Source organism: Pseudomonas sp. PDM14 (genome assembly GCF_014851905.1).
Taxonomy (GTDB): domain Bacteria; phylum Pseudomonadota; class Gammaproteobacteria; order Pseudomonadales; family Pseudomonadaceae; genus Aquipseudomonas.
In genome coordinates this window covers 565,205-619,057 of record NZ_JACVAQ010000001.1, presented here as the reverse complement: position 1 = coordinate 619,057, position 53,853 = coordinate 565,205, and the positions used below count along the sequence as shown (strand labels likewise).

Genomic DNA, 53,853 nt, shown 5'->3' with positions numbered 1-53,853 from the left:
GTACAGCGCCAGCAGACGGGGCAGGGCCAGCACGTCGACATCAGCATGACCGACTGTGCGTTCAGCCTGCATGCCATGTCTGGTGCAGGGTTCCTCGCGGGCGGCGTGGAGCCGCAGATGGAGAGCCAGGTGCTCAACGGCGGCAGCTTCTATGACCATTACCGCACCCGCGACGGGCGCTGGTTGTCAGTTGGCAGCCTGGAACCGCAGTTCATGCAGCAGTTCTGCGCTCAGCTGGGGCGCCCGGAACTGGCTGCCCGCGGGCTGTCGCCCAAGCCGGAAGATCAGCGCGCGCTCAAGCGCGAGATCGAAATCGAGATCGAGAAACGCGACTTCGCCGACTGGCAACAGCGCTTCGCCGCGGTGGACGCCTGTGTCGAGCCGGTGCTCGGGCTGGCTGAGGCGGTCGAGCACCCGCAGCTGCAAGCGCGCGGCGTGGTGACCGAAGTGCCACGTGCCGGTCGTGCGGCGCAGCGGCAGATCGCCTGCCCGATCCGGTTTTCCGACGGTTTGGAAGCGCCGCGACACATCGGCGTTGCGGTGGGTGCACACAGCGCCGAGGTGCTGCGTGAAATCGGCTACAGCGATGAACAGATCGCCGAACTCAAGGCCGGCAAGGTCCTGGGGTAGCGCTACTCGACGCGCTGCTCGCCGCTGAAGACCAGCGTCGCCCGGCAGCGCCGGCAGTAATAGCGGCGGCCTTTGGCGACCAGGGAATGGCGCTGGGCGGAGAAGGGGAATTCGCTGCTGCTCGGACATTGGCAGAGGTAGACGAAGCGGGTGACCTTGCGGCGCCCGACGTCATAGGTGTGGCAACGATCCGGCGGCAGTTCGTAGACCCCGCGCATGATCAGCTGCCACTCCTCGCCATGTGGCTGGATACGCCCGCCGAACATCTGGTGGGCGATCAAATGGGCAACCTCGTGGGCCACGGTCTGCTTGAGGAAGTGCTCGCGGTTTTCCGTATACAACTTGGGATTGAAGCGCAGCAGGTTTTCCGTGAGGTGCGCCACGCCGGCTTTCTGCCCGCGCAGTTTGAAACTCACTTCAGGGCGCGGGAAGCGGCGGTTGAAGAACGCTTCGGCCTGTTGATAGCAGGCCTCGACGCGGTGGTTGAGCGACTCGGGCATACGGCTTCTCCGGAAGCCGGCGATTATGCCGCAATCCCCCCAGTCGCCAAACCGACCGCTGGTCGAGTGCCGCGATGGCGCAGTCTGCGCTCAAGCGCTTATTGGCTAGCCGGCGGCTGTGCGCGTTCGTCCTGGGTCGGGTAGCTCTGGTCAGTGGTCGGGGCACGCTCGTAGACCGGCGCAAAACTGCTCTGCCAGTGCAGGATCGCCGACACCAGCAGGGTCACCAGGACCAGCACGGCCACGGCCCAGACCGAGCCGGCGTAAACCAGGCCCTGATTCTGTCGCGTGCGCATGAAGGTCGGCAGGCCGACGAACAACAGGAAGGTCGAGTACGCACAGGCCGCACCCAGTACGCCAACCGCGAGCCAGCGCGTCGGGTACAGCGCGGCCAGTCCGGCGATGAACAGCGGTGTCGCGGTGTAGGCGGCAAAGCCGATGCACTGGTTGAGCGTTGGGCGGGTCTCGAAGGTACGCGACATCCAGCGGATGAAACCGCCCATGATCACGGTGCCAACCAGCGCGGTCAGGTACACCAGCACGCTGAGGATCAGCGCACTGCGGGTGTCCAGGCGCACGGTTTCACCTTCGACCAGACTCCAGCCGACTTCGGTGGTGCCGACGAACAGGGCGGCTGCGGGAATCAGCGCGAGTAGCAGCAGATGGCCGAGATAGTGGACGCTGTTGCGCTCCTCTTCCTCGCGGATCTCGTGCCACGCGGCATCCGGGCGGGTAAACAGGGTGACGAAATGCGGAGCCATGGGCATTTCTCCTCTAGTGAAGGGCACCGGTGCATCCACACCGGCCTCGTTCGTTAGAGGCACATCGGGCGTGCAGGGTTTCAACTATTCCTGACCCCTCCGTCGCGCCCATGAAAAAGCCGCCCGAAGGCGGCTCTTGTGCAGCAGGTTGGTTGTCAGTTGGTGTAGACGGGGCCGACGCCCATACCCCAGAAGATCACCGAGCAGGCGATCATCGCCACCAGTACCACCAGGCCCACCGCAAGGATCGAGCTGGAGAACATGAAGCCCTCGTCGGACGGGATGTTCATGAAGGTCGGCAGGCCGGCATAGAGCAGGTACACCGTGTAGCTCACCGCCGCTGTGCCGATGAACATCGCCAGCCACAGGCTCGGGTAGAGCGCTGCGACACCGCCGATGAACAGGGGCGTTGCCGTATAGGCGGCGAATACCACGCACTGGGTGAGGGTGGGGCTGGAGTCGTAGGTGCGTGCCATCCAGTGGATGAAGGCACCCATCACGGCGATCCCGGCGAGCATCGCCAGGTAGGACATCACCGTCATCTGTAGCGCACTGCTTTCCGTGAGTTTGACCGGCATGCCGCTGCCCACCGTCCAGCCCACCTGAGTGGTGCCGAAGTAGGCGCAGAGTGCCGGAATGGCGGCAAGAATGAGAACGTGGGTCAGGTACATGTGGCTGATGCTTTCTTCTTCGCCACGAATTTCCTGCCACTCCTGATCGGGATGGGTGAAGAGCCCCCAAACGTGGTGGATCATGCAGACACCTCCTCTTTTTTTATTGTCGATCGCCCCGTGCTAGCGCCCGGCGCGCGTGCAGCGGCACCGGGTGCAGGCCGAATCACTGCGACCGTATGCCGCAGTATAGGCAAAGGCTGGAGCCCGCGTGAGCCGTGGCTTTAGAGCGAATCGCTCTGTAGATGTCAGCGGTAATAGCGCTGCAGTATTTCCATGGCCAGGTTGATCGATTGCAGACGGCCGGTGTTGCCGCCGCGATCAGGATGATGCTGGCTCACCAGTTGCCGGTAGCGCAGCTTGATAGTGGCGAGGTTGAGCGGCTGGTCGCTGTCCAGTTCGAACAGTTCGAGCGCCGCGCGCTTCTCGTCGCCGCCCTGCATGCGTGTCCAGAAGCTCGCCAGCAGCTTCTCCACGTCGCGTTCGCCGGTGTCCGACAAATGCTGCAGATTGAGATAGTAGTCACGCAATGGGTCATGCATCGCCAGGGCGTCGGCCCCCAGGCGCCAGGGCAGCAATTGCAGGCACAGCGGAGCGATGTCCAGGTGTGCGCTTTGCGCCTGCCAGAGGCGGTCGCGCAGTTGGTACAGGGCGTTGAACAGCAGGAAGTGGGTGCGGAACAGCACCAGCTTGTCAGCCAGTTCGCGGTGCGGGATGTGCGTGCTGTGGCGGGCCTTGAGCTGCTGGATCAGCTGGAATTCGCTGATGCCGGCCGGCGCCTCGCGCAGGAGCAGGTGCACCTGTTCGGCGAGGTCCAGGCTGGGGTCGAGTTCGCTATTCATCGCCAGAGCCTAACATGGGCTGCCGCGGGTCCGCTTTGTGCGTAAAATAGCCAGCTTTTCGCCCCAGCCGGAACTTCAACGCGCCATGTCCACCAGCCTTTCGGTCACTCAGAACAAACTGCAGAAACGCCTGCGTCGCCTGGCCGGCGAAGCCGTCACCGATTTCAACATGATCGAGGACGGTGACAAGGTCATGGTCTGCCTGTCCGGCGGCAAGGACAGCTACACCATGCTCGACGTGCTGCTGTACCTGCAGAAGGTGGCGCCGATCTCCTTCGAAATCGTCGCGGTGAACATGGACCAGAAGCAGCCCGGCTTCCCCGAGCACGTGCTGCCGGCGTACCTGGAATCGATCGGCGTGGCGTACCACATCGTCGAGAAGGACACCTACTCGGTGGTCAAGGAGAAGATCCCGGAAGGCAAGACCACCTGCTCGCTGTGCTCGCGTCTGCGCCGCGGCACGCTGTACACCTTTGCCGACGAGATCGGCGCAACCAAGATGGCCCTCGGTCATCACCGCGACGACATCCTCGAAACCTTCTTCCTCAACATGTTCTACGGCGGCACGCTGAAGGCCATGCCGCCCAAGCTGCGCGCCGATGACGGGCGCAACGTGGTGATCCGCCCGCTGGCCTACTGCAGCGAGAAGGATATCCAGGCCTACTCGGACATGAAGGAGTTCCCGATCATCCCGTGCAACCTGTGCGGTTCGCAGGAAAACCTGCAGCGCCAGGTGGTCAAGGACATGCTGGTGGAATGGGAGCGCAAGTCGCCAGGCCGCACCGAAATCATGTTCCGCGCCCTGCAGAATGTGGTGCCGTCGCAATTGGCCGACCGCAACCTGTTCGACTTCACCAGCCTGAAGATCGACGACAGCGCCACGCCGCGTTTCCTCGATGTGATGAACGTCTGACTCGCCAGGGATGGGTCGAGCCATCCCACGCTCCCGCAAGGATTCCCATGCGCGACTACAAGTGGCTTCACGAATACTGCCTGAACCGCTTCGGCTCGGCGGCCGCCCTTGAGGCGCGTCTGCCGCAGCCGCGTTCTGCCGACGAGCTGCGCAGCATCAGCGATGACCGTTACCTGTCGCTGATCGCCCTGCGCGTGTTTCGTGCCGGCCTCAAGCACAGCCTGGTCGATGCCAAGTGGCCAGCCTTCGAGCAGGTGTTCTTCGGCTTCGTCCCGGAGAAGGTCGCGCTGATGAGCGCCGAGCACCTTGAGCGGCTGATGCAGGATGCGCGCATCATCCGCCACCTGGGCAAGCTCAAGAGCGTGCCGCGCAACGCTCAGTTCATCCTCGACGTGGAAAAGGACAAGGGCAGCTTCGGCGCGCTGATCGCCGACTGGCCGGTCACCGATATCGTCGGCTTGTGGAAGTACCTGGCCAGGCACGGCAGCCAGCTGGGCGGCCTGTCGGCGCCACGCTTCCTGCGCATGGCCGGCAAGGACACCTTCATTCCTTCCGACGACATGGTCGCCGCGCTGGTGGCGCAGAAGGTCATCGACAAGGCGCCGACCAGCCAGCGCGACCTGGCCCTGGTGCAGGCCGCCTTCAACCAGTGGCATGCCGAGAGCGGCCGGCCGCTGTGCCAGCTCTCGGTGATGCTGGCGCACACCGTCAACCACTGATCCCGGTGGATTCCCCTCTATATAGAAGGAGCGTGCCATGCAGCAGGACATCCTTCGCGTCGCCCAGGCCATCGAGCGTGCCGAGCGCATCCTGATCATCACCGGCGCCGGCCTGTCCGCCGACTCCGGCCTGCCGACCTACCGCGGCCTCGGCGGCCTGTACAACGGCCTCACTGCCGAAGGGCTGCCGATCGAGCGGGCGCTGTCCGGGCCGATGCTGCAGCGCGATCCGGCGTTGTGCTGGAAATACCTGGCGGAGCTTGGCCGGGCCTGTCTCGGCGCGCGGCCCAATGGCGGGCACGTGGCCATCGCCGAGCTGCAGCGGCGCAAACCGCAGTGCTGGGTGCTGACGCAGAACATCGACGGCTATCACCTGGCCGCCGGCAGCCCGCCGCAGCGGTTGATCGAAATCCACGGCCAGTTGGCGCCGCTGTTTTGCCAATCCTGCGGTCAGGGGAGTTGCGACATGGCGTCGCACCTTGCTGGTTCGTTGCCGCCAACCTGCGCCCAATGCGGGGGCGTGCTGCGTCCGCCGGTGGTTCTGTTCGAGGAAATGCTGCCAGAACAGGCGCTTGAGCAACTTTACGACGAACTGCACAGGGGCTTCGATGTAGTGCTCGCGGTCGGCACTACAGCGAGCTTTCCGTACATTGTCGAACCCCTGCTGCAGGCCCGCAGGAGTGGGGGTTTCACCGTGGAAGTGAACCCCGCGCTGACCGATTTGAGCACCGTTGTCGATGTGCGTCTGGCTGGGCGGGCGTTAGATGTTTTGCCGGCTTTGCTGGGTCACATTTACGGGCATTGAATTTGCAATCTCGGTTTTCTGACGGCATAGTCGCCTGCCATAAAAACTCACCAGACACGGTCGTGCCCATGCTAAAGCGCTTCGCACCCCTCGTGCCCCTCGCACTCGTAGGACTCCTGACGGCGTGTGCCGGTCAGGTAACCCGCCCGCAAACCACCGCGGCGGTACACGTTCCACAACCGGTCGAGTACGTGACCGAAGAAGAAGAGCAACTGCCGGATTTCATCGAGGCCAAGCCTTATGAACTCCCGCCGCTGGCAGACAATATCCTGGCTCACGGCCTGTCGCTGGTCGGCACCCGCTATCGCATGGGTGGCACCTCGGTGAACACCGGCTTCGATTGCAGCGGTTTCGTCGGCTTCCTGTACAAGGAAGAGGCGGGCATGAAACTGCCGCGCTCGACCCGCGAACTGATCAACCTGGATGCCCCGCTGGTCTCGCGCAGCGAGCTGGAGCCGGGTGACGTGATATTCTTCAACAACCGTGGCCGCGGCCGCGTCAGCCACGCCGGCATCTACCTGGGCGATGACCAGTTCATCCACTCCAGCAGCAGCCGCAGCGGTGGCGTGCGGGTCGACAGCCTCGACGATAGCTACTGGAATCGCAGCTACATGGAAGCCAAGCGTGTACTGGCCCTGGCGCCAGAGCAGAGCGTGCAAGCGTCCAACGACCAGAATCGCTGAGTGATCGCGCGGCGCCGGGCTTGCGCCCGCGCCGCAGTCTCGGCAGAGTGTGCGCATTCCGGCCAGGATCGCCCGCTCATGCACTTTACGGCTCGCCTTTCCCTGCTTGCCCTCGCCGCGTTGCTCACTGCATGCGCCGGCACTCCTCCCGCTCCAGAACCCGTCTACACACCGTTCCCCATCGTCGGCAATGAAACTGCCGATGACGTGGTGATGAGCGCCATCGGCCTGGTTGACACGCCGTATCGCTATGGTGGCAATACCCCCGACAGTGGTTTCGACTGCAGCGGCCTGATCGGCTACGTATACCGCAACTCGGCGGGAATCCAGCTGCCGCGCTCGACGCGCGAGATGATCGGCCTGCGCGCGCCGAACGTCGGCCGCGAAGCGTTGCAGAGTGGCGATCTGGTGTTCTTCGCCACCAATGGCGGCAGCCAGGTCAGCCATGCCGGCATCTACGTCGGCGAAGGGCGTTTCGTGCATGCGCCGTCCAGCGGCGGCACCGTGCGCCTGGACAGCCTGAGCACGGCCTATTGGCAGAAGAGCTACCTGAGCGCCAAGCGCGTGCTGCGCCCGGCGCAACTGGCCCATCAGCCATGACCAATCGTTCGCTCAACCTCGATGAACCCCTCTACGACTATCTGCTCAGCGTCTCCCTGCGCGAGACGCCGCTGCTCAAGCGCCTGCGCGAGGAAACCAGTCAGCTGACCATGGCGCGCTGGCAGATCGCCCCGGAGCAGGGCCAGTTCATGAGCCTGCTGGTCAAGCTGACTGGTGCGCGGCGCCTGCTGGAGATCGGCACCTTTACCGGCTACAGCGCCATCTGCCTGGCTTCGGCGCTGCCGGCCGACGGCGAGCTGATCTGTTGCGACCTGCCCGGCGATTACAACGGCATCGCCCGACGCTACTGGAACGAAGCCGGCCTGCTCGAACGCATCGACCTGCGCCTGGCGCCGGCGCTGGAAACCCTGGCGGCGCTGGAACGCTCGGGGCAGGGCGAAAGCTTCGACCTGATCTTCATCGACGCCGACAAGGCCAACTACCCGGTCTACTTGGAACACGCCCTGGCGCTGGTGCGGCCGGGCGGGCTGGTCCTGTTCGACAACGTGCTGTGGAGCGGCCGGGTGCTCGAGGAGAATTCCGACAGTGCCGATACCCGGGCGATCCAAGCGCTCAACCGGCGGTTGAAGAACGATGCACGCATCGATCTGTCGCTGCTGCCGCTAGGCGATGGCCTGAGTCTCTGCCGCAAACGCTGACATCAGGCACCCTTGGCCAGCGACTCGCATTCTTCCACGCAACGCAGGCAGGCCTGGGCACATTGCTGGCAATGCTCGTGCTTGTGCTTGCCGCATTCCTCGGCGCAGGCCTGACAGGCGAGGGCGCACAGCCGGCAGACTTCATCGACCAGCGGGCTGTCACGGGCCATCAGTTTCACGGCCAGGCGACACAGCGCCGCGCAGTCCAGATCGCAGCTGATGCACAGGGCCATGCTCTGCACGTCGGCTTCCTTCAGGCATGCCGCGGCGCAGGTTTCGGTGGCGACGGCGCAGGCGTTGCAGGCCTGGATGGCACTGGCATAGCGTTCGAGAACCATGGGGCTTCTCCTCGTGGAGGTGGCTGACCCTTGTGTGGACGGTGCGAGCGCGGCAAGGGTTCGACCGATCTTCCCAGCGGTACGCCGATTGACCCACACGGCGGCCAGCCACTAAGCTGCGCGCCTTGCTCCAGGTGCCTTCCGCCCGATTGCGCGGCGATCTCGAAGGTGAAACAGGGAAGCCGGTGCGAACCCGGCGCTGCCCCCGCAACGGTAAGTGAGAGAACGGTCGCAACCGCCACTGTGCCCTGCATGGGAAGGCGCGACCCGGGAACCGCAGGTTCCGCTCACCAGCCCGGAGACCGGCCTGAAGCAATCCACGGCAGCGCGGCGGGCGTAGCGGGTGGGCGGCCTTGCGTGGCCTGCTCCCTGCACGAACCGGCGTTCCGTCTTTCTATTGTTGTCCGTGTGCCAGCCCACAAGGCGAGGCATACGGCGCTTGCGCGTTTCCGGGTGGAACGCCAGCAACGAGGGCTTGGGCATGACCGAATCGACCGAACGCGACGCGCGCCACAAGGCGCGCATGCAGCGCAAGAAGGCGCTGATCGACGAGAAGATCGCCCAGGCCCAGGCCGAATACGGCCTGCTGCTGGTCCACAGCGGCAACGGCAAGGGCAAGAGCAGCTCGGCCTTCGGCATGGTCGCGCGGGCCCTCGGCCACGGCCTCAAGGTCGGCGTCGTGCAGTTCATCAAGGGCGCGGCCAGCACCGGCGAGGAAACCTTCTTCCGCCGCTTTCCCGACGAAGTCAGCTACCACGTGATGGGCGAGGGCTTCACCTGGGAAACCCAGGACCGCCAGCGCGACATCGACAAGGCCCGCCAGGCCTGGGCCATCGCCGCGCAGCTGCTCAACGACCCGGCCATCGGCCTGGTGGTGCTCGACGAGCTGAACATTGCCCTCAAGCACGGTTACCTGGAACTGGACGCGGTGCTCGCCGACATCGAGGCGCGTCCGCTGTTGCAGCACGTGGTGGTGACCGGACGCGGGGCGCTGCCGGGGATGATCGAGGCGGCGGACACCGTCACCGAGATGAGCCTGGTCAAGCACGCCTTCAAGGCCGGGGTGAAGGCGCAGAAGGGAATCGAATACTGATGCGCGTCTGTTCCCGGCTCCCCGGATATTTTCTCAGTGGCGCGCCGCAGCGGATGACAGGTGCGGTCGATGAATAGCCGCAGCTGCCCGGCCCTGTTGATTGCCGCCCCGGCCTCCGGGCAGGGCAAGACTACCGTCACCGCCGCCCTGGCGCGCCTGCACACGCGGGCCGGCAAGCGCGTGCGGGTGTTCAAGTGCGGCCCGGATTTTCTCGATCCGATGATTCTCGCCCGCGCCAGTGGCCGGCCGGTGTACCAGCTCGACCTGTGGATGGTCGGCGAGGAAGATTGCCACCGGCTGCTGTGGGATGCGGCAGGGGAGGCGGACCTGATCCTCATCGAAGGGGTCATGGGCCTGTTCGACGGCAGCCCCTCGGCTGCCGATCTCGCGCGGCGCTTCGGCGTGCCGGTGCTCGGGGTGATCGACGGTGCGGCGATGGCGCAGACCTTCGGCGCCCTGGCCCACGGCCTGGCCACCTTCCAGGCTGACCTGCCATTCGCCGGCGTGCTGGCCAACCGTACCGGCAGCCTGCGCCACGGCGATATTCTGCGTGACAGCCTGCCAGGCTCGATCCACTGGTACGGCGCGCTGCCGCGCAGTGCGGCGGTGGAACTGCCGAGTCGCCACCTGGGCCTGGTGCAGGCCGAGGAGCTGGCAGATCTTGACCTGCGTCTGGATGCGGCGGCCGATGCGTTGCTGGCCAGTGCCGGCGACATCCTGCCCACTCCTGTGACCTTCGCCGAGCCGTCTCGCGCGCCGCTGCCGGCGCTACTCGCTGGCCAGCGCATCGGCGTGGCGCGCGACACGGCGTTCGCCTTCCTCTACCAGGCCAACCTCGACCTGCTGCGCCAGCTCGGTGCCGAGCTGTGCTTCTTCTCGCCGCTGAGCGACACCGCGCTGCCGGCGGTGGATAGCCTCTATCTGCCGGGCGGCTACCCGGAACTGCACCTGCAGCAACTGGCCGAGAACCGCGCCATGGCCGCGGCGATCCATGCGCACCAGGCTGCTGGCAAGCCGATCCTCGCCGAGTGTGGCGGCATGCTCTATCTGCTCGAACACCTGACCGACAAGCACGGCGACGGCGTCGACCTGCTCGGCCTGCTGCCCGGCCGCGCGCGCATGCAGGCGCGCATGGCGGCGCTCGGCCTGCAGGTGGTGGAGTTGCCGGAAGGGCTGCTGCGCGGGCATACCTATCACCACTCGCTGCTCGATAGCCCGCTGGCTCCGCTGGCCTGCGGCGCCAGCCCCAATTCGCGCCCGGCGGCTGAAGCCGTTTACCGCATTGGCCGACTGACGGCCTCGTACATCCACTTCTACCTGCCGTCGAATCCACAGGCCGCCGCCCGGTTGTTCCTGCCATGAGCGGTGCCGAGTTCAGCGCTGCCGAACGCGAGGCGGTCTACCGCGCCATCGCCGAGCGACGCGACATGCGTCACTTCGCCGGGGGCGAGGTAGCGCCCGAGCTGCTCGCGCGCCTGCTCGAAGCGGCGCACCAGGCGCCGAGCGTCGGCCTGATGCAGCCGTGGCGTTTCATTCGCATCACCCGCGCCGAGCTGCGCGAGGGTATTCACGGCCTGGTTGAGGCCGAACGCCAGCGCACCGCCGAAGCGCTGGGCGAGCGCAGCGACGAATTCATGCGGCTCAAGGTCGAGGGCATCCGCGATTGTGCCGAACTGCTGGTGGCGGCGCTGATGGACGAGCGCGAGGCGCACATCTTCGGTCGCCGCACGCTGCCGGAAATGGACCTGGCTTCGCTCGCCTGCGCCATCCAGAACCTCTGGCTGGCGTCGCGCGCCGAGGGCCTGGGCCTGGGTTGGGTGTCGCTGTTCGAGCCGCAGGCGCTGGCCGAGTTGCTGCACATGCCGGCCGGCAGCAAGCCGGTGGCGATCCTCTGCCTGGGCCCGGTCACGGCGTTCTACCGTGAGCCGATGCTGGTGCAGGAAGGCTGGGCCACGCCGCGACCGCTGCAGGAGCTGCTGTTCACCGACAGTTGGGGGCAGCGCTGATGAGCCTGCTGCTGACGACCCTGGCCGGGGTGACGCTCGATGGCCTGCTTGGCGAGCCGAAACGCTGGCATCCGCTGGTGGCGTTCGGCAATTTCGCTCAGCGTATCGAGCAGCGCCTCAACAGTGGCGGCCATGGCTGGCGCAGCCACGGCGTCACCGGTTGGTGCATGGCAGTGCTGCCGCTGACCCTGCTGACGCTGCTGCTGGCGCAGATTCCCTACCTGGGTGTGCTGGTCGAGGTGTTGGCGCTGTATGCCGCGCTGGGCCTGCGCAGCCTCGGCGAACATGCGATGCCGGTGGCTCAGGCGTTGCGTCTGGGTGATCTGGCCGAGGCGCGGCGCCGGGTCGGCTATATGGTCAGCCGGCAAACCGCCGAGCTGGACGCTGCCGGTGTGGCGCGCGCCGGTACCGAGTCGGTGCTGGAAAATGGCAGCGACGCGGTGTTTGCCGCGCTGTTCTGGTTTCTTGTCGCCGGGGCGCCGGGCGTGGTGCTGTACCGCCTGAGCAACACCCTGGATGCCATGTGGGGCTACCGCAACGCGCGTTTCGAGCGCTTCGGCTGGGCGGCGGCGCGTATCGACGATGGGCTCAATTACATTCCAGCGCGGCTGGTTGCGCTGACCTACGCGCTGCTCGGCAGGACGCGCCTGGCGCTGCGCTGCTGGCGGCGCCAGGCGCCGCTGTGGGACAGTCCCAATGCCGGCCCGGTGATGGCCGCCGGTGCCGGCGCCCTTGGCGTGGCCCTGGGCGGCTCTGCGGTGTATCACGGTGAGCTGCATCAGCGCCCTGAACTGGGCGAGGGTGCAGCACCCCAGGCACGCGATATCGAGCGTGCGCTCAATCTGGTGTGGGGCGGCGTGCTGCTCTGGTTGGCGGTACTGGTGATCGGGAGTTTCTACCTTGCTTGAACACGGCGGACGTTTGCGCCAGGCGGCGCAGCAGTACGGCATCGAACTGGCGCAGTGGCTCGACCTGTCGACCGGCATCGCGCCCTATGGCTGGGAGCTGCCGGCGATCCCGCACGCTGCCTGGAACCGCCTGCCCGAACTCGACGATGGCCTGGAAGCCGCTGCACGTGACTACTACGGTGTGCCTGCGCTGCTGCCGGTGGCGGGTTCGCAGGCGGCGATCCAGGCGCTGCCGCGGCTGCGCCGCAACCTGCAGGTGGGCATCGTCTCGCCAGCCTACGCCGAGCATGCCGAAGCCTGGCGTCGCGAGGGCCATCGCCTGATCGAGCTCAGCGAAGGCTCGGTCGGTCGCGCCCTGGATCGCCTCGATGTGCTGGTGGTGATCAACCCGAGCAACCCGACCGGGCGTTGCATCGACAAACAGCTGTTGCTCGAATGGCACGCGCGCCTGGCCGAGCGCGGCGGCTGGCTGGTGGTGGACGAAGCCTTCGTCGACTGCACGCCGCAAGAGAGCCTGGCCAGTGATTCGCCGCAGCCGGGGCTGATCGTGCTGCGCTCGTTCGGCAAGTTCTTCGGCCTGGCCGGCATTCGTCTGGGCTTCGTTATCGCCGAGCAGTCGCTGCTGCAGCGCCTCGATGAGCTGCTCGGTCCCTGGGCCGTGAGCGGCCCGGCGCGGGTGGTGGCCACTGCGCTGCTGCAGGACCAGCCCGGTCAGCAGCGCCAGCGCCAGCGCCTGCAGGCCGATGGCCTGCGCCTGGCGATTCTGCTCAGCCGCTATGGTCATCCCCCGGCCGGTGGCACGGCGCTGTTCCAGCTAGTGCTCAGCCCTCGCGCCGCTGACGTGCATGCCTTCTTTGCCCAGCGCGGCATTCTCGCGCGGCGCATCACCAACCCCTCCGGCCTGCGCTTCGGCCTGCCCGGCGACGAGGCGCAGTGGCAACGTCTGGAACAGGCCCTGCGCGAACTGGCCGAGGCTGGCGCATGAGGACGCTGATGGTGCAGGGCACCACCTCGGATGCCGGCAAGAGCACCCTGGTGACCGCCCTGTGCCGCTGGCTGCGCCGCCAGGGCGTCGCCGTGGTGCCGTTCAAGCCGCAGAACATGGCGCTCAACAGCGCCGTCACCGCCGACGGCGGCGAGATCGGGCGCGCCCAGGCAGTGCAGGCCCAGGCTTGTGGCCTGGCGCCGCACACCGACATGAACCCGGTGCTGCTCAAGCCCAACAGCGACACCGGCGCCCAGGTGATCATCCAGGGCCGCGCCATCGGCAACATGAATGCGGTGAGTTACCACGCCTACAAGCAGGTCGCGCGTGACGCCGTGCTGGCGTCGCACGCACGCCTGGCAGCGGCCTACCCGGTGGTGATGGTCGAGGGCGCTGGCTCGCCGGCGGAGATCAATCTGCGTGCCAACGACATCGCCAATATGGGCTTCGCCGAGGCGGTGGATTGCCCGGTGATCCTCATCGCCGACATCGACAAGGGCGGCGTGTTCGCCCACCTGGTCGGCACCCTGGAGCTGCTTTCGCCGAGCGAGCAGGCGCGGGTGCAGGGCTTCGTCATCAACCGCTTTCGCGGTGACATCGCCCTGCTGCAACCGGGCCTCGACTGGCTGGAGCAGCGTACCGGCAAGCCGGTGCTCGGCGTGCTGCCGTACCTCCGCGACTTCCACCTGGAAGCCGAAGACGCCATCGACGTGCGCCAGGCACACAAGCGCGACGAGCTGCTGCGCGTGGTGGTGCCGGTGCTGCCGCGCATCAGCAACCACACCGATTTCGACCCGCTGCGCCTGCACCCGCAGGTCGACCTGCAGTTCATCGGCCCCGGCCAGACAATCCCGCCGGCCGACCTGATCATCCTGCCCGGCTCCAAGAGTGTGCGCGCCGACCTGGCGTTCCTCCGTGAGCAGGGCTGGGCGTCTGCCATCGAGCGGCACCTGCGCTACGGCGGCAAGCTGCTCGGCATCTGCGGTGGCCTGCAGATGCTCGGCACGCGCATCGACGATCCGTTGGGGCTGGAAGGCCCGGCGGGTGATTGCCAGGGCTTCGGCCTGCTGGCGTTCGTCACCGTGCTGGAAGCGGAGAAACAGCTGCGCAACGTGCGCGGCCGGCTCGACCTGGAAGGGGCGACGGTCAGCGGCTACGAGATCCATGCGGGCGTGAGCCAGGGGCCGGCATTGAGCCGCCCGGCGGTGCGCCTGGACGACGGGCGCAGCGATGGCGCCAGCAGCGCCGATGGGCAGATCATCGGTACTTACCTGCACGGTCTGTTCGAGGCCCCCGAGGCTTGTGCGGCGTTGCTGCGCTGGGCCGGTGTGGCCGAGGTCGAGTCGGTCGATTACCACGCGCTGCGCGAGCGCGATATCGAGCGCCTAGCCGATCTGGTCGAGGGGCATCTGGATACGCGGCGGTTGAGGGAATTGTGTGGAATTTGAACGCCCCTCACAGGAGCACAACATGCTTGAACTGATCCTCGGCGGCGCCCGTTCCGGCAAGAGTCGCCTGGCCGAGAGGCTCGCCGTCGACAGCGGCCTGGCGGTGACCTACATCGCTACCAGCCAGCCGCTGGACGGCGAAATGAGCGAGCGCATCGCCCAGCACCGCGCCCGGCGCCCGGCTGCCTGGGCGCTGGTCGAGGAGCCCGTGGCTCTGGCGCAGGTGCTGCGCGAACACGCCGGCGCCGACCGCTGCCTGTTGGTCGACTGCCTGACCCTGTGGCTGACCAACCTGCTGATGCTCGACGACGAGACGCGCCTGCAGACCGAGCGCCAGGCTTTGCTCGACAGCATTGCGGATCTGCCCGGGCGCATCCTTCTGGTCAGCAACGAAACCGGCCTCGGTGTGGTGCCGCTGGGCGAGTTGACCCGCCGTTACGTCGACGAAGCCGGCTGGTTGCATCAGGCCCTGGCCGAGTGCGCCCAGCGGGTGGTGTTCACCGTTGCCGGCTTGCCGATGGTCATCAAGGGAGAGCCCGTATGAACATGTCGTGGTGGCAGCAGGTCTGCCGCGCGGTCGATAGCCAGGCCGCCGAGCAGGCGCTGCAACGCCAGCAACAATTGACCAAACCCGCCGGCTCGCTCGGCCAGCTGGAGCGTGTGGCCGTGACCCTGGCCGGGTTGCAGGGGCGCGAGAAACCGCGCATCGCGCAGCCGTGGATCGGCCTGTTCGCCGGTGATCACGGGGTGGTCGAGGAGGGCGTGTCGGCCTACCCGCAGGCGGTCACCGGGCAGATGCTGCGCAACTTCGTCAGCGGTGGCGCGGCGATCAGTGTGCTGTCCAGGCAGCTTGGTGCCGGCCTGGATGTGGTCGACCTGGGTACGGCCGTGGCGCTGGAGCCGCTGCCGGGTGTGCGCCACCTGCAGCTGGGGGCCGGCACCGGCAACTTCGCCCGTGAGGCGGCGATGACGCCTGCCCAGTGTGCGGCAGCCCTGCAGGCCGGCTACGACTGCGTGCAGCGTGGTGTGGCGACCGGTGCGGACCTGTTCATCGGCGGCGAGATGGGCATCGGCAACACCACCGCCGCGGCGGCGCTGGCCTGCGCGCTGTTGCAGCAACCGGCGACGGCGCTGGTCGGGCCGGGCACCGGTCTCGATGCCCAGGGCGTGGCGCACAAGGCGACGGTGATCGAGCGCGCCTTGCAGCTGCATGCGGCGTCGTTGGCCGATCCGCTGGCCGTGTTGCAGCACCTCGGTGGTTTCGAGATCGCCGCGCTGGCTGGCGCCTACCTGGGCTGCGCGCAGCAGGGTGTGTCGGCGCTGGTCGACGGTTTCATCTGTTCGGTTGCCGCCTTGTGCGCGGTACGCCTGAACCCGGCGTGCCGCGCCTGGTTGCTGTTCGCCCACTGCGGTGCCGAGCCGGGTCACCGCCTGGTACTGGAGGCGCTGCAGGCCGAGCCGCTGCTCGACCTTGGCTTGCGCCTGGGCGAAGGCTCCGGCGCGGCGCTGGCGGTGCCGTTGCTGCAGCTGGCCTGCGCGCTGCACGGCGAAATGGCCACCTTCGCCGAAGCGGCCGTCTCGGACCGCCCGGCATGAGCCTGCGCCTGGACCTGCTGCGCCACGGGGAAACCACCCGCGGTGGCGGCTTTCGCGGCAGCATCGACGATGCCCTGACCGATACCGGTTGGGCGCAGATGCGCGAGGGCCTGCCGCAGGGGCAGGACTGGCAGGCGCTGGTCAGTTCGCCCTTGCAGCGCTGCGCCGCATTCGCCCGCGAACAGGCCGAGCGCCTGACGCTGCCGCTGCACCTGGAACCGGGGTTGCAGGAACTGCACTTCGGCGACTGGGAAGGGCAGACCGCGCTGCAGCTGATGGCCAGCGCGGAGAAGGAGCTGGGTCTGTTCTGGAACGATCCCTACGCCTTCACCCCGCCGCGGGGCGAGACCCTGCTGGCGTTCGAGGCGCGGGTGCTTGCGGCGCTGGCTCGCGTGCAGCAGCGGCATGCCGGCCAGCATGTGTTGCTGGTCACTCATGGCGGGGTGATGCGTCTGCTACTGGCGCGTGCTCGTGGGTTGCCGCGTGAGCAACTGATGCAGGTGGAGGTCGGCCACGGCGCAGCCTTCAGCCTGCAGGTGGCCGATGACCTGAGCCTGCAGGAGTGCTGAGATGAAACTGCCCCTGGCGCTGCTGATCGCCCTGCAATTTCTCACCCGCCTGCCGATCAGCCTGCCGGGGCTGCCGCCCGCATCGCAGATTGGCCGCTCGCTGCTCTGGTACCCGCTGGTGGGGCTGTTGATCGGCGCGCTGTTGCTGCTCGCGCATTACCTGCTCGATGGTGCTCCGCTGCTGTTGCACGCGGCGGTGTTGCTGGCGTTGTGGGTCGCTGCCAGCGGTGCGCTGCACCTCGATGGCCTGGCCGATACCGCGGATGCCTGGGTCGGTGGTTTCGGCGACCGCGAGCGCACGCTGACGATCATGAAGGACCCACGCAGCGGGCCGATTGCCGTCACCGTGCTGGTACTGGTGCTGCTGCTCAAGTTCGCCGCGCTGGTCGCCCTGCTCGAGGCGAATGCCTGGGCTGGCCTGCTGTTGGCGCCCTGGCTGGGGCGTGCGCTGTTACCGCTGCTGCTTCTGACTACGCCGTATGTACGTGCCGGCGGCCTCGGTGCGGCGCTCAGCGAGCACCTGCCGCGAGAGCGCCTGCCGGTGGTGCTACTGGTCAACGGGCTAGCGATGCTGCTGCTCGGCTGGAGTGCTGTGCTGGCAATCGGCACAGCACTGGTAACCTTCGTCTGCGTGCGGCGCCACCTGCTGCAGCGCCTGGCCGGCACCACCGGCGACACCGCCGGTGCGCTGCTGGAGCTGGCGGAGTGTGCGGCTCTGGTGGTACTCGCCCTGGCGTGCTGATCCGCCACGCGAGCGATGCGGGGGTTGCCTTTGTCGATATGCGGGTATATACCTGCATCCATGATCAAGAGCCAATGCCTGTGCACCCGACTGCGTCGCGCCACCCGGGGGGTGACGCGGATCTATGACGACGCCCTGCGCGATGTCGGGCTCAACGTGGCGCAGTTCTCCCTGCTGCGTAACCTGCAGCGCCTCGACCAGCCCAGCATCTCCGTGCTGGCCGAGGCCATGGGCCTGGACCGCAGCACCATGGGGCGCAACCTCAAGCTGTTGCAGGCCGATGGCCTGATCGCCCTGAGTGGTGGCGAGGACCAGCGCAGCCGCGTGGTGCAGCTCAGTGCCCTGGGTGAGGCGCGCCTGGCCGAGGCCATTGCGCCATGGAAGGAAGCACAGCGGCAGCTGAGCCTCTACTTGGGCGCGGAGAAGCGCGAGGCACTGCTGCTGTTGCTGGATGATCTGGAACACATCGACTGATCTTTTCGAATTTAAGCGGGTATATACCCGCATAGAGGGCGGTATGAGTAATTTGTGGCGAGCGAGTTTCTGGGTGTTGCTGGGCGGGTCGCTGATCCTGGCGTTGTCGCTGGGGATCCGCCACGGCTTCGGCCTGTTCCTCGCGCCGACGAGTGCCGAGTTCGGCTGGGGCCGCGAGACCTTCGCCTTCGCCATTGCCCTGCAGAACCTGATCTGGGGCTTGGCGCAGCCGTTCGCCGGGGCGATTGCCGATCGTTTCGGAGCGCTCCGGGTGGTCATCGTTGGCGGCCTGCTGTACGCGCTTGGCCTGCTGCTGATGGGGCTGTCCGACTCGGCATTGTCGCTGTCGCTGAGTGCCGGCCTGCTGATCGGCATCGGCCTGTCCGGCACCTCGTTCTCGGTGATCCTCGGCGTGATTGGCCGTGCGGTGCAGCCCGAGCAGCGCAGCATGGCCATGGGCATCGCGGCGGCTGCCGGTTCCTTCGGCCAGTTCGCCATGCTGCCCGGTTCGCTGGGGCTGATCGGCTGGCTCGGCTGGTCCTCGGCCCTGCTGGTGCTGGGCCTGCTGGCGGCGTTGATCGTGCCGCTGGCCGGGATGCTGCGCGACCGGCCGCTCCCGCCTCAGGCTGGTGAGCAGAGCCTGTTGGAGGCACTGCGCGAGGCCGGCAGCCACTCCGGCTTCTGGCTGCTGGCACTGGGCTTCTTCGTCTGCGGTTTCCAGGTGGTGTTCATCGGCGTGCACCTGCCGGCCTACCTGGTCGATCAACACCTGCCGGCGCTGGTCGGTACCACGGTGCTGGCGCTGGTCGGGCTGTTCAACGTGTTCGGCACCTACATCGCCGGCTGGCTCGGCGGGCGCCTGTCCAAGCCGCGCCTGCTGACGGCGCTGTACCTGTTGCGCACGGTGGTGATCGTCGCCTTTGTCTATTCGCCGCTGAGTGTGTGGAGCGCCTATGCATTCGGTGTCGCCATGGGCCTGCTGTGGCTGTCCACGGTGCCGCTGACCAATGGCACCGTGGCCACGCTGTTCGGCGTGCGCAACCTGTCGATGCTCGGCGGCATCGTCTTCCTCTTCCATCAGCTCGGCGCGTTCCTTGGCGGCTGGCTGGGCGGTTATCTGTATGACCATACCGGCAGCTACGAGCTGGTCTGGCAGATTTCCATCCTCCTCGGCCTGCTCGCCGCGGCGCTCAACTGGCCGGTACGCGAACGGCCGGTGGCACGTCTGCAGGCAGCAGGTAATCTCGGATGAGCAGCCGCGGGCTGACGCTGCTCGGTCTTGCCGGCGGCGTGCTGATGATCCTGGTTCTGGCCTGGTGGGGCTGGCAGCAGGGCGGGCTGGCGCTGCTGCAGCTGGGCATGAGCCTGTGCTGAGGATTGCCCCGGCCGCGTGGGGCGCGTAGCGTGGTGGCCAATCGAACGAGGAGAGTGGCCATGATGGCAAAGCGTGCGGGATTGGGTGTGGTGCTGGCGCTGCTCGGCGCCCAGGTGTTGGCGGCAGAGTGTCCGCCGTTGTTGCAGGGTGAGCTGCAGCAACTGCGCAGCAAGGAGTCGATCGACCTGTGCCAGCGCTTCGCCGGCAAGCCGCTGGTGGTGGTCAACACGGCCAGTCACTGCGGCTTCGCCCCGCAGTTCAAGGGGCTGGAGGCGCTGTACCAGCGCTACAAGGATCAGGGGCTGGAAGTGCTCGGTGTGCCGTCCAACGACTTCAAGCAGGAGTCGACCGACACCGGCGAAACGGCCAAGGTGTGCTTCATCAACTACGGCGTGACCTTCGCCATGAGCGAGCCGCAGCGCGTGACCGGGGACGAGGCGGTGTCACTGTTCCGCCAGCTCGCCGAGCAGAGCAGCGCGCCGCGCTGGAACTTCTACAAATACGTGGTCGGCCGTGACGGCAAGGTGATCGCCAGTTTTTCCAGCCTGACCAAGCCGGACAGCGAGGACCTGATCAAGGCGGTGGAAACCGCCATTGCCAGTCAACCCTGATAGCGCGCAGGCATGAAAAAGCCGGGCAATTGCCCGGCTTTTTCGTTGCAGGTCGATACCGTCAGAAACGGTAGGTGACCTGCGCGCCCAGGCCGTGGGCACTGTTGCGGTAGGAGGCGCTGTAGCCCGGTGCGACTTCGACGCCGGGAGCCAGGCTGCGGCCAGCCTGATTGACCTTGGCTTCGTCCTCGCGCAGGTACGAGTAGGCCACGTCGATGGTCATGTCATCGTTCGGCGACCAGCCTGCGCCCAGGGAGAACACCTTGCGGTTGCCCACCGGGATGCGCACGGTGCGGTTATCGTTGGCCGCCGGCGATGGATCCAGGGCGAAGCCGGTGCGCAACACCCACTGCGGATTGAGCTGGTAGGAGGCGCCGATAGCGTAGGACCAGGTGTCCTTCCACTTCAGTTCTTCGCTGACTTCGGCGATCGGTTGCAGACCGAGCACGCCAGGTGTGCCGTCGTTCTCGACGACGATTTCTTCCAGGCGACTCCAGCGGGTGAAGGTGGCGCCACCGTAGAGGGTCCACTTGTCATCCAGCTTGTAGGTGATCGACGTGTCGACGGATTCCGGTGTGGTGAAGTCCAGCGTCGCGTCATATTCACCGTTGAGGTTACTGAAGACGGGGCCGTTGCCATTCTTGAACTTGGTGCGGCCTTCCAGGGTGTAGTCGACCTTGGAGTGATAGGTCAGGCCCCAGGCCAGCTGGTCGGTGATATCGACCAGGACGCCGGCGTTGAAGCCGACGGCGACGTCGTCGCCCTTGATGTTGACTTCGCTGTCGCCGCTACCGAACAAGGCACTGTTGTCCAGTTTGCTGGTCAGCTTGCCATCGATCTTGTTGATGGTCGGGCCGAAGCCGACGGCCACGCGGTCGTTGATCTTGTAGCTCAGGGTCGGCTGCAGGGTGATGACCTGGACCTTGCTGTACTGGCCCTTGTAGCGGCCGCCAAAGCCTTTCTCGTAGTCGCTGATCAGGCCGAATGGCACGTAGACGCCGATACCGAAGTTCCAGTCCTCGTTCAGCGGCGTGGCGAAGTAGCCAAACGGTACCGAAGCCAGGGGCACCATGTCGCCCTCGCTGGATTCAGCGCTGGAATCACTGATGTCCACCGAGGCATCGACCACGGCGAAGCCGCCGACGATTTCACTGCGCTTGAGTTTGGACATGCCGGCAGGGTTGCCGAAGATGGTGGAAGCGTCCTGAGCAGCGGAGGCGCGCCCGGCAAAGGCTGTGCCCATGCCGCTGACGCTCTGCTCGTTGATGGCAATTCCGTTGCCCAGGCTGTGAGTGGAAACGGCGCCAATGGCCATAGCGAGGGTGGTTTTCAACCAGATTTTTTTCATTAGGAAGCTCACGTTTAACAAAGCGTGGCGAAGCTAAACGTTTTAGGTGTGCTTGCCAACCGCTCTAGGACGGGTTTTTAGCCGCATTTATCCGATAAATGCAGAGCATTCCTATGACTATTGGGTCATCTGGATGGTTCAGGCTGCGTGTCCATGGTCGACCACGCAGTGCTGCCAGGCGCGGAGAAAATCGCGCACGGGCGCTTCGGGCTGGAACACGTCGCGCCAGATGCGCGCCAGGGCCGGCAGATCATCGGCGCAGGGCAGAGTCGGGCGCTCGGCCTCGACCAGCAGCCAGGCAATGGCTGTGGCGTAACGCAGGTTGACCGTCAGTTCCAGATGCGGCGCGGCGAGGAAGGCGTGCTGGCTGGCCAGGCCGCGAACCAGGCTTGCCAGGTCTGGATCGCCAGCCAGGTGCAGGTCCCAGAGCCGTTCATGGCGCAGTGCACTGATGCGGTAGAGACCGTGGCCGTGCAGCCCGTCGAGGCCATCGCCGAGCGCTGACTGGCTGGCGGCGGCGCCGAGAAGCAGGGCTTCTGCCGCGGGTGAGTGGCGCCCCAGGTACAGCAGGGTAGGGCGGATGACATGCTGACACAGCTCGTTGGCGGCAATACCCATAGAACCCTCACGAGGTTCCGGCGGGGTCTGGTGCCTGGCAGTCGTTGTTGATTCTCTTAAAGGCCCCACCGGGAGCGGAGTTAGCCGCTCGATTTGAAGTGTAGTGCGACAATTAAGCTGTAAAAGGCTGTTTTTAAACTGATTAGTGTTTTTAAGAAAAGCTTATATGCCAACCGGGACTTAACAGCGGGCTGTTAGACCCGTCGGCGGTAATCGAAACAACGATGCCCGGCGGGCCGGGCATCGAGGGTTTCGCAGCCTGAGCGGTGACCTAGATGTGCTTGATCTGCAGGGCCGTGAAGGTCACGGCGCCGGCTTCGGTGTTATCGCCTTCGTTGTCCTGCACGTAGGAGCCAGCCTTGAAGTACAGCGGGCTGGGCGCCCATGCGCTGTCCAGCTGCGCGTTCCACACCGTGGCCGCCTTGCCGGCGGGCTGCACGCTGACCGACATCGCCCCGCTCTTGCTCACACGGATGCCATAGCTGAACGACTGGTTGAGGGCCACGCCCTTGAGGATCGACACGCTGGTGGTGGTATCGGTCGGTTTCAGGCGGATGATCGCGACGATGCTGCCGGTGCCGCTCTTGTACTGGTAGGAAAGCTTGAGCGGCGGGTTATCCCCGTCCGAATTGTGCACCTGGCCGATGACGATCTTGCCCACCGAAGGCACCTGGGTGACCTTCAGAGTTGCGTTGAGGTAATTGTCCGCGGCGTTGTACTTCCAGTTGCGCAGCTTGCCGTCAGCGAAGGTTTCACGCAGTTCGCTGCGCGGGTATTTGGCGCTCTTGGTGGTGCTGCCGTTGACCGGCGCCCAGAAGAAGATGGCGCCGTTGTCGGCCTTGAAGTAGTCATCCTGGTAACCGTTGGCAAGCAGCGGGGTGCTGATGGTGACTGCAGGTTCGCCAACGGGAATGCTGAGGTTCCAGGTATTGAGGTCGATCATGATGGGCGAGTGGCTCCGAGCAAAAAGGTGAAGGTCATTCGGAGGGCAAATCGTCCTGAATCAGTAACAGCCAACCCGGCGTCCCCACCGGTACTGCGCGCGCAGAATGATGCTGCGGGCTATCACAGGGTCTGGAGGAAAAGCCTGTTCCAGAGCGCCTGCAATGACCCGGCGCGCTTTATAACGGCATGCCCGGGCAAAGGTTAATCACCGTCTGTCGTCATGCTGACGTCTGAAAAATGGCGCTTTCCAGCGTGTCGATAGATCGAGCCTGATGGATAAGGAAATTTCGCCAGGGCACCGTGGGAACGGTCAGGTTTTAGTCCGTTTCGGGGCCGGGGATGGCGACGAATGGAGGGGTGGAGTGCCGTTGTGCGGGCATGAAAAAGGGCGCCCGAAGGCGCCCTGATGGCCAACTGCCGTGCTTACTTGCCGGGGGTCAGCAGCAGGCGACGGTTGCCGTAGGCCTTGTCGATGTTCTGCGACTGGAACGGGAAGGTGACGTAGCCACCCTTGAGCCAGGCGTCGATGCCATCGGCGTAGTGCTTGCTGGCCGGGTTGCCCGACTGGCCAGAGCTGTTCAGGCCGATCATCGGTTCGGGGGCGGCGAAGTCGACGACGATGCGCATGGCCGGGATCAGCCAGGTGTCGAAGTCCTTGCCCCACTGGTAGGCGGCGACGTTCAGCGTGCCGTGATCGCCGCCGGCCGGGTAGGGGCCGCGGTCCAGGTAACCGCTCACCGCCGAGATGCTGCTGCGCTCACTGGCGCTGAGGTACGGCGCCATCTTGGTGGCATTGCTGGCCCAGGTGTAGGTGTGCAGCTTGCCCCATTGCCAGGCTTTGCGGTCTGCGCCGAGCTTGTCTTCGACGAAGCCGACGGCCGCTGCCAGGCTGCGCGCCATGATTGCCGGCTTGTCTTCCTTCTGCGCGGTCTTCACGTCATCCCAGAACGGGCTGTCGTCGCGTCCCAGCAGGTGGTCGGCCTGCGCCGAGTAGGAGTCATTGGCGGTCTCGACCAGTGCCTGCCAGGCCGGGTTGTTCTCCGGGCCCAGTTCGTCGAGGAAGGTCTGCCGCGCGCTTTCGTGCAGGAAAGCGCTGTACAGCGCCGCGTCCGCCGAGGTGGCGCTCATGCGCCCGTCGAAGGCCATCAACCGGCTGTAGGCCTCGCGTGCCTTGGCGCGCTGATCGGTCGGCAGGGCGTCGATGGCATTCTTCAGCGGCGCGGCCATGCCCGGTGCCTCGAACATCGCCTGCAGCTTGCCGGCGAACGGCGTGGTCTGGTCGTACTGCATGGCGATCATGCTGCGCTGGTCGTGCTTGCCGGCGCCGGCCAGTTGGGCGATGCGTTCGGCGCGCTCCGGGTAGAACCAGGAATTCGACAATTGCATGCCGTAGCCGCGGGGCACAGTGCGGTGGTTGGCAGTGCCCAGCCAGCCCTGCTGCGGGTCCTGGTCGTAGGGGTGGAGCATCGGGTCGGCGTAGCCATCCCAGTCGTAGGCGCCGTCCCAGCCTGGCGAAGGCAATAGACCGAGGCCCTGCTTGCGGTTGGGGAAGCGCCCGGTAACCTGCCAGCCGATGTGCTGGGCGTCGACGAAGACGATGTTCAGCGCCATGGCGCGCACGTCGCGCGTTGCTTCGAAGGCCTGTTCCACCGACTGCGCGCGGGACAGGTTGAAGAAGGCGTCGATGCTCTGGTCGTTCTCAAACTGACTGGTGCGCAGCGCCAAGCCGTAGCCACTGCTGAACTGCAGGGGTTGCAGCGGGTTCTTGCGCTCACCCAGCACCGAATTGAGCAGCGGGCCGTGGCGGGTTTCGTAGAGGGTTTCGCGGATCGGCCGCTGGCCCTTGATGAAGAAGGTTTCCTGGCGCTCCTGCGCCGGTTGCCATTTGCCGTCAGCGAGATAAAGGAGGCGACTGCCTTCGCGTTTGACCTGCTCCAGGAACAGGTCCTGGTTGTCGCCCATGACCATGGTCATGCCCCAGGCCAGCTTGCCGTTGTAGCCGGCGACCACCGCCGGTACGCCGGCTATCGAGACCCCGGCGGCCTGGAATTTCGGCGAGCGAATCTGCACGAAGTTCCAGATCGAGGGCATCGACAGCGGCAGGTGGGTGTCGTTGGCCAGCAGGCTCTTGCCACTGCGGCTGCGCTGCGGGGCGATGGCCCAGTTGTTCGAGGCGGCCACGCCGAGCATGTTGAGGTCGGCGACCTGGCCGGCAGCCTGGTCGATGGCGGCAAGACCGGGGATCTTTCCGCTCAGCGCCAGGCCGCGCAGCTTTTCCGCTTCCTCGAACGGCAGCGGCTCGTCCGGGTAGGTCGGGAGCAACCAGGCCAGCTTGTCGCTGCCGACCTTGCCGGCCAGGGTCAGCGAAGCGATTTCTTCCTTGAGGTTGACCGACAGGCCGAAGTTGAGCAGGCAGAAGATCAGCACCGAGTCTTCCGGCTTCCAGTACGGCGGCCGGTAGCCGGTTTCGGCCAGGTCCATCGGTAGTTTGTTCTTGTAGCGGAACAGGTAGGCGTTGACCCCGCGCGAGTACACCTCGAAAAACTGCTTCATGCGCGGCGAGGCGTTCTTGTAGAGGATCTCGGCGCTCTTGCGCAGGTTGACCGCGCGCATGAAGCGGTCGACTTCCAGCACACCCGGGCCGTTCATCTCCGCCAGGCGGCCTTCGGCGAGCAGGCGCATGCCGACCATCTGGCTGATACGGTCGCTGGCGTGCACATAGCCGAGGGCGAACAGCGCGTCGTGGAAGGTGGTCGTCTCAATCAGCGGCATGCCCAGCGTGTTGCGCCGGACCACCACGCTCTGCGCCAGGCCCTGCACGCGGACGATGCCCTGGTCGGGGTGCACGCTGTCGCTGTAGCGATTGTTGAGGAAGGACTGGCAGCCGCTGAGGAGGACGCTGCTGAAGAGCGTTGCGGCGGCAGCGACCACGAACGAACGACGAATAAGGCGCGAACCCATGGGCCGGCTCCAGGCAAAGGTGGAGAAGAACGATGGGGGATTGTAGAGGGCCGGTGGTGCCGGGTGGTAGGGGCGTGGCGTTTGTTCACGATCACGTCGGGTGATCGTGAACAGCCGGGTGCTGCGGTACGGGTGTCAGCGGGCTGAACTCAGGCGCCGTGGCACTTCTTGAATTTCTTCTCGCTGCCGCACGGGCAGGGGTCGTTGCGGCCAACTTCCTTCAGCGGATTGCGTACCGGCTCCTGATGCGCGTGGCCGCAGTGTGGGCCGTGCACATGACCGTGGTCGTGATCATGGTGGTCATGATCGTGGTTGCAGTCGGGGCCATGGACATGGGGTTCTTGGTTCATCGGGGTCACTCCGGAATGTAATCGCCGGGGATTATCTCGCCATTGCGCGCAACGTGCACGTTGCGTCCGAACAATAGGCCGGTTTTCACCTCGCCATTGAAGCTGTAGCGAATCGGCTCGTCGGGGTTTTCCAGGGCGCGGACCAAGTCCTTGAGGTGGCGCCACAGGTTGGTGCGCACCGGCACATCGAACTCCCGATGGCTGTGGCCTTCGACGGTGAGCCATTCGCTGGCTTCACCGCTGGCCAGTTCAATGCCATTCAGGCGCACGGCGTAGACCAGGCCGCGTACCGGCAGGCTGACCGAATTCGGGTTATCGATACGAAAGCGCAGCAGGAAACGCTGCTCGAGCAGTTTGGCTTTGACCACATCGACCTTGACGAGACGGACTTCCGGGTCCTCGAATCCACCGGTGAACCAGGTGGAACATCCTGTCAGCCCGGCGAACAGGCTGAAAACGAACGTCAGGCTGATAATTCTTATCATTTGCGCCTGGTAAATCATTGCATACTCCGACTGATGGCCCAGTGTAACAAGCGGCTGCTTGCTCGCCATCCTGTTGTGGCGAGAAAAAAACCTGCGCCATACTGGGTGCTCGGGTTAGTCAGGAGTGTGACCATGAGCTTTTACGAAATCGCCTTTGCCGGGCAGCTGGTGCCGGGTGCCCAGCCTGAACTGGTCAAGGAGAACCTGGCGCGCCTGTTTCAGGCGGATGCCCAGCGGATCGCGCTGCTGTTCTCCGGGCGGCGCATCGTGATCAAGAGCAACCTGGATGCTGCCGGCGCGGAAAAATACCGCGCCACCCTCGAGCGTGCGGGCGCCATTGCCATCGTGCAGGCGCTGGATCTGCCGGTGGAGGAAGTCGAGCTAGCGCCACCGACGCCTGCTGAGGTCGTTCAGGCTGCGGCAGTGCCGCGTGCGAGTTCGGGTTCGAAGGTCATTCCGCGCGACGAGTACATGGCCGCGTTCGCTGATGTCGAGGCGCCGGATTTCGGCATCGCCCCGGTGGGTGTGGATCTACAGGATGCCAAACCCGATGCGCAGGCGCCGCAGGTCGACTTGTCGCAGTTCAGTCTTGCCCCGGTCGGCAGCGACATGGGGCAGGCCAAGGCACCGGCCGCCGCACCGCCGCCGGACACGTCGCATCTGAAGCTGCAGTAAGACGCTCCAGGCATATCTGCCTAGTGGTAAAGCAACAGGCCCTCGATCGAGGGCCTGTTGCGTTTCAGAGGTATGCCGCGCAGCACTTCTTGAATTTCTGCGGGCTGCCGCAGGGGCACGGATCGTTGCGTCCGCCCTTGAGTGGCACTGTGGGGTCAATGAAGTACCAGCGCCCGTCGCGCTGTACGAACGCCGAGCGCTCGCGGTGGCTGTGCTCACCAGTCTCGTCGTGCCAGCGCGCGGTGAACGTGACGAACGCATGCTCGGGCTGCGCGCCGATCACTTCCGAACTTTCCACGCTGAGCCCGAGCCAGGTACTGCCCAGGCTCCAGGCGCCAATCGCCGCACGGTCCAGTCCCGCTTGCTGGGCAGGCAGGGTGGTGGCCACCAGGTAGTCGATCAAGCCCAGCACATAGGCGCAGTACCGCGAACGCATCAGGGTTTCCGCGCTGGGTGCCGGCGTGCCGCCGTGATAGTGGCCGCAGCAGGGCTCGAGCAGCATACCGCTGCCGCAGGGACAGGCCTGGCTCATGGTTACCACCAGTACTTGCCGAAGTTTTGCGGGTTGGCCCAAAACTTGGCATTCAGCCAATCCGGCACCTGTTTGTAGTCGCGTAGATCATAGGTGAACAGGTTCAGGGTCTGTTCGTCGCGGCTGAAGGCTTCGCTGGCCTGCAGTGCCAGGGAAAAGAAATCGGTTTCCAGCCAACCACTGGCGTGCATGTCGACCAGCACCGCGATGCGGCTGGCATTGAGGTTGCGAATGCCGCCCAGAAGCTGCAGCGCGTCCCGTTTGGGCAGGTGCTCCAGACAGTCGACCACCAGCGCCAGGTCGAAACGCTGCGCAGCCAGTTCCGCAGGCAGGGCGCCGGGCGCCGCGCTAGCGACTATCGTCTCTGGGTGCGCGGCCTGAAAGGCGACCAGTGCCGGAATATCGCTGGAGCCCACGACCAGCAAGCGCTGCGGAGCGTGGTGGTCAAGCAGGGCGGCCAGTGCCTGCTGAGGTGTACGTAAGGAAAAAACAGTCATGAAGGCTTCCGAAAAGGTGGCGGCGAGACGGGCTGGCCATAAGCAAATAACTTAGTTGGGACGAATTTATGCTGAATTTGTCTATAAGTGGCAATTTGTAAAACTCGTGTCTTTAATCCTTTTGTGTCGGTAGATGCCGATTTCTCCAGGAGACCTATGAAATGAGCACCATAAGGAAAGCCGTACCCCTGATCTTGGCAACCAGTCTGATGACCGGCTGCGCCGGTGTGCAGAAAAGTGATTGGCCGACATGCGCCGCTGTCGGCGGTGTGGGTGGTGCCGCCCTCGGCGCGATCGAAAGCTCGAGCTGGGCTGGCGGTGGCGCTGTACTAGGCGCAGGCCTGGGCGCAGCCTATTGCTGGGTGCATGGCGCCGGCGAGCAGGTAGCCGTGGTCGAGGAAGAAGTTGTCGTGGTCGAAGAGACACCGGCAGCCGAACCGTCCGAGCCAGTGCGTGTCGAGCTGGACGTCAAGTTCGACTTCGACAAGTCCAAGGTCAAGGAAGAGAGCTATGGCGATATCAAAGCCCTGGCCGACTTCATGTCGCAGTACCCGCAAACCACCACCGTGGTTGAAGGTCACACCGACTCCGTGGGCACCGACGCCTATAACCAGGCTCTGTCCGAGCGCCGTGCCAATGCCGTACGCGAAGTACTGGTCAACCAGTATGGTCTGCAAGGTGAGCGCGTGAACGCTACCGGTTATGGCGAGAGCCGCCCGGTTGCCGACAACGCTACCGACGAAGGTCGTGCGGTCAACCGTCGCGTGGAAGCTGAAGTAGAAGCGCGTCCTTGAGAACCATCCCCCAGGTAGCGGCTGCGTGCTCCGCCGTCGCCACCGGGGTTGCCTTGTGCACTTAGGGGGACGGGTCTTTACTCCTGTGTTACCGGTAATCTAACCGGTGACACAGGAGATCTCCGCCATGAGAACAACACTCTCAAAGGCTGTAGTACCCCTTCTCTTGGTCAGCAGTGTTCTTTCTGGTTGCGCCACAACTTCCAGTACGGGAGATGCGCCGCTCAATCAGGGGAATTGGCCCATTTGTACAGCGATTGGTGGCCTGGCAGGCGGTGGCCTGGGCGCAATCGAAAGCTCAGCCTGGGCGGCAGGAGGTGCGGTGGCCGGTGCGGTCATCGGAACCTTGTGGTGCTACGCACAGGATGGCGATGCAGACGACGATGGCGTGTTTGATCGTCGTGATCGTTGCCCGGATACTCTGGCCAACACCCCGGTAAGCCACAACGGCTGCCCATTACCGCAGTACCCCGCAACCGTAGCTGCCGAACAACCGGCACCTGCGCCTTTGCCCGCGCAAGACGAAGTCATTGTGCTCAGTGACCTGGGCGAAGTGCTGTTCGCCTTCGATTCTGCGCAACTGACTCCGCAGGCCGAGTCGGTACTCAACGAGGTGAGCAGTCGCCTGACCGGTGCCAGTCTGGTTACCGTCAAGGTCGTCGGGCATACCGATAGTGTGGGCAGCGATACCTACAACCAGGGGCTTTCCGAGCGTCGCGCACGCAGTGTTGCGGATTACCTGGCGGGGCATGGCGTACCGGCCGACAAGCTCAGTACCGAAGGCCAGGGCGAAAGCCAGCCAGTTGCGGACAACGGAACCGATGCAGGGCGGGCGCAAAATCGCAGGGTGGAGTTGCACGTGCGGCGTTGAGTGTATGACGCGCGATGGTTCACCCGCGATGTAGCGATGCAAAACGAAACGGGGCCCAAAGGCCCCGTTTTTCATGCATGCGGACTCGTGGTAACGATGTTCAAAGCATTGGGCGCGCCGCGGCGATGGCCACCAGGGCCAGGCCGAGCAACAGGTTGATGCCGACCAGGCGACGAATGCGTCCAAGCACGGCACCACCTGCCGGCCAGTCCTGGGCTGCGACGGCCTTGCGCAGCGCCGGCAGTTGCAGCGCCTGCACACGAATGAACAGCGCGAGCATGGCGATGTATAGGCCGATCATCACGTGCACATAGCGCGGCGCGGTCTCGAAGCCGGAGAAGCGCAGATGCATCAGGCCCACGCCGGTAATCGGCAGCACCAGCACGGCGATCCACACCCAGAGGAAGAACCGGCGAAATACCTCGACCCACAGGGTCAGGCGAGCGGGTGCGTCGAGCGCGGTGACGGCGGCTGGACGCAGGATCATCCAGGCGAAGAACATCCCGCCAACCCAGATCAGGGCAGCGAGCAGGTGCACGGCATACACGGCGGCGAAAGCGGTCATCAGGTTCTCCTGTTTTATTTTTCAGCCGGCTGGCTGGCTCAGTGAGGGCGCGGAGTGTACCCGCAGAGGCCGAGGCGCCGAAGTCGTTTCATGTATCGGGTTGCGACGGCTAGCGATGGCGCCTGACGCCAACCTGTCGGTAAACTACTGAAAATTTATCCAGCGTTTTTGCCGTCCGCATGCTCAGTTCCGAACTCAAATCCCAGATTCAGGGCGCTTACAGCCGCTTCCTCGAAGCCAAGAGCCTGAAGCCGCGCTATGGCCAGCGTCTGATGATCGCCGAAATCGCCAAGGTCCTCGGTGCGATCAAGCACAACGACGAAGGTCAGCGTGATGGCGAGGCGGCGGTGGTCGCGGTGGAGGCGGGCACCGGTACCGGCAAGACGGTGGCCTACGCGCTGGCCACGATTCCCATCGCCAAGGCTGCCGGCAAACGGCTGGTGGTGGCTACGGCGACCGTGGCGCTGCAGGAACAGATCGTGCACAAGGACCTGCCGGACCTGATGCGCAACAGCGGCCTGAACTTCAGCTTCGCCCTGGCCAAGGGCCGCGGCCGCTACCTGTGCCTGTCCAAGCTCGACATGCTGCTGCAGGAAGGCGAGGCCCAGGGCGCCACGGCGCAGATGTTCGCCGAGGAAGGTTTTCGCCTGGATGTCGATGAGAGCAGCCAGAAACTGTTCACCGGGATGATCGAGAAGCTCGCCGGCAACCGCTGGGATGGCGACCGCGACAGCTGGGCGGAAGAGCTCGACGATGCGGTGTGGAGCCGCCTGACCACCGACCACAGCCAGTGCACCAACCGACATTGCCCGAATTTCCAGCAGTGCGCCTTCTACAAGGCGCGCGAAGGTATGACCAAGGTCGACGTGATCGTCACCAACCATGACATGGTCCTGGCCGACCTCGCCTTGGGCGGCGGCGCAGTGCTGCCGGACCCGCGCGAAACGCTCTACGTGTTCGATGAGGGCCACCACCTGCCGGACAAAGCCATCGGCCACTTCGCCCACTTTACCCGCCTGCGCAGCACCGCCGACTGGCTGGGGCAGGTGGAGAAGAACCTGACCAAGCTGCTGGCGCAGAACCCGCTGCCGGGTGACCTTGGTCGCCTCATCGAAACCGTGCCGGAGATGGCCCGCGAGCTGCGCACCCAGCAGCAGTTCATGTTCAGCACCTGCGAGCAGTTGGCCGACTTCAAGGCCGGTGAAGACATGGAAGGCCGCGAGCGGCCACGCCATCGCTTCGTCGGTGGCCTGGTGCCGGAGCACTTGCGCGAGCAGGGTATCGAGCTGAAGAAAGGCTTTGCACGCCTGACCGACGTGTTCACCCGCCTCACCGAACTGCTCAAGGAAGCCATGGACGGTGAGGGCGCCGTGGGCATCGCCAGCCACCAGGCCGAGGAGTGGTACCCACTGTTCGGCAGCCTGCTGGCACGGGCGCAGGGCAACTGGGAGCTGTGGACCGCCTTCACCACCGAAGACCCGGAAGACAGCCCGCCTATGGCGCGCTGGCTGACTCTGGCCGAGGGCGGTGCGCTGTTCGATATCGAGGTCAACGCCAGCCCGATCCTCGCCGCCGAAACCTTGCGCCGCAACCTGTGGAATGTCGCCTACGGTGCGCTGGTGACCTCGGCCACGCTGACCGCCCTGAGTAGCTTCGACCGCTTCCGCATGCGTGCCGGCTTGCCCCGCGCGGCGGTGACCGCGGTGGTACCGAGCCCGTTCCAGCATGCCGACGCTGGCGTGCTGCGCGTGCCGGACCTCAAGGCCGACCCGCGCGATGCCGCGGCGCATACGGCGGCGATCATCCGCGAATTGCCCGGCCTGGTGCAGGGCTCGCGCGGCACGCTGGTGCTGTTCTCCTCGCGCAAGCAGATGCAGGACGTGTTCGACGGCCTGGATCGCGACTGGCGCAAGCGCGTGTTCATCCAGGGCAATCTGTCCAAGCAGGAAACCCTGAACAAGCACAAGGCGCGGGTCGACAGTGGCGAAGAGAGCGTGCTGTTCGGCCTGGCCAGTTTCGCCGAGGGCGTGGATCTGCCCGGCGCCTACTGTGAGCACGTGGTGATCGCCAAGATCCCGTTCTCCGTGCCGGATGACCCGGTGGAAGCGGCGCTGGCCGAGTGGATCGAGGCGCGCGGCGGCAATCCGTTCATGGAAATCTCCGTGCCCGATGCCTCGCTCAAGCTGGTCCAGGCCTGCGGGCGCCTGCTGCGCACCGAGTCGGACCGCGGCACCATCACGCTGCTCGACCGGCGCCTGGTGACCCAGCGGTACGGCAAGGCGATCCTCAATGCGCTGCCGCCGTTCCGCCGCGAAATCAGCTGAGGTACGCAGCATTCTTCCTCATCCGGTGAGCGTGCCGCGCTCGCTGTGTCTCGACACCGCCAAGGAGCAGGTCGCATGACCGCAATGCCTCGTTCGATCCTCATCACCGGCTGCTCGACGGGGATTGGCCATGCCACGGCCCATGCCTGTCGTGCGGCGGGCTGGCAGGTGTACGCCTCCGCCCGCAAGGCCGAGGATGTGGTGCGCCTGCAAGGCGAGGGTTTCAGCGCGGTACAACTGGATCTGGACGACTCGGCGAGCATCCAGCTGGCCCTGGCCTGGGTGCTGGAACAGACCGGTGGTGGCCTGGATGCGCTTTTCAACAACGGCGGCTATGGCCAGCCCGGTGCCATCGAAGACGTGCCGCGTGCAGCCTGGCGCGAGCAGTTCGAGAGCAATGTCTTCGGCCCGGTCGAACTGACCGCGGCTGTACTGCCGATCATGCGTCGCCAGGGCCATGGGCGAATCCTCTTCAACAGCTCGGTGCTCGGCTATGCGGCGCTGCCGCTGCGTGGCGCCTACAACGCGTCCAAGTTCGCCATCGAGGGCCTGGTCGATACCCTGCGCCTGGAGTTGAGTGGCAGCGGCATTGAGGCAGTGCTGATCGAGCCGGGGCCCATCGTTGCGCGTTTTCGCGCCAACAGCCTGTTGGCGCTGCGCAAGCATGTCGATACGTCGCGGGGCACGCACGTCGCGGTCTATGCGCAAATGCAGGAACGCCTGGCCAAGGAGGGCGCGGCCGTGCCTTACACCTTGCCTGCCGACGCCGTGGCCGAGGTGGTGCTGCAGGCGCTGGAGCGACGTGTGCCGCGCACGCGTTATCCGGTGACGGTGCCGGCCAAGCTGTTTCGTGTTCTTAATCGCCTGCTGCCGGATCGGCTGCTGGACCGGATCAAGCGCAAGGCTGTGTGAGCGTGTTCGAAGGCGTGTAGTGGAGGCAGGTGAGGGGAGGCGGCAGAGTCGACGGCTGGCTGACTCTGTCGGGCGGTGTCATTCAGTTCAGCAGCTCTTCGAAGGCCTTGTCCGCCTCCAGTACCTCCGGCAGCTTTGCCAGCAGGTCGTCCAGATCGAGCCCCTCGCACAGCGGGCTGTCCAGTTCGTTCTTCACCGCTTCCAGATCGCCGGGGTGTTGCTCGATCGCTTCGGTGATCAGCACTGCCTGGGCCATCAGGCGTGGCAGGGGCATCTCGATGGGCGCCTGGTGCGGGCGCGTCTGCAGGGCAATCGCCTGCTGAATCACTGTCGGCAGTTGCCAGCGACGGGCCAGTTCCGCGCCGACCTCCGGATAGCCGAAGCCCAGCTGCAGGGTTTCCAGGGCCATGCGCCCCGCCGCGTCACCACTGCCCATGCGGTTCAGACGGGCGGCGATCTCCGGTGCGCCGGTCTGGATCAGCAGTTCGCCGATGTTGTGCATCATCCCGCAGGTGAACGCGGTTTCTGCCGCCACGCCACGGCTTTTGGCCAATAGACGGCAGATGCTCGCCACCTTGAAACTGTGCAGCCAGAAGCCCTTGAGGTCGAAACCGGAGTTGGTCTTGAACGCGCCGGTCACCGCTGAGGCGAGCACCAGGGTGCGCAAGGTATTGAACCCCAGGCGGCTGGCGGCGTCTTCAACACTGGACGCTTCCCGTGCGCCACGAAAGCGCGCCGAGTTGGCCAGGCGCAGCACCTTGGCGGCGATTACCGGATCGAGTGCAATGTTGCGGGCCACGGCGTCGAGGCTGGTGTTAGGGTTGTCGAACTGCAGGATGAGGTCCTGCGCGACCTTGGGAATGGTCGGCAGGCTGTGGAGTTGGTCGAACAGGCTGTTGAGTTCCATTGGGACGGGTCCTGAAATGGGCTTTCGAGAAAACAATAGTTAGGCATCCATACTTTTGCTGTGCGATTTGCGTGAAAATATCGGCCGATTCGATTTCCACTGGGTTTGCGGAGCGTTTGTTGAATGAGGGGTTTCATGGGGCACCAGAAAAAACTGCAGGCCACGCTGTTGATGGCGCTGCTGGGCGCTGCCGGCGCGGCTGCAGCCAAAGATGAAACGCTGTTCAATTTCGTGCGCCCGCTGGATGCCGTGCAGGTGACCACCGAGCAGGCCAACCTGCCGGACCTGAAAGCCGAGCCCACCGCCGACGGCGAAGTGCTGCGCCGGGTAACGTTCAATGCCGCCGAACGGCCGACCCTGCGCCTGACCCCGCAGAATGGCGACTGGGACTGGTCGAAGACCGGCGCCATGAGCCTGCGCATCCAGAATGCGATGGACTGGGCCATCACCGTCGATGTGCGCATCGAGAGCCGTGATGGCAAGGTCCTCACTACCCAGATCGCCCTGCCGGCGGGCCCGGCGCAGACTCTGCTGGTGCCGCTGGCACCGACTTCGCCGCTGGCCCATGGCATGCGTGCCGGCCCGCCGATGCCGGTCGGCCAGGGCAACCAGCGCCTGCTGCTGGCGCAGACCGTTGTCGGCGAGCTGACATCGACCCAGGTCAGCGCCGTGAGCCTCTCCTTGCCCAACCCCTCTGCTCCGCAGAGCATTCTGCTTGGCCGTTTCGGTGTGCATTCCGACGACGAGGCGCAACAGGCGGCCTATCGCCAGCTGGTCGACAGCTGGGGCCAGTACACCCGCGGCCAGTGGCCGGAGAAGGTCAGCAACGACAAGCAGCTGCGTGACGCCGCGGCCCGTGAACGCGGCCAGCTGGATGCCTGGTTGAAGAAACGCCCGGAACAGGATCAGTTCGGTGGCCTGCTGGGTGGGCCGAGCTTCGAGGCCAAGGGTTTCTTCCGCGCGGAAAAACAGGGCGAGCGCTGGTACCTGGTGACCCCGGAAGGGCATGCGTTCTATTCGCTGGGCGTCAACGCGGTGGCGTCCAACCTGACGCGTACCTACGTCGAGGGTCGTGAGGACATGTTCACCGCGCTGCCGAAAGAGGGTGAGCCCCTGGCCGCCTACTACGGCAGCAGCAACAACCGCCGCAACACCGGCGCCAACCGGGGGCGCGCGTTCGACCAGGGGCGCTGGTACGACTTCTACCGCGCCAACCTGCAGCGTACCTACCTGCAACCGTGCGAGGCACCGGCGCCGGCTCCTGCTGCCGAAGCGCCTGCTCCGGTGGCACCTGCCGCGGCCAGCCCGGTGGCCCCCGCCGCCGTGCCGTGCCCGAAAGCCGAATTCGATGCCGCACGCTGGAACCAGCAGGCCCTTGATCGCCTGCAGGCCTGGGGTTTCAACACCATTGGCAACTGGAGCGACGCCGATCTGGGCGCCGCCAAGCGCGTGCCCTACACCGTGCCACTGTCGATTTCCGGCGACTACGCGATCATCAGCACCGGCCTGGACTGGTGGGGCGGCATGCCCGACCCGTTCGACCCGCGCTTCGCCATGGCCGCCGAGCGCGCCATCGCCATCGCCTCGCGTGATCGTCGCGACGATCCCTGGCTGCTCGGCTTCTTCGCCGACAATGAACTGGCCTGGGCCGCACCGGGTGACGACCCCAAGGCGCGCTATGCCCTGGCCTACGGCACCCTGCGCCTGACCACCGACGTGCCGGCCAAGCGTGCCTTCCTCAAGCAGCTGCGCGACAAGTACCGCAACCAGAACGGCCTGTCCAAGGCCTGGGGCATCGAGCTGGGCGCCTGGGAGCTGATGGAAGACCCTGGCTTCGAGGCGCCGCTGCCGAGCCCCGAGCACCCGGCTATCGAGCAGGATCTGCAGCGCTTCCAGACCTTCTTCGCCGAGACCTACTTCAAGACCATTTCCGACTCGCTGAAGTGGCATGCGCCCAACCACATGCTGCTGGGTGGCCGGTTCGCCATCACCACGCCGGAAGCCGTGGCCGCCTGCGCCAAGTATTGCGACGTGCTGAGCTTCAACTTCTACACCCGCGAGCCGCAGCACGGTTACGACTTCGCCAAGCTGCGCGAGCTGGACAAGCCGCTGATGGTCACCGAGTTCCACTTCGGCTCGCGTGATCGCGGCCCGTTCTGGGGTGGCGTGGCCGAGGTGTACAAGGAAGAGGAGCGCGGCCCGGCCTACGCCCATTTCCTGGCCAAGGCGCTGGAGGAGCCGAGCATCGTCGGCATCCATTGGTTCCAGTACCTCGACCAGCCGCTCAGCGGTCGTCTGCTCGACGGCGAGAACGGCCACTTCGGCCTGCTCGGGATCACTGACCGGCCGTGGCAGGGCTTCGTCGAAGCCGTGCGCAAGGCCAACCTGGGCGTCGCCGCCAAGTTGCCCAAGGTCGAAGCGTCTGCTGCTCCTGCGGCTGCACCCACGACGGCACCGGCAGCGCCGTCAGCACCCGCTCCGGCGGCTGCAGCGAAGACACCCTGAACCGATCACCGGCAGCTTTGTAGGGTTCCCAAGGCCGGCCGAGGCTGAAACAATGCCTCGGACTTTTGACCGGGGAGTAACGGGTGCAGATCCAGGGTTATTTCGATCTGCAGTTCGAGGCGCTCAGAGAAGCGTTCGCAGAACTGTTCAGCAATTCCCAGGAGCGTGGTGCCGCCTTGTGCGTCCAGGTCGGTGGCGAAACCGTCGTCGATCTGTGGGCGGGCACGGCCGACAAGGACGGTGACCAGGCCTGGCACAGCGATACCATCCTCAACCTGTTTTCCTGCACCAAGCCGTTCGCCGCCGTTGCCGCACTGCAACTGGTGGCGGAGGGCAAGCTGGATCTGGATGCACCGGTCGCCGAGTGGTGGCCCGAGTTTGCTGCCGCCGGTAAACAGCGCATTACCCCGCGCCAGTTACTTGGCCATACCGCCGGCTTGCCGGCATTGCGTGAGTTGCTGCCTGCCGAGGCCCTCTACGACTGGCAACAGATGACCGCCGCCCTGGCCGCCGAAGAACCCTGGTGGACGCCGGGTGAAGGCCACGGCTATGCGGCGATCACCTACGGCTGGCTGGTCGGTGAGCTGCTGCGTCGCGTCGATGGTCGCGGGCCGGGCGAATCGATCGGCGCACGCATCGCTGCGCCGCTCGACCTGGATTTCCATGTCGGCCTGGCCGACAGCGAGTTCGACCGGGTCGCACATATCGCCCGCAAGAAAGGCGACATGGGCGACGCCGCTGCGCAGCGCCTGCTCAAGTGCATGATGAGCGAGCCGAATGCCATGAGCACACGCGCTTTCGCCAACCCGCCGTCGATTCTCACCAGCACCAACAAGCCGGAATGGCGGCGCATGCAGCAGCCTGCGGCCAACGGCCATGGCAATGCGCGTTCGCTGGCGGGCTTCTATACCGGCCTGCTCGACGGCCGCCTGCTCGAAGCCGAACTGCTCAATGAAATGACCCGTGAACATGCCTGCGGCGACGACAAGACGCTGCTGACCCGTACCCGTCTCGGACTCGGCTGCATGCTCGATCAATCGCAGGTGGCCAACGCCACCTACGGCCTCGGCGCAAAAGCCTTCGGTCATCCAGGCGCTGGCGGCTCCGTCGGGTTCGCCGACCCGGAACGCGATGTCGCCTTTGCCTTCGTCACCAACAGCCTCGGCCCTTACGTATTGATGGACCCCCGCGCGCAGAAACTGGCGCGTGTACTGGGTGAATGCCTTTAACTTTTTAGGAATCGATCATGCCTGCACACTCCAAACTTCTCGTTCTGCTGTTCTGCGCCAGCCTCGCCGCCTGTGCCGGCAACTCGGACAAGCAGTCCGCCGACAGCGGCAAGAGCAGTTGGTGGCCGTTCGGCAGCAGTGAGAAGAAGGTTGCCGAGGCACCGCCGAAGATCGACAAGAAGGTCACTCACGCCTGGCTCGACGAGTACGAGCCGCGTCTGCGCGAAGCGCTGAAAGACACGCCGATGGAGCTGGAGCGCCGTGAGAACGTGCTGGTGGTGACCGCGCCGGTGCAAAGCTCGTTCAACCCGGACCGCCCGAGCATGTTGATGCCGGCGGTACTCGGCCCGTTCACCCGCGTGGCCAAGATGCTCGAGCAGGATCCGCTTACCGCCGTGCTGATCCTCGGCCACGCCGACAGCAGCGGCCAGCTGGAAGCCAACCGCAAGCTCAGCGAAGACCGTGCCAAGGCCGTCGCCTCGATCTTCCGCCTCAGCGGTCTGCAGCGTGATCGTCTGCTGCTGCGCGGCGTCGGCTCGGACATGCCGCGTGCGGCCAACGACAGCGCCGAAGGCCGCTCGCTGAACCGCCGCGTGGAAATCCTCCTGACCCCGCGTGAGACCCTGGTTGCGCTGCTCGCCCAGTACAGCCAGCCGACCGTAGCCAAAGCTGCCACAGATCAAGTCAGCAGCACCAAGGCCAAGTAAGCTGGGGCCATCAGTCTGAAGGAGAGCAGCATGGCCCAGTCCCTAGCCGACATGCGTCGCGACTACACCCGTGACGGGCTCAGCGAGGCGCAAGCCCCGGCCGAACCGTTTGCCCTGTTTCATCAGTGGTTCGGTGAGGCGGTGAAGACCGAGCAGTTGCCGGTCGAACCCAACGCGATGACGCTGGCCACCGTCGATGCCGACGGTCGCCCGCATTGCCGCGTGCTGTTGCTCAAGGGCCTCGACGAGCGCGGCTTCACCTTCTTCAGCAATTACGACAGCGCCAAGGGCGAGCAGCTGGCGGCGCGCCCGTTCGCTGCCATGACTTTCTTCTGGCCGAGCCTGGAGCGCCAGGTGCGCATCGAAGGGCGGGTGGAGAAGGTCACGGCCGAAGAGTCCGATACCTATTTTCAGGTGCGTCCGCTGGGCAGCCGCATCGGTGCCTGGGCGTCGCCGCAGAGTCGGGTGATTCGGGACCGTGCCGAGCTGGAAGGCTTGTTGGCCGAAACGGAAAAGCGCTTCCTCGATCGCGCTCCGCAGTGCCCGCGGCACTGGGGCGGCTATCGCCTGCTGCCCGAGCGCATCGAATTCTGGCAGGGCCGTTCCAGCCGTCTGCATGACCGTCTCAATTACCGGCAGGTGGAAAGTGGCTGGTTGCGCGAGCGTCTAGCCCCCTAAACTTAGCCTCCGACCCGGAGGCTCCCGCATGCTCGAACTCGACTCCACCCTGGCGCAGCACATCGTCGACCGGGCCATGGCCATTTTGCCGCACAACATCAATGTCATGGATGCCCAAGGCATGATCATCGGCAGTGGTGATCCGCAGCGCTTGCACACTCGCCACGAGGGCGCTCAGCTGGTGCTGGCCAACCGGCGGGTGGTGGAGATCGACGAACAAGCCGCTGCGTGCCTGCGCGGGGTCAAGCCTGGGGTCAATCTGCCGCTGCTGCATGCCGAGCAGCTGATTGGCGTGCTCGGCATCACCGGTGCGCCGGATACGGTGCGCCCGTATGCGGAACTGGTGCGCATGGCCGCCGAAATGCTGGTCGAGCAGCGCCAGCTACAGGCCGAGCGGCACTGGCAGCGGCACCAGTTGGAAACCTGGTTGCGCCAGCTGTCCGACTCCAGCGTCAGCCTCGCCCAGCTGGCCGCTGAAGCCGAGCGCATCGGCCTCGCATTGAGCTGGCCGCGGCAATTGGTGGTGCTGGAGCTGGGCGAGGAGGGCGAGCAGTCTCGTGTGCTGGCTGGACTGGCCGGCAAGGCGGAGCAATGCGGCCCGGTCGGGGTGCGCCAGCTGTTGCTGTGCCGCCCGTACCAGAGTGGTCGCGATGATGCCGGCTGGCTGGCGCAGTTCGATGCGCGCGCGGCCGGCATCCAGCGCCTGCTGCTCAGCGACGCACTGCATGACTTCAGCGACCTGCGCGAAGCAGCCCTGGCGCTGCGCAACCTGCAGGCGTACGCCCAGGTGCACAAGCCGGCGGAGCGCCTGCTGCGCCTGGACGATTATCGCCTGCAGGCACTGCTACACGGTCGCCGCAACGACTGGTCCCTGCAGCGCTGGCTGGCGCCGCTGCGCCGGGTGCTGGCGCAGGACGCCCAAGGTCAGCTGCGCGAAACACTGGCGGCCTGGTGCCGACACGACGGCCATCCGCAGGCGTGCGCCGACGAGCTGGGCATCCATCGCAACACGCTACGCTACAGGTTGGAGCGGATCGCCGAACTCAGCGGTCTGGACCTGGCCCGGCGCGATCAACGCCTGCTGTTCACGTTGGGCCTCGACCTGCTGGATGAATGATTGTGCAAGTGCACAAAAGGTCGATGGCAAGGGATAGTCGGTCCAGGGCGTTCGCATAGGGATTCCGCCACCCATGCCGTTCCACAATGGCGGCCCCTAATAACAACAATTGAGGAATAGGCCATGATCCTGGTCCTGATCCTGGTAGCGCTGATCGCGTTCATCGTGATGGCGACTACCCGTCTCAAGCTGCATCCCTTTCTCGCTTTACTTGCCGCCGCCTTCATCGCCGGCTTCGCCTACCAACTACCCAGCGCGGAAATCGTCAAGACCATCACCGGTGGTTTCGGCAGCATCCTGGGTTACATCGGTATCGTCATCGTCCTCGGCACCGTGATCGGCGTGATCCTCGAGCGCAGCGGTGCGGCCATCACCATGGCGGAAACCGTGATCAGGCTGCTCGGCGAGCGCTTCCCGACCCTGACCATGTCGATCATCGGCTACCTGGTGTCGATCCCGGTGTTCTGCGATTCCGGCTACGTCATTCTCAACTCGCTGAAGAACGCCCTGGCCGCCCGCATGAAGGTTTCGGTGGTGGCGATGAGCGTGGCTCTGGCAACCGGCCTCTACGCCACCCACACCTTTGTTCCGCCGACCCCGGGCCCGATCGCTGCGGCCGGTAACCTGGGCCTGGAATCCAGCCTCGGTCTGGTGATCGCGGTCGGCCTGGTGGTCTCGTTGGTCACTGCCCTGGCCGGCATGCTCTGGGCCAACCGCTTCATCGGCAAGGACATCGCGCTGGAAGACGACGGTCTGCCGCTGCCAGCCGCCGAGGACTTCGCCGAGCTGAGGGCGCGCTACGGCAAGCTGCCGAGTGCCTTCCAGGCTTTCGCGCCGATTTTCGTGCCGATCCTGCTGATCTGCCTGGGCTCGATCGCGGTATTCCCGAGCAAGCCGTTCGGCGATGGCTCCATCCTCACCACGCTGACCTTCCTCGGCCAGCCAGTGGTGGCTCTGCTGGTCGGCCTGGCGTTGGCCTGCACGCTGCTCAAGAGCGAGGCCAAGCGCAAGGAGTTCCATGATCACGTGGTCGAGGGCCTGGTTCAGGCCGCGCCGATTCTGCTGATCACCGGTGCCGGTGGTGCATTCGGCGCGATCCTCAAGGTCACGCCGTTGGGCGACTACCTGGGCAGCACCCTGTCGGCCCTGGGTATTGGCCTGTTCATGCCGTTCGTGGTCGCCGCTGCGCTGAAGAGCGCTCAGGGCTCGACCACCGTGGCGCTGGTCACCACCTCGGCACTGGTCGCGCCGATGCTCGGCCAACTCGGTCTGGACAGCGAGATGGGCCGCGTACTCACCGTGATGGCCATTGGCGCCGGCGCGATGACCGTGTCCCACGCCAACGACAGCTTCTTCTGGGTCGTCACCCAGTTCAGCCGCATGCCGGTGGCCGTGGCCTACCGCGCGCAGACCGTCGCCACCCTGATCCAGGGCTTGGCCGGCATCATCACCGTCTGGCTGCTCAGCCTGGTTCTGTTGTAATTGACTCGGCGGCGCGCTCCGGCGCGTCGCGTTCACTCAGGGTTTGTCATGAAGATCGTCATCGCTCCGGACTCTTTCAAGGAGAGTCTTTCCGCGCCCGACGTGGCGGCGGCCATCGCCCGCGGCTGGCAGCAGGTGTTTCCCGACGCGCAGGTACTGTTGCGGCCAATGGCCGACGGCGGCGAGGGTACGGTCGACGCCGTGCTCGCTGCCACCGGTGGCGAACGCCGCGAATGCACGGTGCGCGGGCCGCTCGGCGAACCGGTGCCGGCTCACTGGGGCTGGCTCGGCGAAGGCACCGCGGTGCTGGAAATGGCCGCTGCCAGTGGGTTGCACTGGGTGCCGCGCGAACGCCGTGACGCCACCATTACCAGCAGCTACGGCACCGGCGAGCTGATCCGCGCGGCGCTGGATGCCGGCGCCCGGCGCATCATCCTCGGCCTTGGCGGTAGCGCCACCAACGATGGCGGCTGCGGCCTGCTGCAGGGCCTCGGTGTGCGTTTCTTCGATGCCCACGACCGCGAGCTGCCGCCTGGTGGCGCGGCGCTGGCTCGTCTGGCGCGCATCGACGTCAGTGGCATGGACTCTCGCCTGTTGCAGGCGCGGGTGGAAATCGCTGCTGATGTCGACAACCCGTTGTGCGGCCCGCGCGGTGCTTCTCATGTGTTCGGCCCGCAGAAGGGCGCCAATGCGCAGCAGGTCGAAGCGCTGGATGCGGCCCTCGAGTGCTATGCACGCGTAGTGGCAGCGACGCTGGGTGAAGACCACAGCCAGCAGCCGGGCGTCGGCGCGGCAGGCGGCCTGGGTTTCGCCGCCAGGGCCTTCTTGCAGGCGAGCTTTCGCCCGGGTATCGAGTTGGTCGCCGAGCTGTCGGGTCTGGCCGAGGCGGTGCAGGGCGCCGATCTGGTGATTACCGGGGAAGGGCAGCTGGACTCCCAGAGCCTGCATGGCAAGACGCCGGTGGGCGTGGCGCGCGTGGCTCGCGCCGCAGGCGTGCCGGTCATCGCGCTGGCTGGCAGCCTCGGCGAAGGCTATCAGGCGGTGTACGCGGCGGGTATCGAGGCGGCTTTCAGCCTGACTTCCGGGCCGCAGAGCCTTGAGCAGGCCATGAGCGGTGCGGCGCTCGAGTTGCAGGCGCGGGCCTGTGATCTGGCCCGTTTGTGGCGGCTGGCGCGGGGCTAACCGCGGCGCTGCAGGTAGTCGCAGGCCGCCTGGTGCAGCCAGTCCTCCAGCTTGCCCCGGCGTATGCCTTGGGCCTTGGCCTGGGCCAGGCAATCGAGCATGTAGACCTGCATGGCCGGGTCACCGGCCGCCATCGACAGTGCCAGGTCGCGGTCCATCCAGCGGCGGATGCGCACGTAGATCCACCAGTGGAAGTACAGACCGGCGAAGGTGGTGATGGCGACTATGAAGTAGTCCATGGCGGAGTCTCGAAGAAATCGAAACCATCCTGCGCCAGGGCGTGACGACTGCCTACCGGACCCGATGTCGCACCCAGGCTCTGCACAACACGGCAACAGCGGGTGACAGGCGCGTGGCGCCGCTGTCTAATGGGTACTGCCTCATAACGGAGAGAATCCTATGCGTAATACCAAACTGTTGACTGCCCTGTTTCTCGGTCTGACCGTCGTATTGGGCGGCTGCGCATCCAACCTGTCCGGCGACAGCTACAGCCGCGACGAGGCGCGCAAGGTGCAGACCGTGCGCATGGGCACCATCGAATCCCTGCGCCCGGTGAAGATCGAGGGCACCAAGACCCCGATCGGCGCTGGCGCTGGCGCGGTGGTCGGCGGTGTCGCCGGTAGCGGTATCGGCGGCGGGCGTGGCTCGGCAGTGGCTGCGGTAATCGGCGCGGTGGCAGGCGGCCTGCTCGGCTCGATGACCGAAGAAGGCATCACCCGCACCCAGGGCGTGGAGATCACCGTGCGCGAGGACGACGGCACCCTGCGTGCCTATGTACAGCAAGTGCAGGAAAACGAGATATTCCGCGTCGGCGAACGCGTACGCATCATGAGTGTCGACGGTACCAGCCGCGTCGCGCACTGATGCGCTGATACGGCCATGCAGTGACAAGGCCCGGCAATCGCCGGGCCTTTCTGTTTGTGTCGCCCCTGGCGCCGATTAATGGCGGGGCATCATCCGTAACGCTCTTCAGGCAGGTGCAGGCATCTTCTCGCGCCCGCGCAGCAGGACAGTGAGCGATACCGTACCAAACTGCTTCCGTGGCGCGCCGTTCGAGATGGCTGAGTCTGCCAGCAGCGGCAGTACCTGCAGTACGCCAAAACGGCGCAGCTCGGCCGCCTGCTCGAGGTCGATTCTTCAGCGCTCAGAGCTCTCGCGGGCGCGTCGCGAATGTCGCCTGACAGGTGTGCGTCATCCACTCGATCAAGCGGTTCAGTCAGATGCACACCCCGTGGCTCGGCGCGGACGGCAAGTGCGCCTACTTCTGCCATTACCTGTATCCCCGAGGAGTGATGGCGGCCGAGGTATGGGTGAAGATGAGGCTCCAGAAGCACGGCATCACCCTGGCGCTGTTTCTGTTCCCCGATGCCCCCTTTGCAGGCATGTCGCAGCAAGGGCACGTTGGGAGAGACGGCAGCTGCAGAGCGGTTCAAGACACTGGCGTAATCTATTCTCGGCCTGGGTCAAAGACGCTATGCACAATGTAATAATTTATCCAGGACTTGCTTCTGATAGTTAGGGATAATCGCTGCCAGCCTTTCGCCGTCAATGGATCGGTACGCGAGGACAGAGAAGATTTGCCCCGGTCGTGTGTGACCCGGGCCTGGGACAGGGGAGATTCATGGAGCTGTTGCTCATCGTCATACTGCCGTTTCTCGGCATCTTCCTGCCTGTCCTGCTCGAACGCCATGGCCGCCTGGCCAGCAGTTTCGCCGCTGCCGTGGCGCCGCTGCTGGGCCTGATCATCCTGCTGTGGTTGGCACCACGGATTTTTGCCGGCGAAGTGCTGCTGGTCTCGCAGCCTTGGCTGACGCAGCTGGGTTTCAATCTGTCGCTGCGCCTCGACGGCCTGTCCTTTCTCTTCGCATTGCTGATCCTCGGCATCGGTCTGCTGGTGATTCTCTACGCGCGCTATTACCTCTCCCAGCGCGAGGCGATAGGCCGGTTCTTCGCCTATTTCCTGCTGTTCATGGGTGCCATGCTTGGCGTGGTGCTGTCGGAAAACCTGCTGCTGATGCTGACGTTCTGGGAGCTGACCAGCCTGTCGTCGTTCCTCCTGATCGGCTTCTGGAGCAACAACAGCGAGGCGCGCCAGGGCGCGCGCATGGCGCTGGCGGTGACCGGTGGCGGCGGGCTGGCGCTGCTCGCCGGCATCCTGCTGATCGGTCACATCGTCGGCAGCTTCGAGCTGAGCGTGGTGCTGGCGTCGGCCGAGCTGATCCACACCCACGCCCTGTATCCGGTGGCACTGGTGCTGGTGCTGCTCGGCGCGTTCACCAAGTCGGCACAGTTTCCGTTCCACTTCTGGCTGCCCCATGCGATGTCGGCGCCGACCCCGGTGTCGGCGTACCTGCATTCGGCGACCATGGTCAAGGCCGGCGTGTTTCTGCTGGCGCGGCTGTATCCGGCGCTGGCCGGCACCGACCTGTGGTTCCAGCTCGTCGCCATGACCGGTCTGGCGACCCTGTTGTTCGGCGCCTTCATGGCGCTGTTCCAGCACGACCTCAAGGGCCTGCTGGCCTACTCGACGATCAGCCACCTGGGCCTGATCGTTCTGCTGCTGGGCCTCGACTCGCAGCTGTCCAACGTCGCCGCAGTGTTCCACATCATCAACCACGCGACCTTCAAGGCTTCGCTGTTCATGGCCGCGGGCATCATCGATCACGAGACCGGCAGCCGCGACCTGCGCCGCCTAAGCGGGCTGTGGAAGTACATGCCGCACACGGCCGTGCTGGCGATGGTGGCGTCGTCGGCGATGGCCGGTGTGCCGTTGCTCAACGGCTTCCTGAGCAAGGAAATGTTCTTCGGCGAGACCCTGCAGGAGGCGCTGGAAGGCAGTTTCTTCAACTGGATGATTCCGGTCGCCGCCACCGTCGCGGCGGTGTTCTCGGTGGCCTATTCGCTGCGCTTCATCCACGACGTGTTCTTCAACGGCGAGCCGAGGAAGGACCTGCCCAACTATCCGCCGCACGAGCCGCCGCGCTACATGAAGGTGCCGGTGGAAGTGCTGGTGTTCCTCTGCATGCTGGTGGGCATGCTGCCGGCCTACACGGTCGCGCCGCTGCTGGCTGTAGCCGCTCAAGCCAGCCTCGGCGGCGCTTTGCCTGAATACAGCCTGGCGATCTGGCACGGCTTCAATTTCCCGCTGATGATGAGCTGCGTGGCGCTGGTCGGCGGTGTGCTGATCTACATCGGCCGCAAACCATTGTTCCGCTGGTACGAAGCACTGCCGAAGTGGAATGCCCGGGAGCTGTTCGAACAGGCGGTGCAGCGTCTGGTGGCGGCTGCCACCTGGCTCACCGCACTGCTGGAGAATGGCTCGCTGCAGCGCTACCTGGCGTTGCTGCTGCTCAGCGCCCTGGTGCTGACGGTGGTGACCCTGGCGCCGATGCCACAGCTGGTTGGAGATCGTCCGCTCACGCCCCTGGATGGCATCACTGCCCTGGGCATGCTGGTGCTGGCGGTGAGCAGCGTCCTCACCGCGGTCTTCCATCGCCAGCGCCTGATCGCGCTGCTGATCCTCGGTGTCGGCGGCCTGATGGTGGCGCTGGCCTTCGCCCGTTTCTCCGCCCCGGATCTGGCCCTGACCCAACTGGTGGTGGAAGTGGTGACCATCATTCTGCTGATGTTGGCACTGTATTACCTGCCGTCGGTATCGCCGCCGGAGAGCTCCAGCCTGCGTGTGCTGCGCGACCTCCTCCTGGCGGGTGCCGGTGGCACCATGATCGGCATGCTGGCCTACGCCGTGCTGACTCGCGGTTACGATACCGGCATCGCCGAATTCTTCCTCGCCAACGCCGTCAGCGGCGGCGGTGGCACCAACGTAGTCAACGTGATTCTGGTGGACTTCCGCGGCTTCGATACGCTGGGCGAGATTACCGTGCTGGCCATCGCCGCAGTGGGTGTCATCGCCATGCTCGACGGCCTGCGCATGGTCAATCCCACGTGTGATCCGCAGGGCCGGCGCTGGGCCTTGGCGAAGAACCCGCTGATCCTGATGACCCTGTCGCGCCTGCTGCTGCCGTTGGCGCTGCTGATTTCCGCGTTCATCTTCCTGCGCGGCCACAACCTGCCGGGCGGCGGCTTCATCGCCGGGCTGATCACCGCCGTGGCACTGGCCCTGCAGTACATCGCCAACGGCGTGGCCTGGATGGAGCAGCGCATGCCGCTCAATTACCAGCGTATGGCCGGTGCCGGTGTGCTGATTGCCACGTTCACCGGGCTTGGCAGCCTGGTGTTTGATCGCTCATTCCTGACCTCGGCATTCGGCCATTTCGAGCTGCCACTGGTGGGTGAAGTCGAGTTGGCCACGGCCATGCTCTTCGACCTCGGCGTGTACCTGACGGTGATCGGCGCCACGCAGATGATGCTGGTCAACCTGGGCAAGCTGGCCCTGTCCCCACCCGCGAGCAGGGAGATTCACTGATGGAAGCGTTGTTCGCCGTGACCCTCGGCCTGCTGGCGGCCAGTGGCATCTACCTGTTACTGCGCGCCCGCACCTTCTCCGTCGTGCTGGGCCTGACGCTGCTGTCATACGCGGTCAACCTGTTCCTGTTCGCCATGGGCCGCCTGAGCGGCGATGCCGCGGTGCTGGGCATGGACGGCGCTCCGGGCGATCCGCTACCGCAGGCGCTGGTGCTGACCGCTATCGTCATCGGCTTCGCCATGACCGCTTTCGTCGTGGTCCTGGCTCTGCGCGGCGTGGCCAACCTCGGCAGCGACCATGTCGACGGTCGGCCCAATGCCCCGGTGGATGAGGAGCAGCCGCGTTGAACCACTTGATCATCCTGCCGATCCTGGTGCCGCTGCTGGTCGGCGCCCTGTTGCTGGTGCTGCCCTCGCACGAGCGGCTGAAGCGCACCCTGTCGCTGCTCGCCACCCTGGCCCTGGTGCCAGTCGCACTGCTGCTCATCCAGCAGGCCGACGCCGGCCAGGTGCGCGTGTATGCCCTGGGAGACTGGCGCCCGCCGTTCGGCATCGTCCTGCTGCTCGACCGCCTCAGTGCCCTGTTGCTGCTGACCACTGCGGTGCTCGGCAGCGCGGTGGTGCTCTACGCCCTGCGTGGTGACGACCGCCGCGGCCCGCGCTTCCATGCGCTGCTGCAGTTCCAGTTGCTGGGCATCAACGGCTCGTTCCTCACGGGCGACCTGTTCAACCTGTTCGTGTTCTTCGAGATCCTGCTGATCGCCTCCTACGCGCTGCTGCTTTACGGGCGCAGTGCCGAGCGGGTGAGGGCGGGGCTGCACTACGTCATCCTCAACCTGGCCGGCTCGGCGTTGTTCCTTATCGCGCTGGGGTTGATCTACGGCATCAGCGGCACGCTGAACATGGCCGATCTGTCGATCCGCGCGGCCAGCGTGACCGGCGACCGCGTGCCGCTGCTGGGCGCCGGTGGATTGCTGCTGTTGCTGGTGTTCTCGCTGAAGGCGGCGTTGCTACCCCTGTACTTCTGGTTGCCGCGTGCCTATGCGGCGGCCAGTGCGCCGGTGGCGGCCCTGTTCGCGATCATGACCAAGGTCGGCATCTACGCGATCCTGCGCGTGTGCACGCTGATCTTCGGTGAGGACGCCGGCGAACTGGCCAACCTGGCCCAGGCCTGGCTCTGGCCCATGGCCCTGGCCACGGTGGCGCTTGGGGCGATTGGCGCACTGGCGGCCCGCAGCCTGCAGAGCGTGCTGGCCTATCTGGTGCTGGTCTCCGCCGGCACGCTGCTGGCGGCGGTCGCCATTGGCACGCCTGGAGCCCACGCGGCGGCGCTGTATTACCTGATGCACAGCACCTGGGTCGCCGGTGGCCTGTTCCTGCTCGCCGACCTGATCGTCCGCCAGCGTGGCGACAAGGCGGCCCACCTGGTGTCGGGGCCGGCGCTGGCACATCCTGCGCTGCTCGGCACACTGTTCTTCTTCGGCGCCGTGGCGGTGGTCGGCCTGCCGCCGCTGTCCGGTTTCCTTGGCAAGCTCATGCTGCTCAACGCGGCGCCTTCGGTGGCGCTGTGGAGTGTGCTGTTGCTCGGCGGTTTTGCGGCGCTGCTGGCCATGAGTCGAGCCGGCAGCGTGCTGTTCTGGCGTGTTGAGGGTGGTCCGTTCGAGCACGCCGAGCTGGACGGTGGCCGGCTGTTCGCGACCCTGCTGCTGCTGGGCAGCGCCTTGCTGCTGGTGCTGCTGGCCAAGCCACTGCTCGACTACACCGCCGCCATGTCCATCCAGCTGCACGACGTGGCGGCCTATCGGGCGATCATCGAGGAGAGCCGGCCATGAACCGACTGCTACCGCATCCAGCGCAGAGCCTGCTGCTGTGGCTGACCTGGATGCTCCTGGTCGACTCCTTCGCCCTCGGCCAGTGGCTGCTCGGCGGTGTGCTGGCGTTGCTGATTCCGCTGGTCTGTAACCGCCTGCTGGTGGAGCACCCGCGGCACTGGAAGCCGCTCAAGCTGCTGAGTTTTCTGTTCATGGTGATGGGTGACATCCTGGTCGCCAACTTCCAGGTGGCGCGCCTCACCCTCGGCCGTATCCGCGAGTTGCGCCCGGCCTTCATCGAAGTCCCCATCGACCTGGAAAACGAGCTGGCCATCAGCATTCTGGTCAGCGTGGTCTCGCTGACCCCCGGCTCGCTGGCGGCTGACCTCAGCGCAGACCGCAACACCCTGCTGGTCCACGGCCTCGACGTGCCGGACGCGCAGGTGATGATCGACGAGATCAAGCAGCGCTACGAGGCCCCGCTGAAGGAGATTTTCCCATGCTCGCCTACGTGATCCCTGTCTGCCTGACGATGCTCGCCCTGGCCCTGCTGCTGGCTGTCGCGCGCCTGGTCAAGGGCCCCAGCCTGCCGGACCGGGCGCTGGCGCTGGACACGCTGTACATCAACGCCATCGCCCTGATCATCCTCTATGGCATCTGGAAGGGCACCGAGCTGTTCTTCGAGGTTGCCCTGCTGATTGCCGTGCTGGGTTTCGTCAGCACCGTGGCGGTGGCCAAGTACATGCTGCGCGGAGACATCATCGAATGAACCTGTGGCTGGAAATTCTCGTGTCGGTGCTGCTTCTGCTGGGCAGCGGTTTCGTTCTGATCGGTACGATCGGCCTGTACCGCCTGCCGGACTTCTTCACCCGCCTGCACGGCCCGACCAAGGCCACCACCCTGGGCATCGGCGGCATGGTGCTGGCCTCGCTGATCTTCTTCAGCGTCGGTGCGCACAGCCTCAGTTCCCACGAACTGCTGATCAGCCTGTTCCTGTTCATCAGCGCCCCGGTCAGCGCCTACATGCTGGCCAAGGCCGCGGTGCTGCAGCAACTGCCGCTGGAGCCGAAGACCCGCGGCAAGCCCTGGGAGCAGTAGCGATTGCGCAGGCGCTGGTTGCGCCGATCCGGTAACGCGGGTGTAAGGCTCCAGCCATCCCGCATAGCATCTGGCAGACCGCCCCATGGAAGAGCATTTTCTCCAGTCTTCATACCGCGAGAAGTTGGTTGAGCATCTGTTGATCGGAGAGCTGCTGAAGCACTCCTGGAAAACAAAGGATTTCAGCCTCGAGATTTCAAAGCCTGAAGTCGACAGGTCGGGTTACGACCTCATAGCCGAAGCAAATGGCTACATCCGACATATTCAGCTCAAGGCCTCTTTTGTCGGTTCAAGCACTGCGCAGCAGAACATCCATGTGTCGTTAGCAAAGAAGCCATCGGGATGTGTGGTGCTGGTTTATTTCAACTGCGAAACGCTTGAACTTGGACCGTTCCTTTATTACGGCGCTGCGCCAGGTCAACCATTGCCAAGCTTGGAAAGCATGAAAGTTGCCAAACACAGCAAAGGCAACGCACAAGGGGCTAAAGCTGAAAGACCTAACATTCGGGTTTTGAAGAAGGCTCTTTTCATCGAGTTCAAAGATATCCAGGGTTTATACCGGCAGCTCTTCGTGGGCGACTGAGTTCACTCAAGCGTTCGCGACATTCACGCTCAGATCTTTTCCCGCACAGTTTTTGCCCCCTGCTGTGCCTGTCGCCCCAAGGCCGCGCGCCCTACACTGGGTTTTTGATGCGGAGGTGGTAATGGTCGGGCAAGGGCGGTTGTTCGCGATGGCGTGCCTGGTGCTGGCCATGGCGCTGTGGGGCAGCTCCTTCATCGCCCTCAAGTTCGCCTTCGCCGAGTTGCCGCCGATGTGGGTGATCTTCGGCCGCATGGCACTCGGCAGCCTGGTGTTTCTGCTGGCCTGGCGCTGGCGCGGTCGCCTCGAATACCGCCGGGGCGACTGGCGTTACCTGCTGGCTCTCGCCGCGTGCGAACCCTGCCTGTACTTCATCTTCGAAGCCCTCGCGCTGCAGAACACCAGCGCCACCCAGGCCGGCATGATCACCTCGCTGCTGCCCTTGCTGGTGGCCATGGGCGCATTCGTCTTCCTGCACGAGCGCGTGGCGCGCAGCACCTGGGCGGGCTTTCTGCTGGCGGTGGCCGGGGCGATCTGGCTGAGCCTGGCCAGCGAGGCGGATGCCAGCGCGCCGGCGCCATTGCTGGGCAACTTCTACGAATTCGTCGCGATGCTCTGTGCCACCAGCTACACGCTGCTTCTGAAGTTTCTCTCCGAGCGCTACTCGCCGTTCATTCTCACCGCCATGCAGGCGTTCATCGGCTCGCTGTTCTTCCTGCCGCTGGCGCTGGCCACCGAGCCGCTGCCGACCCAGTTCAGCCTGCTCGGCGTCGGCTCGGTGATCTACCTGGGCCTGGTGGTAACGGTCGGTGCCTACGGCCTCTACAACTTCGGCGTCAGCCGCCTGCCGGCCAGCCAGGCCTCCGGCTTCACCAACCTGCTGCCGGTGTTCACCCTGATCTTCGCCGCAGTGCTGCTCGGCGAAAGCCTGACACCGGTGCAATACGCCGCCGCAGCGCTGGTGTTCGCCGGCGTGGCGTTGAGCCAGTGGCGCACCACGACCCCGCCGCCCGCCGGGATTCTCGACTGAGGAGATAGGCATGCACGACAGCCGTCAGTGGACCCGTGAAGCGCTGCGCATCATCGAGGCGGACTTCCAGCGCAGTGCCGACACCCACCTGATTCCGCTAGAACTGCCGGGCCTGCCCGGCGTCGAGCTGTACTTCAAGGACGAATCGAGCCACCCCACCGGCAGCCTCAAGCACCGCCTGGCGCGCTCGCTGTTCCTCTATACGTTGTGCAACGGCTGGCTCAGGCCCGGTGCGCCGGTGATCGAAGCCTCCAGCGGCTCCACGGCCATCTCCGAGGCCTACTTCGCGCGCCTGCTCGGCCTGCCGTTCATTGCCGTGGTGCCGGCCGGCACGGCCCGGGAAAAACTCGCGCAGATCGCCTTCTACGGCGGGCAGACGCACCTGGTCGACGACCCCACCCAGATCCATGCCGAATCGCTGCGCCTGGCTGCGGCCAGTGGCGGGCACTTCATGGACCAGTTCACCTTTGCCGAGCGCGCCACCGACTGGCGGGCGAACAACAACATCGCCGAATCGATCTTCCAGCAGATGCGCCACGAGCGTTTCCCCGAGCCAAGCTGGCTGGTGTCCAGCCCCGGCACCGGCGGCACGCTGGCGACCCTGGGTCGCTACGTGCGCTATCGCCAACACCCGACACGGGTACTCGGCGCCGATGCCGAGCGCTCGGTGTTCTTCGACAGCTACGTCAGTGGCGAGCGCAACCTGACCCTGGACTGCGGCTCGCGTATCGAAGGCATCGGCCGGCCGCGGGTCGAGCCGTCATTCATGCCGCAGGTGCTCGACGCCATGTGCAAGGTGCCGGACGCGCTGTCGCTGGCGGCCATGCACTACCTGGCCCAGCGCCTCGGCCGACGGGTCGGCGGTTCCAGCGGCACCAACCTGATCGGCGCGCTGCTGGTGGCGCAGCAGATGGTGCGGCAGGGCGAGCAAGGTTCTGTGGTGGCGATTCTCTGCGACAGCGGCGAACGCTACGCCACCAGCTATTACGACAATGCCTGGCTGACCGCCCAGGGCTACGACCTGGCGCCGCTGATCCAGCGTGTGGCCGCGTGCGCGGAGCAGGGCCAGGCGCTCGACCACCAGATTCCCCGTGCAGGAGACCTGCGATGACTGACACCCGCCGCCTGGCGCGTGCCGACGATGTGCCGGCCATGGCCGCCTTCATCTTCGAACATGGGCCAAACCCCTGGAACTACCTGCCCGAGGAAGCCGTGCTCGGTCACCTGCACGGCATCGTCGAAGGTCAGGTGCAGGCGCTGCTCGCCGAACAGGAGGGGCGCCTGGCTGGCTTCGTCA

General features: G+C 65.4%; 58 protein-coding genes, 2 pseudogenes and 1 riboswitch (2 of these 61 only partly in view). Of the genes and pseudogenes, 44 read left to right on the top strand and 16 right to left on the bottom strand.

All coding sequences use genetic code 11. From position 1 onward, the window contains the following. Positions 1–630, top strand: the 3' portion of a protein-coding gene (locus IB229_RS02840; protein ID WP_192324751.1) for a CaiB/BaiF CoA transferase family protein. The gene continues 552 nt to the left of window position 1, outside the view; only the last 630 of its 1,182 coding nucleotides appear in the window; its start codon lies off the left edge, out of view; the stop codon is at positions 628–630. Positions 631–632: 2 nt separating this feature from the next. Here IB229_RS02840 and IB229_RS02835 read toward each other — a convergent pair whose 3' ends face one another. The 4 genes from IB229_RS02835 to IB229_RS02820 all read right to left on the bottom strand — a co-directional run bounded on the left by IB229_RS02835 (position 633) and on the right by IB229_RS02820 (position 3,404). Beyond that, positions 633–1,130 (bottom strand): SprT family zinc-dependent metalloprotease, encoded by a 498-nt coding sequence (locus IB229_RS02835; RefSeq protein ID WP_192324749.1) that lies wholly within the window; start codon positions 1,128–1,130, stop codon positions 633–635. 98 nt (positions 1,131–1,228) lie between these two features. Next, positions 1,229–1,891 carry a Yip1 family protein gene (locus tag IB229_RS02830; RefSeq protein ID WP_192324747.1) on the bottom strand — a complete coding sequence of 221 codons (663 nt, stop codon included), beginning with the start codon at positions 1,889–1,891 and terminating at the stop codon, positions 1,229–1,231. A gap of 155 nt (positions 1,892–2,046) precedes the next feature. Further along, a complete protein-coding gene (locus IB229_RS02825) occupies positions 2,047–2,646 on the bottom strand; it encodes a Yip1 family protein (protein WP_192324745.1) in 600 nt (199 codons plus the stop codon). 164 nt (positions 2,647–2,810) lie between these two features. Beyond that, positions 2,811–3,404 carry a DNA-J related domain-containing protein gene (locus tag IB229_RS02820; RefSeq protein ID WP_192324743.1) on the bottom strand — a complete coding sequence of 198 codons (594 nt, stop codon included), beginning with the start codon at positions 3,402–3,404 and terminating at the stop codon, positions 2,811–2,813. Positions 3,405–3,489: 85 nt separating this feature from the next. Between IB229_RS02820 and ttcA the strand changes: the two genes are divergently transcribed. The 6 genes from ttcA to IB229_RS02790 all read left to right on the top strand — a co-directional run bounded on the left by ttcA (position 3,490) and on the right by IB229_RS02790 (position 7,783). Continuing rightward, on the top strand, positions 3,490–4,317 hold the full coding sequence (gene ttcA, locus IB229_RS02815; protein ID WP_192324741.1) for a tRNA 2-thiocytidine(32) synthetase TtcA: 828 nt from the start codon (positions 3,490–3,492) through the stop codon (positions 4,315–4,317). 47 nt (positions 4,318–4,364) lie between these two features. Continuing rightward, a complete protein-coding gene (locus IB229_RS02810; RefSeq protein ID WP_192324739.1) occupies positions 4,365–5,036 on the top strand; it encodes a DNA-3-methyladenine glycosylase I in 672 nt (223 codons plus the stop codon). A gap of 37 nt (positions 5,037–5,073) precedes the next feature. Beyond that, positions 5,074–5,841 (top strand): NAD-dependent deacylase, encoded by a 768-nt coding sequence (locus IB229_RS02805; RefSeq protein ID WP_192324736.1) that lies wholly within the window; start codon positions 5,074–5,076, stop codon positions 5,839–5,841. A gap of 68 nt (positions 5,842–5,909) precedes the next feature. Next, entirely contained in the window at positions 5,910–6,524 is a 615-nt protein-coding gene (locus IB229_RS02800) for a C40 family peptidase (protein WP_192324734.1), read from the top strand. A gap of 78 nt (positions 6,525–6,602) precedes the next feature. Beyond that, complete coding sequence (locus IB229_RS02795; protein ID WP_192324732.1) at positions 6,603–7,124, top strand: C40 family peptidase; 522 nt, start codon at positions 6,603–6,605, stop codon at positions 7,122–7,124. Next, entirely contained in the window at positions 7,121–7,783 is a 663-nt protein-coding gene (locus tag IB229_RS02790; protein WP_192324730.1) for an O-methyltransferase, read from the top strand. The genes IB229_RS02795 and IB229_RS02790 overlap by 4 nt, the downstream gene beginning before the upstream one ends. Positions 7,784–7,785: 2 nt before the next feature. On the opposite strand, the gene IB229_RS02785 is transcribed toward IB229_RS02790, so the two are convergent. Then, positions 7,786–8,121 (bottom strand): four-helix bundle copper-binding protein, encoded by a 336-nt coding sequence (locus IB229_RS02785; RefSeq protein WP_192324728.1) that lies wholly within the window; start codon positions 8,119–8,121, stop codon positions 7,786–7,788. A 115-nt stretch (positions 8,122–8,236) separates the two neighbouring features. After that, a riboswitch (cobalamin riboswitch) is annotated at positions 8,237–8,447 on the top strand. Positions 8,448–8,602: 155 nt separating this feature from the next. On the opposite strand from IB229_RS02785, the gene cobO reads away from it, so the two are divergent. The 14 genes from cobO (at position 8,603) to IB229_RS02720 (ending at position 19,928) form a co-directional block, all read left to right on the top strand. After that, the gene (cobO, locus tag IB229_RS02780) at positions 8,603–9,214 is read left to right on the top strand and encodes a cob(I)yrinic acid a,c-diamide adenosyltransferase (RefSeq protein ID WP_192324726.1); all 612 of its coding nucleotides are present in this window, start codon (positions 8,603–8,605) and stop codon (positions 9,212–9,214) included. A gap of 69 nt (positions 9,215–9,283) precedes the next feature. Beyond that, positions 9,284–10,576: a cobyrinate a,c-diamide synthase gene (locus IB229_RS02775; protein ID WP_192324724.1), complete on the top strand. Its 1,293-nt coding sequence runs from the start codon at positions 9,284–9,286 to the stop codon at positions 10,574–10,576. Continuing rightward, positions 10,573–11,220: a 5,6-dimethylbenzimidazole synthase gene (gene bluB / locus IB229_RS02770; protein WP_192324722.1), complete on the top strand. Its 648-nt coding sequence runs from the start codon at positions 10,573–10,575 to the stop codon at positions 11,218–11,220. The genes IB229_RS02775 and bluB overlap by 4 nt, the downstream gene beginning before the upstream one ends. Then, entirely contained in the window at positions 11,220–12,128 is a 909-nt protein-coding gene (cbiB, locus tag IB229_RS02765; protein WP_192324720.1) for an adenosylcobinamide-phosphate synthase CbiB, read from the top strand. Before bluB ends, cbiB begins: the two co-directional genes overlap by 1 nt. Continuing rightward, positions 12,121–13,113 carry a threonine-phosphate decarboxylase CobD gene (gene cobD / locus IB229_RS02760; RefSeq protein WP_192324718.1) on the top strand — a complete coding sequence of 331 codons (993 nt, stop codon included), beginning with the start codon at positions 12,121–12,123 and terminating at the stop codon, positions 13,111–13,113. The genes cbiB and cobD overlap by 8 nt, the downstream gene beginning before the upstream one ends. Beyond that, entirely contained in the window at positions 13,110–14,561 is a 1,452-nt protein-coding gene (locus tag IB229_RS02755) for a cobyric acid synthase (RefSeq protein ID WP_192324716.1), read from the top strand. Before cobD ends, IB229_RS02755 begins: the two co-directional genes overlap by 4 nt. A 22-nt stretch (positions 14,562–14,583) precedes the next feature. After that, a complete protein-coding gene (gene cobU / locus IB229_RS02750) occupies positions 14,584–15,105 on the top strand; it encodes a bifunctional adenosylcobinamide kinase/adenosylcobinamide-phosphate guanylyltransferase (RefSeq protein WP_192324714.1) in 522 nt (173 codons plus the stop codon). Beyond that, positions 15,102–16,157, top strand: coding sequence for a nicotinate-nucleotide--dimethylbenzimidazole phosphoribosyltransferase (gene cobT, locus IB229_RS02745; protein WP_192324712.1), 1,056 nt, complete (start codon positions 15,102–15,104; stop codon positions 16,155–16,157). The genes cobU and cobT overlap by 4 nt, the downstream gene beginning before the upstream one ends. Then, a complete protein-coding gene (gene cobC / locus IB229_RS02740; protein WP_192324710.1) occupies positions 16,154–16,726 on the top strand; it encodes an alpha-ribazole phosphatase family protein in 573 nt (190 codons plus the stop codon). The genes cobT and cobC overlap by 4 nt, the downstream gene beginning before the upstream one ends. 1 nt (position 16,727) lies before the next feature. After that, a complete protein-coding gene (locus tag IB229_RS02735) occupies positions 16,728–17,468 on the top strand; it encodes an adenosylcobinamide-GDP ribazoletransferase (protein ID WP_192324708.1) in 741 nt (246 codons plus the stop codon). A gap of 60 nt (positions 17,469–17,528) precedes the next feature. Next, positions 17,529–17,942 (top strand): MarR family winged helix-turn-helix transcriptional regulator, encoded by a 414-nt coding sequence (locus IB229_RS02730; RefSeq protein WP_192324706.1) that lies wholly within the window; start codon positions 17,529–17,531, stop codon positions 17,940–17,942. 43 nt (positions 17,943–17,985) lie between these two features. Continuing rightward, complete coding sequence (locus IB229_RS02725; RefSeq protein ID WP_412547765.1) at positions 17,986–19,194, top strand: MFS transporter; 1,209 nt, start codon at positions 17,986–17,988, stop codon at positions 19,192–19,194. Next, a complete protein-coding gene (locus tag IB229_RS22010; RefSeq protein WP_263864150.1) occupies positions 19,191–19,316 on the top strand; it encodes a hypothetical protein in 126 nt (41 codons plus the stop codon). The genes IB229_RS02725 and IB229_RS22010 overlap by 4 nt, the downstream gene beginning before the upstream one ends. 63 nt (positions 19,317–19,379) lie before the next feature. Continuing rightward, the gene (locus IB229_RS02720) at positions 19,380–19,928 is read left to right on the top strand and encodes a glutathione peroxidase (RefSeq protein WP_192329205.1); all 549 of its coding nucleotides are present in this window, start codon (positions 19,380–19,382) and stop codon (positions 19,926–19,928) included. Between the two features lie 61 nt (positions 19,929–19,989). Here the strand turns inward: IB229_RS02720 and IB229_RS02715 are convergent, their stop codons facing one another. The 6 genes from IB229_RS02715 to IB229_RS02690 form a co-directional block, all read right to left on the bottom strand. Continuing rightward, positions 19,990–21,276, bottom strand: coding sequence for an OmpP1/FadL family transporter (locus IB229_RS02715; RefSeq protein WP_192324704.1), 1,287 nt, complete (start codon positions 21,274–21,276; stop codon positions 19,990–19,992). 138 nt (positions 21,277–21,414) lie between these two features. Beyond that, positions 21,415–21,894 (bottom strand): hypothetical protein, encoded by a 480-nt coding sequence (locus IB229_RS02710; RefSeq protein ID WP_192324702.1) that lies wholly within the window; start codon positions 21,892–21,894, stop codon positions 21,415–21,417. Positions 21,895–22,165: 271 nt separating this feature from the next. Further along, positions 22,166–22,837: a polysaccharide lyase family 7 protein gene (locus IB229_RS02705; protein WP_192324700.1), complete on the bottom strand. Its 672-nt coding sequence runs from the start codon at positions 22,835–22,837 to the stop codon at positions 22,166–22,168. Between the two features lie 425 nt (positions 22,838–23,262). Beyond that, positions 23,263–25,800 carry a penicillin acylase family protein gene (locus IB229_RS02700; protein WP_192324699.1) on the bottom strand — a complete coding sequence of 846 codons (2,538 nt, stop codon included), beginning with the start codon at positions 25,798–25,800 and terminating at the stop codon, positions 23,263–23,265. A gap of 149 nt (positions 25,801–25,949) precedes the next feature. After that, positions 25,950–26,150 (bottom strand): SEC-C metal-binding domain-containing protein, encoded by a 201-nt coding sequence (locus tag IB229_RS02695; protein ID WP_192324697.1) that lies wholly within the window; start codon positions 26,148–26,150, stop codon positions 25,950–25,952. 5 nt (positions 26,151–26,155) lie between these two features. Further along, positions 26,156–26,653: an LEA type 2 family protein gene (locus tag IB229_RS02690; RefSeq protein WP_192324695.1), complete on the bottom strand. Its 498-nt coding sequence runs from the start codon at positions 26,651–26,653 to the stop codon at positions 26,156–26,158. 114 nt (positions 26,654–26,767) lie between these two features. On the opposite strand from IB229_RS02690, the gene IB229_RS02685 reads away from it, so the two are divergent. Further along, positions 26,768–27,310 carry a hypothetical protein gene (locus IB229_RS02685; RefSeq protein WP_192324693.1) on the top strand — a complete coding sequence of 181 codons (543 nt, stop codon included), beginning with the start codon at positions 26,768–26,770 and terminating at the stop codon, positions 27,308–27,310. Between the two features lie 64 nt (positions 27,311–27,374). Here IB229_RS02685 and IB229_RS02680 read toward each other — a convergent pair whose 3' ends face one another. Together IB229_RS02680 and IB229_RS02675 are read right to left on the bottom strand one after the other, a co-directional pair. Next, positions 27,375–27,842, bottom strand: a complete 468-nt coding sequence (locus tag IB229_RS02680) for a YchJ family protein (RefSeq protein ID WP_192324691.1) — start codon at positions 27,840–27,842, stop codon at positions 27,375–27,377. 2 nt (positions 27,843–27,844) lie between these two features. Further along, positions 27,845–28,339 (bottom strand): DUF6231 family protein, encoded by a 495-nt coding sequence (locus IB229_RS02675; RefSeq protein ID WP_192324689.1) that lies wholly within the window; start codon positions 28,337–28,339, stop codon positions 27,845–27,847. A gap of 443 nt (positions 28,340–28,782) precedes the next feature. On the opposite strand from IB229_RS02675, the pseudogene IB229_RS21815 reads away from it, so the two are divergent. Together IB229_RS21815 and IB229_RS02665 are read left to right on the top strand one after the other, a co-directional pair. Beyond that, positions 28,783–29,133 (top strand): annotated as a pseudogene (locus tag IB229_RS21815) (OmpA family protein); the annotation flags it as partial. A 127-nt stretch (positions 29,134–29,260) separates the two neighbouring features. After that, on the top strand, positions 29,261–30,004 hold the full coding sequence (locus IB229_RS02665) for an OmpA family protein (RefSeq protein WP_192324685.1): 744 nt from the start codon (positions 29,261–29,263) through the stop codon (positions 30,002–30,004). Positions 30,005–30,104: 100 nt separating this feature from the next. Here IB229_RS02665 and IB229_RS02660 read toward each other — a convergent pair whose 3' ends face one another. Continuing rightward, positions 30,105–30,569, bottom strand: coding sequence for a CopD family protein (locus IB229_RS02660; RefSeq protein WP_192324683.1), 465 nt, complete (start codon positions 30,567–30,569; stop codon positions 30,105–30,107). Positions 30,570–30,748: 179 nt separating this feature from the next. Between IB229_RS02660 and dinG the strand changes: the two genes are divergently transcribed. Both dinG and IB229_RS02650 read left to right on the top strand, forming a co-directional pair. Continuing rightward, the gene (dinG, locus tag IB229_RS02655; RefSeq protein ID WP_192324681.1) at positions 30,749–32,893 is read left to right on the top strand and encodes an ATP-dependent DNA helicase DinG; all 2,145 of its coding nucleotides are present in this window, start codon (positions 30,749–30,751) and stop codon (positions 32,891–32,893) included. Positions 32,894–32,968: 75 nt separating this feature from the next. Then, positions 32,969–33,805, top strand: coding sequence for an SDR family NAD(P)-dependent oxidoreductase (locus tag IB229_RS02650; protein WP_192324679.1), 837 nt, complete (start codon positions 32,969–32,971; stop codon positions 33,803–33,805). A gap of 82 nt (positions 33,806–33,887) precedes the next feature. Here IB229_RS02650 and IB229_RS02645 read toward each other — a convergent pair whose 3' ends face one another. Then, complete coding sequence (locus tag IB229_RS02645) at positions 33,888–34,712, bottom strand: HDOD domain-containing protein (RefSeq protein WP_192324677.1); 825 nt, start codon at positions 34,710–34,712, stop codon at positions 33,888–33,890. A 135-nt stretch (positions 34,713–34,847) separates the two neighbouring features. On the opposite strand from IB229_RS02645, the gene IB229_RS02640 reads away from it, so the two are divergent. The 7 genes and pseudogenes from IB229_RS02640 (at position 34,848) to IB229_RS02610 (ending at position 43,612) form a co-directional block, all read left to right on the top strand. Next, entirely contained in the window at positions 34,848–37,217 is a 2,370-nt protein-coding gene (locus IB229_RS02640) for a beta-agarase (protein WP_225578899.1), read from the top strand. An 83-nt stretch (positions 37,218–37,300) separates the two neighbouring features. Continuing rightward, positions 37,301–38,446 carry a serine hydrolase domain-containing protein gene (locus IB229_RS02635; RefSeq protein ID WP_192324675.1) on the top strand — a complete coding sequence of 382 codons (1,146 nt, stop codon included), beginning with the start codon at positions 37,301–37,303 and terminating at the stop codon, positions 38,444–38,446. A 17-nt stretch (positions 38,447–38,463) separates the two neighbouring features. After that, a pseudogene (locus IB229_RS02630) lies at positions 38,464–39,111 on the top strand (OmpA family protein); the annotation flags it as partial. A gap of 72 nt (positions 39,112–39,183) precedes the next feature. Continuing rightward, the gene (gene pdxH, locus IB229_RS02625) at positions 39,184–39,831 is read left to right on the top strand and encodes a pyridoxamine 5'-phosphate oxidase (protein WP_192324671.1); all 648 of its coding nucleotides are present in this window, start codon (positions 39,184–39,186) and stop codon (positions 39,829–39,831) included. Positions 39,832–39,859: 28 nt separating this feature from the next. After that, on the top strand, positions 39,860–40,948 hold the full coding sequence (locus tag IB229_RS02620; RefSeq protein WP_192324669.1) for a sugar diacid recognition domain-containing protein: 1,089 nt from the start codon (positions 39,860–39,862) through the stop codon (positions 40,946–40,948). 123 nt (positions 40,949–41,071) lie between these two features. Beyond that, positions 41,072–42,430 (top strand): GntP family permease, encoded by a 1,359-nt coding sequence (locus IB229_RS02615; RefSeq protein ID WP_192324667.1) that lies wholly within the window; start codon positions 41,072–41,074, stop codon positions 42,428–42,430. A gap of 48 nt (positions 42,431–42,478) precedes the next feature. After that, the gene (locus IB229_RS02610; protein ID WP_192324665.1) at positions 42,479–43,612 is read left to right on the top strand and encodes a glycerate kinase; all 1,134 of its coding nucleotides are present in this window, start codon (positions 42,479–42,481) and stop codon (positions 43,610–43,612) included. Here the strand turns inward: IB229_RS02610 and IB229_RS02605 are convergent. Then, positions 43,609–43,851, bottom strand: coding sequence for a hypothetical protein (locus IB229_RS02605; RefSeq protein WP_192324663.1), 243 nt, complete (start codon positions 43,849–43,851; stop codon positions 43,609–43,611). The genes IB229_RS02610 and IB229_RS02605 overlap by 4 nt on opposite strands. A gap of 160 nt (positions 43,852–44,011) precedes the next feature. On the opposite strand from IB229_RS02605, the gene IB229_RS02600 reads away from it, so the two are divergent. From IB229_RS02600 to IB229_RS02550, 11 genes are all read left to right on the top strand, one after another. Continuing rightward, positions 44,012–44,476: a glycine zipper 2TM domain-containing protein gene (locus tag IB229_RS02600; protein WP_192324661.1), complete on the top strand. Its 465-nt coding sequence runs from the start codon at positions 44,012–44,014 to the stop codon at positions 44,474–44,476. Positions 44,477–45,233: 757 nt separating this feature from the next. Beyond that, positions 45,234–48,038, top strand: a complete 2,805-nt coding sequence (locus IB229_RS02595; RefSeq protein ID WP_192324659.1) for a monovalent cation/H+ antiporter subunit A — start codon at positions 45,234–45,236, stop codon at positions 48,036–48,038. Further along, positions 48,038–48,385: a Na+/H+ antiporter subunit C gene (locus IB229_RS02590; protein ID WP_192324657.1), complete on the top strand. Its 348-nt coding sequence runs from the start codon at positions 48,038–48,040 to the stop codon at positions 48,383–48,385. The genes IB229_RS02595 and IB229_RS02590 overlap by 1 nt, the downstream gene beginning before the upstream one ends. Further along, entirely contained in the window at positions 48,382–49,869 is a 1,488-nt protein-coding gene (locus tag IB229_RS02585) for a monovalent cation/H+ antiporter subunit D (RefSeq protein ID WP_192324654.1), read from the top strand. Before IB229_RS02590 ends, IB229_RS02585 begins: the two co-directional genes overlap by 4 nt. Further along, the gene (locus tag IB229_RS02580; protein WP_192324652.1) at positions 49,866–50,363 is read left to right on the top strand and encodes a Na+/H+ antiporter subunit E; all 498 of its coding nucleotides are present in this window, start codon (positions 49,866–49,868) and stop codon (positions 50,361–50,363) included. Before IB229_RS02585 ends, IB229_RS02580 begins: the two co-directional genes overlap by 4 nt. Beyond that, positions 50,348–50,617 carry a K+/H+ antiporter subunit F gene (locus tag IB229_RS02575; RefSeq protein WP_192324650.1) on the top strand — a complete coding sequence of 90 codons (270 nt, stop codon included), beginning with the start codon at positions 50,348–50,350 and terminating at the stop codon, positions 50,615–50,617. Before IB229_RS02580 ends, IB229_RS02575 begins: the two co-directional genes overlap by 16 nt. Continuing rightward, positions 50,614–50,946 (top strand): Na+/H+ antiporter subunit G, encoded by a 333-nt coding sequence (locus IB229_RS02570; protein ID WP_192324648.1) that lies wholly within the window; start codon positions 50,614–50,616, stop codon positions 50,944–50,946. Before IB229_RS02575 ends, IB229_RS02570 begins: the two co-directional genes overlap by 4 nt. A gap of 85 nt (positions 50,947–51,031) precedes the next feature. Beyond that, entirely contained in the window at positions 51,032–51,529 is a 498-nt protein-coding gene (locus tag IB229_RS02565) for a hypothetical protein (RefSeq protein WP_192324646.1), read from the top strand. Positions 51,530–51,650: 121 nt separating this feature from the next. Beyond that, complete coding sequence (locus IB229_RS02560) at positions 51,651–52,556, top strand: DMT family transporter (protein WP_192324643.1); 906 nt, start codon at positions 51,651–51,653, stop codon at positions 52,554–52,556. A gap of 10 nt (positions 52,557–52,566) precedes the next feature. Continuing rightward, complete coding sequence (locus tag IB229_RS02555; protein ID WP_192324641.1) at positions 52,567–53,667, top strand: PLP-dependent cysteine synthase family protein; 1,101 nt, start codon at positions 52,567–52,569, stop codon at positions 53,665–53,667. Then, positions 53,664–53,853: the beginning of a GNAT family N-acetyltransferase gene (locus IB229_RS02550; RefSeq protein WP_192324639.1), read on the top strand. Its footprint extends 314 nt past the window's final position; 190 of the gene's 504 nt are visible here — the first part of the coding sequence; it begins with the start codon at positions 53,664–53,666; its stop codon lies beyond the right edge, outside the window. The genes IB229_RS02555 and IB229_RS02550 overlap by 4 nt, the downstream gene beginning before the upstream one ends.

What these genes read in the sequence shown, in the direction of transcription:
- ttcA (WP_192324741.1), top strand. Translation starts at nt 3,490, where the DNA reads ATGTCCACCAGCCTTTCGGTCACTCAGAACAAACTGCAGAAACGCCTG.
- IB229_RS02575 (WP_192324650.1), top strand. Translation starts at nt 50,348, where the DNA reads ATGCTCGCCTACGTGATCCCTGTCTGCCTGACGATGCTCGCCCTGGCC.
- IB229_RS02640 (WP_225578899.1), top strand. Translation starts at nt 34,848, where the DNA reads ATGGGGCACCAGAAAAAACTGCAGGCCACGCTGTTGATGGCGCTGCTG.
- cobT (WP_192324712.1), top strand. Translation starts at nt 15,102, where the DNA reads ATGAACATGTCGTGGTGGCAGCAGGTCTGCCGCGCGGTCGATAGCCAG.
- IB229_RS02565 (WP_192324646.1), top strand. Translation starts at nt 51,032, where the DNA reads ATGGAAGAGCATTTTCTCCAGTCTTCATACCGCGAGAAGTTGGTTGAG.
- IB229_RS02820 (WP_192324743.1), bottom strand. Translation starts at nt 3,404, where the DNA reads ATGAATAGCGAACTCGACCCCAGCCTGGACCTCGCCGAACAGGTGCAC.
- IB229_RS02620 (WP_192324669.1), top strand. Translation starts at nt 39,860, where the DNA reads ATGCTCGAACTCGACTCCACCCTGGCGCAGCACATCGTCGACCGGGCC.
- cobU (WP_192324714.1), top strand. Translation starts at nt 14,584, where the DNA reads ATGCTTGAACTGATCCTCGGCGGCGCCCGTTCCGGCAAGAGTCGCCTG.
- IB229_RS02645 (WP_192324677.1), bottom strand. Translation starts at nt 34,712, where the DNA reads ATGGAACTCAACAGCCTGTTCGACCAACTCCACAGCCTGCCGACCATT.
- IB229_RS02810 (WP_192324739.1), top strand. Translation starts at nt 4,365, where the DNA reads ATGCGCGACTACAAGTGGCTTCACGAATACTGCCTGAACCGCTTCGGC.
- IB229_RS02790 (WP_192324730.1), top strand. Translation starts at nt 7,121, where the DNA reads ATGACCAATCGTTCGCTCAACCTCGATGAACCCCTCTACGACTATCTG.
- IB229_RS02570 (WP_192324648.1), top strand. Translation starts at nt 50,614, where the DNA reads ATGAACCTGTGGCTGGAAATTCTCGTGTCGGTGCTGCTTCTGCTGGGC.
- IB229_RS02580 (WP_192324652.1), top strand. Translation starts at nt 49,866, where the DNA reads ATGAACCGACTGCTACCGCATCCAGCGCAGAGCCTGCTGCTGTGGCTG.
- IB229_RS02800 (WP_192324734.1), top strand. Translation starts at nt 5,910, where the DNA reads ATGCTAAAGCGCTTCGCACCCCTCGTGCCCCTCGCACTCGTAGGACTC.
- IB229_RS02555 (WP_192324641.1), top strand. Translation starts at nt 52,567, where the DNA reads ATGCACGACAGCCGTCAGTGGACCCGTGAAGCGCTGCGCATCATCGAG.
- IB229_RS02825 (WP_192324745.1), bottom strand. Translation starts at nt 2,646, where the DNA reads ATGATCCACCACGTTTGGGGGCTCTTCACCCATCCCGATCAGGAGTGG.
- IB229_RS02610 (WP_192324665.1), top strand. Translation starts at nt 42,479, where the DNA reads ATGAAGATCGTCATCGCTCCGGACTCTTTCAAGGAGAGTCTTTCCGCG.
- IB229_RS02755 (WP_192324716.1), top strand. Translation starts at nt 13,110, where the DNA reads ATGAGGACGCTGATGGTGCAGGGCACCACCTCGGATGCCGGCAAGAGC.
- IB229_RS02675 (WP_192324689.1), bottom strand. Translation starts at nt 28,339, where the DNA reads ATGACTGTTTTTTCCTTACGTACACCTCAGCAGGCACTGGCCGCCCTG.
- IB229_RS02590 (WP_192324657.1), top strand. Translation starts at nt 48,038, where the DNA reads ATGGAAGCGTTGTTCGCCGTGACCCTCGGCCTGCTGGCGGCCAGTGGC.
- IB229_RS02775 (WP_192324724.1), top strand. Translation starts at nt 9,284, where the DNA reads ATGAATAGCCGCAGCTGCCCGGCCCTGTTGATTGCCGCCCCGGCCTCC.
- IB229_RS02600 (WP_192324661.1), top strand. Translation starts at nt 44,012, where the DNA reads ATGCGTAATACCAAACTGTTGACTGCCCTGTTTCTCGGTCTGACCGTC.
- IB229_RS02710 (WP_192324702.1), bottom strand. Translation starts at nt 21,894, where the DNA reads ATGGGTATTGCCGCCAACGAGCTGTGTCAGCATGTCATCCGCCCTACC.
- IB229_RS02700 (WP_192324699.1), bottom strand. Translation starts at nt 25,800, where the DNA reads ATGGGTTCGCGCCTTATTCGTCGTTCGTTCGTGGTCGCTGCCGCCGCA.
- IB229_RS02695 (WP_192324697.1), bottom strand. Translation starts at nt 26,150, where the DNA reads ATGAACCAAGAACCCCATGTCCATGGCCCCGACTGCAACCACGATCAT.
- IB229_RS02720 (WP_192329205.1), top strand. Translation starts at nt 19,380, where the DNA reads ATGGCAAAGCGTGCGGGATTGGGTGTGGTGCTGGCGCTGCTCGGCGCC.
- IB229_RS02835 (WP_192324749.1), bottom strand. Translation starts at nt 1,130, where the DNA reads ATGCCCGAGTCGCTCAACCACCGCGTCGAGGCCTGCTATCAACAGGCC.
- IB229_RS02715 (WP_192324704.1), bottom strand. Translation starts at nt 21,276, where the DNA reads ATGAAAAAAATCTGGTTGAAAACCACCCTCGCTATGGCCATTGGCGCC.
- dinG (WP_192324681.1), top strand. Translation starts at nt 30,749, where the DNA reads ATGCTCAGTTCCGAACTCAAATCCCAGATTCAGGGCGCTTACAGCCGC.
- bluB (WP_192324722.1), top strand. Translation starts at nt 10,573, where the DNA reads ATGAGCGGTGCCGAGTTCAGCGCTGCCGAACGCGAGGCGGTCTACCGC.
- IB229_RS02735 (WP_192324708.1), top strand. Translation starts at nt 16,728, where the DNA reads ATGAAACTGCCCCTGGCGCTGCTGATCGCCCTGCAATTTCTCACCCGC.
- IB229_RS02795 (WP_192324732.1), top strand. Translation starts at nt 6,603, where the DNA reads ATGCACTTTACGGCTCGCCTTTCCCTGCTTGCCCTCGCCGCGTTGCTC.
- IB229_RS02650 (WP_192324679.1), top strand. Translation starts at nt 32,969, where the DNA reads ATGACCGCAATGCCTCGTTCGATCCTCATCACCGGCTGCTCGACGGGG.
- IB229_RS02685 (WP_192324693.1), top strand. Translation starts at nt 26,768, where the DNA reads ATGAGCTTTTACGAAATCGCCTTTGCCGGGCAGCTGGTGCCGGGTGCC.
- IB229_RS02615 (WP_192324667.1), top strand. Translation starts at nt 41,072, where the DNA reads ATGATCCTGGTCCTGATCCTGGTAGCGCTGATCGCGTTCATCGTGATG.
- IB229_RS02595 (WP_192324659.1), top strand. Translation starts at nt 45,234, where the DNA reads ATGGAGCTGTTGCTCATCGTCATACTGCCGTTTCTCGGCATCTTCCTG.
- IB229_RS02560 (WP_192324643.1), top strand. Translation starts at nt 51,651, where the DNA reads ATGGTCGGGCAAGGGCGGTTGTTCGCGATGGCGTGCCTGGTGCTGGCC.
- IB229_RS02705 (WP_192324700.1), bottom strand. Translation starts at nt 22,837, where the DNA reads ATGATCGACCTCAATACCTGGAACCTCAGCATTCCCGTTGGCGAACCT.
- IB229_RS02725 (WP_412547765.1), top strand. Translation starts at nt 17,986, where the DNA reads ATGAGTAATTTGTGGCGAGCGAGTTTCTGGGTGTTGCTGGGCGGGTCG.
- IB229_RS02665 (WP_192324685.1), top strand. Translation starts at nt 29,261, where the DNA reads ATGAGAACAACACTCTCAAAGGCTGTAGTACCCCTTCTCTTGGTCAGC.
- IB229_RS02830 (WP_192324747.1), bottom strand. Translation starts at nt 1,891, where the DNA reads ATGGCTCCGCATTTCGTCACCCTGTTTACCCGCCCGGATGCCGCGTGG.
- cbiB (WP_192324720.1), top strand. Translation starts at nt 11,220, where the DNA reads ATGAGCCTGCTGCTGACGACCCTGGCCGGGGTGACGCTCGATGGCCTG.
- IB229_RS02730 (WP_192324706.1), top strand. Translation starts at nt 17,529, where the DNA reads ATGATCAAGAGCCAATGCCTGTGCACCCGACTGCGTCGCGCCACCCGG.
- IB229_RS02805 (WP_192324736.1), top strand. Translation starts at nt 5,074, where the DNA reads ATGCAGCAGGACATCCTTCGCGTCGCCCAGGCCATCGAGCGTGCCGAG.
- IB229_RS02680 (WP_192324691.1), bottom strand. Translation starts at nt 27,842, where the DNA reads ATGAGCCAGGCCTGTCCCTGCGGCAGCGGTATGCTGCTCGAGCCCTGC.
- IB229_RS22010 (WP_263864150.1), top strand. Translation starts at nt 19,191, where the DNA reads ATGAGCAGCCGCGGGCTGACGCTGCTCGGTCTTGCCGGCGGCGTGCTG.
- IB229_RS02785 (WP_192324728.1), bottom strand. Translation starts at nt 8,121, where the DNA reads ATGGTTCTCGAACGCTATGCCAGTGCCATCCAGGCCTGCAACGCCTGC.
- IB229_RS02605 (WP_192324663.1), bottom strand. Translation starts at nt 43,851, where the DNA reads ATGGACTACTTCATAGTCGCCATCACCACCTTCGCCGGTCTGTACTTC.
- IB229_RS02690 (WP_192324695.1), bottom strand. Translation starts at nt 26,653, where the DNA reads ATGATTTACCAGGCGCAAATGATAAGAATTATCAGCCTGACGTTCGTT.
- pdxH (WP_192324671.1), top strand. Translation starts at nt 39,184, where the DNA reads ATGGCCCAGTCCCTAGCCGACATGCGTCGCGACTACACCCGTGACGGG.
- cobO (WP_192324726.1), top strand. Translation starts at nt 8,603, where the DNA reads ATGACCGAATCGACCGAACGCGACGCGCGCCACAAGGCGCGCATGCAG.
- IB229_RS02660 (WP_192324683.1), bottom strand. Translation starts at nt 30,569, where the DNA reads ATGACCGCTTTCGCCGCCGTGTATGCCGTGCACCTGCTCGCTGCCCTG.
- cobC (WP_192324710.1), top strand. Translation starts at nt 16,154, where the DNA reads ATGAGCCTGCGCCTGGACCTGCTGCGCCACGGGGAAACCACCCGCGGT.